This window comes from Pseudoalteromonas distincta, from assembly GCF_000814675.1.
Classification (GTDB): domain Bacteria; phylum Pseudomonadota; class Gammaproteobacteria; order Enterobacterales; family Alteromonadaceae; genus Pseudoalteromonas; species Pseudoalteromonas distincta.
In genome coordinates, this window is record NZ_JWIG01000001.1 from 256142 (window position 1) to 313812 (window position 57671).

At 41.1% G+C, this 57671-nt stretch carries 33 protein-coding genes and 1 tRNA gene (2 of these 34 running past the window's edge); 9 read left to right on the top strand and 25 right to left on the bottom strand.

The annotated features are described in order from the left end of the window. Nucleotides 1-17831: the 5' portion of an Ig-like domain-containing protein gene (locus QT16_RS01165; protein WP_039484693.1), read on the bottom strand. The gene continues 7396 nt to the left of window position 1, outside the view; only the first 17831 of its 25227 coding nucleotides appear in the window; the start codon lies at nt 17829-17831; its stop codon lies off the left edge, out of view. A 238-nt stretch (nt 17832-18069) separates the two neighbouring features. On the opposite strand from QT16_RS01165, the gene QT16_RS01170 reads away from it, so the two are divergent. The 4 genes from QT16_RS01170 (at nt 18070) to QT16_RS01185 (ending at nt 24320) form a co-directional block, all read left to right on the top strand. Beyond that, on the top strand, nt 18070-20046 hold the full coding sequence (locus QT16_RS01170; protein WP_039484695.1) for a TolC family outer membrane protein: 1977 nt from the start codon (nt 18070-18072) through the stop codon (nt 20044-20046). A gap of 107 nt (nt 20047-20153) precedes the next feature. Next, entirely contained in the window at nt 20154-22292 is a 2139-nt protein-coding gene (locus tag QT16_RS01175) for a type I secretion system permease/ATPase (RefSeq protein WP_052201185.1), read from the top strand. After that, complete coding sequence (locus QT16_RS01180) at nt 22289-23710, top strand: HlyD family type I secretion periplasmic adaptor subunit (protein ID WP_039484698.1); 1422 nt, start codon at nt 22289-22291, stop codon at nt 23708-23710. The genes QT16_RS01175 and QT16_RS01180 overlap by 4 nt, the downstream gene beginning before the upstream one ends. A gap of 22 nt (nt 23711-23732) precedes the next feature. After that, nucleotides 23733-24320 (top strand): response regulator transcription factor, encoded by a 588-nt coding sequence (locus QT16_RS01185; protein WP_039484701.1) that lies wholly within the window; start codon nt 23733-23735, stop codon nt 24318-24320. A 22-nt stretch (nt 24321-24342) separates the two neighbouring features. On the opposite strand, the gene QT16_RS01190 is transcribed toward QT16_RS01185, so the two are convergent. The 3 genes from QT16_RS01190 to QT16_RS01200 form a co-directional block, all read right to left on the bottom strand. Further along, nucleotides 24343-26298: a bifunctional diguanylate cyclase/phosphodiesterase gene (locus tag QT16_RS01190; protein WP_039484703.1), complete on the bottom strand. Its 1956-nt coding sequence runs from the start codon at nt 26296-26298 to the stop codon at nt 24343-24345. Beyond that, nucleotides 26298-27005, bottom strand: a complete 708-nt coding sequence (locus QT16_RS01195; protein ID WP_007583156.1) for a transglutaminase-like cysteine peptidase — start codon at nt 27003-27005, stop codon at nt 26298-26300. The genes QT16_RS01190 and QT16_RS01195 overlap by 1 nt, the downstream gene beginning before the upstream one ends. Before the next feature lie 147 nt (nt 27006-27152). Next, nucleotides 27153-27611 carry an LPP20 family lipoprotein gene (locus QT16_RS01200; protein ID WP_008168853.1) on the bottom strand — a complete coding sequence of 153 codons (459 nt, stop codon included), beginning with the start codon at nt 27609-27611 and terminating at the stop codon, nt 27153-27155. A 140-nt stretch (nt 27612-27751) separates the two neighbouring features. Between QT16_RS01200 and QT16_RS01205 the strand changes: the two genes are divergently transcribed. After that, nucleotides 27752-28945 carry a flagellar assembly protein FlgT gene (locus QT16_RS01205; protein ID WP_039484705.1) on the top strand — a complete coding sequence of 398 codons (1194 nt, stop codon included), beginning with the start codon at nt 27752-27754 and terminating at the stop codon, nt 28943-28945. On the opposite strand, the gene QT16_RS01210 is transcribed toward QT16_RS01205, so the two are convergent. Further along, nucleotides 28942-29841, bottom strand: a complete 900-nt coding sequence (locus QT16_RS01210; protein WP_010553232.1) for a LysR substrate-binding domain-containing protein — start codon at nt 29839-29841, stop codon at nt 28942-28944. The genes QT16_RS01205 and QT16_RS01210 overlap by 4 nt on opposite strands. A 112-nt stretch (nt 29842-29953) precedes the next feature. Here QT16_RS01210 and QT16_RS01215 point away from each other — a divergent pair, with 112 nt between their 5' ends. The 4 genes from QT16_RS01215 (at nt 29954) to QT16_RS01230 (ending at nt 35445) form a co-directional block, all read left to right on the top strand. Next, a complete protein-coding gene (locus QT16_RS01215; RefSeq protein ID WP_010553231.1) occupies nt 29954-30682 on the top strand; it encodes a glutathione peroxidase in 729 nt (242 codons plus the stop codon). An 82-nt stretch (nt 30683-30764) separates the two neighbouring features. Beyond that, nucleotides 30765-32213 (top strand): dihydrolipoyl dehydrogenase, encoded by a 1449-nt coding sequence (locus QT16_RS01220; protein WP_039484710.1) that lies wholly within the window; start codon nt 30765-30767, stop codon nt 32211-32213. Nucleotides 32214-32358: 145 nt separating this feature from the next. After that, nucleotides 32359-33291, top strand: coding sequence for a DHH family phosphoesterase (locus tag QT16_RS01225; protein WP_024593170.1), 933 nt, complete (start codon nt 32359-32361; stop codon nt 33289-33291). A gap of 396 nt (nt 33292-33687) precedes the next feature. Beyond that, the gene (locus QT16_RS01230) at nt 33688-35445 is read left to right on the top strand and encodes a GGDEF domain-containing protein (protein WP_039484716.1); all 1758 of its coding nucleotides are present in this window, start codon (nt 33688-33690) and stop codon (nt 35443-35445) included. Nucleotides 35446-35813: 368 nt separating this feature from the next. Here QT16_RS01230 and QT16_RS01235 read toward each other — a convergent pair whose 3' ends face one another. The 20 genes from QT16_RS01235 to lgt form a co-directional block, all read right to left on the bottom strand. After that, complete coding sequence (locus QT16_RS01235; protein ID WP_039484719.1) at nt 35814-36533, bottom strand: hypothetical protein; 720 nt, start codon at nt 36531-36533, stop codon at nt 35814-35816. Between the two features lie 58 nt (nt 36534-36591). Next, nucleotides 36592-39165, bottom strand: a complete 2574-nt coding sequence (locus QT16_RS01240) for a nuclease domain-containing protein (RefSeq protein WP_039484722.1) — start codon at nt 39163-39165, stop codon at nt 36592-36594. Between the two features lie 2 nt (nt 39166-39167). Then, nucleotides 39168-41423 (bottom strand): McrB family protein, encoded by a 2256-nt coding sequence (locus QT16_RS01245; protein ID WP_052201186.1) that lies wholly within the window; start codon nt 41421-41423, stop codon nt 39168-39170. Nucleotides 41424-41425: 2 nt separating this feature from the next. Next, nucleotides 41426-43228, bottom strand: a complete 1803-nt coding sequence (locus tag QT16_RS01250; RefSeq protein ID WP_039484726.1) for a restriction endonuclease subunit S — start codon at nt 43226-43228, stop codon at nt 41426-41428. Beyond that, nucleotides 43228-44700, bottom strand: coding sequence for an N-6 DNA methylase (locus tag QT16_RS01255; protein ID WP_039484730.1), 1473 nt, complete (start codon nt 44698-44700; stop codon nt 43228-43230). Before QT16_RS01255 ends, QT16_RS01250 begins: the two co-directional genes overlap by 1 nt. A gap of 118 nt (nt 44701-44818) precedes the next feature. Beyond that, nucleotides 44819-47275, bottom strand: a complete 2457-nt coding sequence (gene hsdR, locus QT16_RS01260; protein ID WP_039484733.1) for an EcoAI/FtnUII family type I restriction enzme subunit R — start codon at nt 47273-47275, stop codon at nt 44819-44821. 365 nt (nt 47276-47640) lie between these two features. After that, a complete protein-coding gene (locus QT16_RS01265; protein WP_039484736.1) occupies nt 47641-48525 on the bottom strand; it encodes a hypothetical protein in 885 nt (294 codons plus the stop codon). An 8-nt stretch (nt 48526-48533) separates the two neighbouring features. After that, a complete protein-coding gene (locus QT16_RS20395) occupies nt 48534-48914 on the bottom strand; it encodes a hypothetical protein (protein WP_052201187.1) in 381 nt (126 codons plus the stop codon). Next, complete coding sequence (locus tag QT16_RS01275; RefSeq protein ID WP_039484739.1) at nt 48914-49114, bottom strand: helix-turn-helix transcriptional regulator; 201 nt, start codon at nt 49112-49114, stop codon at nt 48914-48916. Before QT16_RS01275 ends, QT16_RS20395 begins: the two co-directional genes overlap by 1 nt. A 123-nt stretch (nt 49115-49237) precedes the next feature. Next, nucleotides 49238-50038 (bottom strand): DUF6387 family protein, encoded by an 801-nt coding sequence (locus QT16_RS01280; protein ID WP_039484742.1) that lies wholly within the window; start codon nt 50036-50038, stop codon nt 49238-49240. 10 nt (nt 50039-50048) lie between these two features. Further along, complete coding sequence (locus QT16_RS01285) at nt 50049-51287, bottom strand: integrase domain-containing protein (protein WP_039484745.1); 1239 nt, start codon at nt 51285-51287, stop codon at nt 50049-50051. 258 nt (nt 51288-51545) lie between these two features. Then, nucleotides 51546-51620: transfer RNA gene (locus tag QT16_RS01290), tRNA-Arg, on the bottom strand. A gap of 72 nt (nt 51621-51692) precedes the next feature. Continuing rightward, nucleotides 51693-52367 carry a FlgO family outer membrane protein gene (locus QT16_RS01295; RefSeq protein ID WP_039484748.1) on the bottom strand — a complete coding sequence of 225 codons (675 nt, stop codon included), beginning with the start codon at nt 52365-52367 and terminating at the stop codon, nt 51693-51695. 8 nt (nt 52368-52375) lie between these two features. After that, nucleotides 52376-53077, bottom strand: a complete 702-nt coding sequence (locus QT16_RS01300; RefSeq protein ID WP_039484751.1) for a FlgO family outer membrane protein — start codon at nt 53075-53077, stop codon at nt 52376-52378. A gap of 13 nt (nt 53078-53090) precedes the next feature. Further along, nucleotides 53091-53684, bottom strand: a complete 594-nt coding sequence (locus tag QT16_RS01305) for a FlgO family outer membrane protein (RefSeq protein WP_039484754.1) — start codon at nt 53682-53684, stop codon at nt 53091-53093. A 48-nt stretch (nt 53685-53732) separates the two neighbouring features. Further along, a complete protein-coding gene (locus QT16_RS01310) occupies nt 53733-54323 on the bottom strand; it encodes an SPOR domain-containing protein (RefSeq protein ID WP_039484757.1) in 591 nt (196 codons plus the stop codon). A 107-nt stretch (nt 54324-54430) separates the two neighbouring features. Beyond that, the gene (locus tag QT16_RS01315; RefSeq protein WP_039484761.1) at nt 54431-55114 is read right to left on the bottom strand and encodes an SPOR domain-containing protein; all 684 of its coding nucleotides are present in this window, start codon (nt 55112-55114) and stop codon (nt 54431-54433) included. A 700-nt stretch (nt 55115-55814) separates the two neighbouring features. Continuing rightward, nucleotides 55815-56693: a UTP--glucose-1-phosphate uridylyltransferase GalU gene (gene galU, locus QT16_RS01320; RefSeq protein WP_024594910.1), complete on the bottom strand. Its 879-nt coding sequence runs from the start codon at nt 56691-56693 to the stop codon at nt 55815-55817. A 23-nt stretch (nt 56694-56716) separates the two neighbouring features. Further along, entirely contained in the window at nt 56717-57568 is an 852-nt protein-coding gene (locus QT16_RS01325) for a thymidylate synthase (protein WP_002958700.1), read from the bottom strand. Nucleotides 57569-57578: 10 nt separating this feature from the next. Then, on the bottom strand, nt 57579-57671 hold the final stretch of the coding sequence (lgt, locus tag QT16_RS01330) for a prolipoprotein diacylglyceryl transferase (protein WP_039484768.1). The gene runs 711 nt beyond the window's last position; 93 of the gene's 804 nt are visible here — the last part of the coding sequence; its start codon lies beyond the right edge, outside the window — the gene reads right to left on this strand; its stop codon occupies nt 57579-57581.

The following is a 57671-nucleotide window of genomic DNA, read 5'->3' on the forward strand; positions in this document are numbered from 1 at the left end:
CTGTTTGCGGTGCTCTCATTGCCTGCCGCATCAGTAATACTCGCGCTTACAGTAAAGTCACCTTGTGCAAGGGCTGTTGACACTTCAATGTTCCAGTGGCCATCGCTGCCAACTAGGGCCTCAATGTTTTGCACAGCACCTGCGCTGTCGGTGATGGTGAGTGTAACAGTGCCACCAATTTCATTACTGGTGCCCTGCAGCTCGGGTGTTAAGTCGCTAACATCGCCTACGTTTTGAATGGTGAGTATTGGCGCTTGTGTGTCGATGGTACTGGTATCACTCACGGTGGTTTCATTGCCGACACTGTCGCGTACACTCACTTCAATGGTGCTTTGACCTTCACTTAATGGTGTGGTTGGAGTGGCACTCCAATTACCATCCGCATCAACAAGGGCGGTGATGGTTTGTGGGTTGCCGTTGCTGTCGGTAACGACTATCGTCACTTGTGCCCCTTCGCCTGCATCACTTGTACCGCTTATGATTGGCGTGTTGCTGTCGCTTTGTGCTGCAACATCAACCGTGAGTGTTGGCGGTGTATTATCAAAGTCATCTGAGCTAATTGTACGGGTATTACCTGCGGCATCGGTCGCTGTGGCGATCACTGAGCCAACATCAAGTAACGATACATCTAATCCGACTAATGACCAGTTGCCATCCGCATCTGTTGTAGTGGTATATGTTGCACCAATACCACCGCCTACCAGTTGCTCGGTAATAGTAATTTCACTGCCTGCTGGCAAGTCAGACGTACCACTTAAAGTAACCAATAAACCAAGTTCAAACGTTGGCGTAAAGGCAAGGGTTGGCGGAGTTACATCCACTTCGCCGCTGTCAGTGCCGGTGCCTGTGTTGCCTGCGGCATCGGTGATGCTGGCGCTGACATTGTAATTACCTTCGACTAAATCAGTCGTTGGTGTCGCACTCCAGTTACCATTGGCATCGGTTTGTACATCAATGCTTTGAGTAGCATTTGCTGCATCTGTAAACGTCACCGTGATGGTGCTATTAGGTGCATCACTAGTCCCTGTTACTGTGGGCGTGCTGTCGTTGGTGAGTACTGGCGCATCTACACTCACACTTGGTGCTGTGGTATCAATGGTGCCGTTGCCGGTAATATCGGTGCTGTTGCCTGCCGCATCGCTAATACTTGCTTCGATGCTGTATGGTCCATCAGCCAATGCAGTCGGTACTTCCACTGAGAAGTTGCCATCAGCATCAACCGTGGTCGTAAAGGTTTGTGTATTGCCTTGATCGTCCACAACCGCGAAGTTAATAACGGTGCCTTCAACGGCATCACTTGTGCCACTGAGTGTCGGGGTGATGTCATTACTTGAACCTGGATTCGTTAGGATCAATGTCGGTGCGGTGGTGTCTATTTCACCTGCGCCTGTAGCGATGGTGTCGTTGCCTGCCACATCTTCAACACTCGCGCTAATGGTGTATGCACCTTCTGCGAGTGCTATCGGTACAGGGATTGACCACGTGCCATTGGCTAGTACGGTGGCGCTCATTGTTTGCGCTGCGCCGCTGCTGTCGGTGACAACAATGGTTACTTCACTGCCTTGCGGTGCATCGCTGGTACCTGCAATCGTTGGCGTGGTGTCGTTGCCTACACCGTTGTCGGTAATAACAAGGCTCGGACCAGTAAGGTCTATCTGACCTGTCTCGGTGGCGCTGCCGATATTACCTAGGCCATCGTCTACCTGTGCAGTGACAGTATATTCGCCTTCGGCTAAATCAGTTGGTGCATCGACACTCCATACGCCACCCGTTACGGTTGTATCAACAGTCGTAATATTCCCTGCACTGTCTTCAAACGTTAAGCTAATGGTGGTGTTATCTGCCGCATCGCTTGTACCATTAATGGTTGGGGTGGTGTCGTTGGTGTCAACCAGTGCATTAATACTAATGCTTGGGGCCGTGGTGTTGAGTGTTGCGGTTTCACTTAATGTAGTGGTATTACCGGCGTTATCACTAACGCTTGCTTCGATAGTGAGTGGACCATCAGTTAACGCGTTCGGTACATCTGCTGACCAACTGCCATCGGCTTGTACTGTCGCGGTGAACGTTTCTGTATTATCTGCATCCGTGACGTTAATCGTTATAACCGTGCCTGCTGGCGCGTTCGATGTCCCGCTAATTGTTGGGGTGCTGTTATTCGTGGCGCCGACTGTGTCTAACGTCAGTGTCGGCGCTAAGGTATCTAAGTTGCCCGTTTGTGTTGCACCGCCGGTGTTGCCTGCATCATCGGTGATACTGGCTTGCACGGTGTAGCTTCCATCTGGTAATTCAGGGCTGGTTGCTTGCCAATCACCGTTTGCATCCACAGTAGCGGTGATGGGGTGTTCATCACCGTTGCTGTCAGTAATAACAATGTTTACAACAGTGCCTTCAGGCTCTGTTGAGGTACCACTAATAACTGGGGTGCTATCGTTGCCAAGGCCCAGTGTATCAACGGTGACGATTGGCGTAATAGTATCTACATTACCACTGCTGTTTGCTGTGCTCTCGTTGCCTGCCACATCGGTAATACTCGCGCTTACTGTAAAGTCACCTTGCGCAAGCGCACTGGGGATTTCAATATCCCAGTGGCCATCACTTTCAACGGTGGTGGTAATGGTTTGCACGACGCCGTCGCTGTCGGTCACGGTAAGTGTGACTGTGCCACCAACTTCGTTACTGGTGCCTTGTAATGTCGGTGTTAGGTCGTTTACATCGCCTACATTTTGTATCGTAAGTGTTGGCGCTTGCGTGTCGATGGTACTGGTATCACTCACGGTGGTTTCATTGCCGACACTGTCGCGTACACTCACTTCAATGGTGCTTTGACCTTCACTTAATGGTGTGGTTGGAGTGGCACTCCAATTACCATCCGCATCAACAAGGGCGGTGATGGTTTGTGGGTTGCCGTTGCTGTCGGTAACGACTATCGTCACTTGTGCCCCTTCGCCTACATCACTTGTGCCGCTTATGATTGGCGTGTTGCTGTCACTTTGTGCATCCACGTCAACCGTCAGCGTAGGCGGTGTATTATCAAAGTCATCTGAGCTAATTGTACGGGTATTACCTGCGGCATCGGTCGCTGTGGCGATCACTGAGCCTAAGTTCAGTAATGAGATATCAATACCAGTCAGTGACCAGTTACCATTGGCGTCAGTGGTTGTGGTGTAACTTACGCCCACACCGCCGCCAACAAGTTGCTCAGTAATGGTAATTTCACTGCCAGCCGGTAAATCAGAGGTGCCGTTTAATAACACTAATGAACCTAATAAGAAGGTAGGTGTAAACGCTAAATCTGGCGGTGTTATATCTACTTCGCCTGTATCTGTACCTGTACCAGTGTTACCTGCGGCATCGGTGATGCTGGCGCTGACATTGTAATTACCTTCAGCTAATGTGCCTGTTGGTGTCGCACTCCAGTTACCATTAGCATCGGTTTGTACATCAATACTTTGAGTAGCATTTGCTGCATCTGTAAACGTCACCGTGATGGTGCTGTTAGGCGCATCACTGGTGCCTGTCACAGTTGGCGTGCTGTCGTTAGTGAGTGCAGGCGCATCCACGCTCACACTTGGCGCTGTGGTATCGATGTTACCGCTGGCGGTAATATCGTTGCTGTTGCCCGCTGCATCGCTAATACTTGCTTCGATGCTGTATGGCCCTTCAGCCAATGCAGTCGGTACTTCCACTGAGAAGTTGCCATCAGCATCAACCGTGGTGGTGAACGTTTGCTCGGCCCCTAAATCATCCGTTACGGTGAAGCTGATCACTGTGCCCTCAGGGGCATCACTGGTACCGCTTAACGTTGGGGTTACGTCGTTACTTGAACCTGGGCTGGTTAACTCAAGTGTCGGTGCAACAGTATCTACTTCTCCTGCGCCTGTGGCCGTCGCGGCATTACCCGCCGTATCGCTTACGCTTGCAGTTACTGTATAACTGCCTTCAGCAAGTACTTGTGAGGCGGCCACACTCCAGGTGCCATTAACCCCGAGCGTAGTTGTAACCGTATGAGTAACGTTATTGCTGTCGGTGATTTCAACCGTCACGGTACTACCTTGCGGTGCGTTCGCGGTACCAGTGATCGTTGGAGTGGTATCGTTTGTTACGCTCAGTGTATCAACTTCAATCGCTGGCATAGTGGTGTCAATAATACCGGTTTCAGTGGCACTGCCGATATTTCCTAGGCCGTCATCTACCTCGGCGGTGACCGTGTATTCGCCTTCGGCTAAATCAGCTGGGGCATCAACGCTCCATACGCCACCCGTTACGGTCGTATCAACAGTCGTAATATTCCCTGCACTGTCTTCAAACGTTAGGCTGATGGTGGTGTTATCTGCCGCATCGCTTGTACCATTAATGGTTGGGGTGGTGTCGTTCGTGTCAACCAATGCATTAATACTGATACTTGGGGCCGTGGTGTTGAGTGTTGCGGTTTCACTTAACGTGGTGGTGTTGCCTGCACTGTCACTGACGCTTGCTTCGATAGTGAGTGGACCATCAGTTAACGCGTTTGGTACATCTGCTGACCAACTGCCATCGGCTTGTACTGTTGCGGTAAACGTTTCTGTTGTGGTGCCGTCGCTTACACTGATGTTTATCACTGTGCCCACTGGCGCATTGCTGCTTCCGCTGATAGTTGGCGTGCTGTCGTTGGTTGCGCCCACGGTATCCAGTGTCAATGTCGGTGCTAAGGTATCTAGGTTGCCTGTTTGTGTCGCACCGCCGGTGTTGCCTGCATCATCGGTGATACTGGCTTGCACGGTGTAGCTTCCATCTGGTAATTCAGGGGTGGTTGCTTGCCAATCACCGTTTGCATCCACGGTGGCGGTGATGGGGTGTTCATCACCGTTGCTGTCAGTTATAACAATGTTTACAACCGTGCCTTCAGGCTCTGTTGAGGTACCACTGACAACAGGGGTGCTGTCGTTGCCATGGCCCAGTGCATCAACGGTGACGATTGGCGTAATAGTATCCACATTACCACTGCTGTTTGCTGTGCTCTCGTTGCCTGCCGCATCAGTAATACTCGCGCTTACAGTAAAGTCACCTTGTGCAAGGGCTGTTGACACTTCAATGTTCCAGTGGCCATCGCTGCCAACTAGGGCCTCAATGTTTTGCACAGCACCTGCGCTGTCGGTGATGGTGAGTGTAACAGTGCCACCAATTTCATTACTGGTGCCCTGCAGCTCAGGTGTTAAGTCGCTAACATCGCCTACGTTTTGAATGGTGAGCGTTGGCGCTTGCGTGTCGATGGTACTGGTATCACTCACTGTAGTTTCGTTGCCGACACTGTCGCGTACACTCACTTCAATGGTGCTTTGACCTTCACTTAATGGTGTGGTTGGAGTGGCGCTCCAATTACCATCCGCATCAACAAGGGCGGTGATGGTTTGTGGGTTGCCATCGCTGTCAGTCACCACAATAGTGACTTGCGCGCCTTCGCCCGCATCGCTCGTGCCGCTTATGATTGGCGTGTTGCTATTACTTTGTGCTGCAACATCAACAGTGAGTGTTGGTGGCGTATTATCAAAGTCATCTGAGCTAATTGTCCGTGTATTACCTGCGGCATCGGTTGCTGTGGCGATCACTGAGCCAACATCAAGTAACGATACATCTAATCCGACTAATGACCAGTTGCCATCCGCATCTGTTGTAGTGGTATATGTTGCACCAATACCACCGCCTACCAGTTGCTCGGTAATGGTAATTTCACTGCCTGCTGGCAAGTCAGACGTCCCACTTAGGGTAACCAATAAACCAAGCTCAAAGGTCGGCGTAAAGGCAAGTGCCGGTGGAGTAATATCCACTTCACCACTGTCTGTGCCGGTACCTGTGTTGCCTGCGGCATCAGTGATGCTGGCGCTGACGCTATAATTCCCTTCGGCTAAATCAGTCGCTGGGGTCGCGTTCCAGTTACCGTTTATATCCGTTTGTACATCAATGCTTTGAGTGGCATTTGCTGCATCTGTAAACGTCACCGTGATGGTGCTGTTAGGCGCATCACTGGTGCCTGTCACTGTGGGCGTGCTGTCGTTTGTTAATACTGGCGCATCTACACTCACACTTGGTGCTGTGGTATCAATGGTGCCGTTGCCGGTAATATCGGTGCTGTTTCCTGCCACATCGCTGATGTTGGCGGTGATCGTGTACGGCCCTTCTGCCAAGGCCGTCGGTACTTCTATAGAGAAGTTGCCATCGGCATCCACCGTGGTGGTGAACGTTTGTGTATTGCCTTGATCGTCCACTACCGTGAAGTTAATAACGGTACCTTCAACGGCATCACTTGTGCCACTGAGTGTCGGGGTGATGTCATTACTTGAACCAGGATTCGTTAGGAGCAGTGTCGGTGCAGTCGTGTCTACTTCACCAGTGCCTGTGGCAGTGGCTTCGTTGCCTGCGGCATCGCTCACACTGGCGATCACTGTAAAGGTGCCTTCAGCCAGCACTTGCGTGGCAGCTACGCTCCATGTGCCATTAACCCCTAATGTGGTCGTTACGGTATGAGTAATATTATTACTGTCGGTGATTTCAACGCTCACGGTGCTGCCTTGTGGCGCATTCGCTGTGCCGGTGATCGTAGGTGTTGTGTCATCAGTCACTGTTACATCATTTACGGCAATATTAGGAATGGTCGTATCCACTACACCATTTTCTGTTGCTATACTTGTATTGCCGCTTCCATCTGTAACACTCGCTTCAACTTCATAACTGCCTTCAGCCAAGTCAACAGGAGCTTCAACACTCCAGATACCGTCTGTAACAGTTGTTTGTACCGTGTTTGTTATGTCATTACTGTCCGTGAAACTGACGGTGATAATAGTGCCATTTGCTGCACTGCTGGTACCGCTCACATTCGGCGTTGTATCATTTGTATCCATTAATGCATCAATATTAATACTCGGTGCATTGGTATCCAATGTTGCGCCTTCACTTAACGTAGTGGTGTTGCCTGCACTGTCACTAACGCTTGCTTCAATAGTGAGTGGACCATCAGTTAACGCGTTCGGTACATCTGCTGACCAACTGCCATCGGCTTGTACTGTTGCAGTAAACGTTTCTGTATTATCTGCATCCGTGACGTTAATCGTTATAACCGTGCCTGCTGGCGCGTTCGATGTCCCGCTAATTGTTGGCGTGCTGTTATTCGTGGCACCGACTGTGTCTAACGTCAACGTTGGCGCTAAGGTATCTAGGTTGCCCGTTTGTGTCGCACCGCCGGTGTTACCTGCATCATCGGTGATACTGGCTTGCACGGTGTAGCTTCCATCCGGTAATTCAGGACTGGTTGCTTGCCAATCACCGTTTGCATCCACGGTGGCGGTGATGGGGTGTGCATCACCGTTGCTGTCGGTAATAACAATGTTTACAACCGTGCCTTCAGGCTCTGTTGAAGTACCACTAATCACTGGGGTGCTGTCGTTACCCAAGCCCAGTGCATCAACGGTGACAACTGGCGTAATAGTATCCACATTACCACTGCTGTTTGCTGTGCTCTCGTTGCCTGCCGCATCGGTAATACTCGCGCTTACAGTAAAGTCACCTTGTGCAAGCGCACTGGGGATTTCAATATCCCAGTGGCCATCACTTTCAACGGTGGTGGTAATGGTTTGCACGACGCCGTCGCTGTCGGTCACGGTAAGTGTGACTGTGCCACCAACTTCGGTACTGGTGCCTTGTAATGTCGGTGTTAGGTCGTTTACATCGCCTACATTTTGTATCGTAAGTGTTGGCGCTTGCGTGTCGATAGTGGTGGTTTCACTCACGGTGGTTTCGTTGCCGACACTGTCGCGTACGCTCACTTCAATCGTGCTTTCGCCTTCGCTTAGCGGTGTACTTGGTGTAGCACTCCAATCGCCATTTGCATCCACAAGCGCTGTGATGGTTTGTGGGTTGCCTGCGCTATCAGTAACCACTATGGTCACTTGCGCCCCTTCGCCTGCATCACTTGTGCCGCTTATGATTGGCGTGTTGCTGTCGCTTTGTGCTGCAACATCAACCGTGAGTGTTGGCGGTGTGTTATCAAAGTCATCTGAGCTAATTGTCCGTGTATTACCTGCGGCATCGGTGGCTGTTGCGATCACTGAGCCAACATCAAGTAACGATACATCTAATCCGACTAATGACCAGTTGCCATCTGCATCTGTTGTGGTGGTGTATGTTGCACCAATACCACCGCCTACCAGTTGCTCGGTAATGGTAATTTCACTGCCTGCTGGCAAGTCAGACGTACCACTTAAAGTAACCAATAAACCAAGTTCAAACGTTGGTGTAAAGGCAAGCGCCGGTGGAGTAATATCCACTTCGCCACTGTCTGTGCCTATGCCTGTGTTACCTGCCGCATCGGTGATGCTGGCGCTGACGCTATAATTACCTTCGACTAAATCAGTCGTTGGTGCCGCACTCCAGTTACCATTGGCATCGGTTTGTACATCAATGCTTTGAGTAGCATTTGCTGCATCTGTAAACGTCACCGTGATGGTGCTGTTAGGTGCATCACTGGTGCCTGTCACAGTTGGCGTGCTGTCGTTAGTGAGTACTGGCGCATCCACGCTCACACTTGGCGCTGTGGTATCGATGTTACCGCTGGCGGTAATATCGTTGCTGTTGCCCGCTGCATCGCTAATACTTGCTTCGATGCTGTATGGCCCTTCAGCCAATGCAGTCGGTACTTCCACTGAGAAGTTGCCATCAGCATCAACCGTGGTGGTGAACGTTTGCTCGGCCCCTAAATCATCCGTTACGGTGAAGCTGATCACTGTGCCCTCAGGGGCATCACTGGTACCGCTTAACGTTGGGGTTACGTCGTTACTTGAACCTGGGCTGGTTAACTCAAGTGTCGGTGCAACAGTATCTATTTCTCCTGCGCCTGTGGCCGTCGCGGCATTACCCGCCGTATCGCTTACGCTTGCAGTTACTGTATAACTGCCTTCAGCAAGTACTTGTGAGGCGGCCACACTCCAGATGCCATTAACCCCGAGCGTAGTTGTAACCGTATGAGTAACGTTATTGCTGTCGGTGATTTCAACCGTCACGGTACTACCTTGCGGTGCGTTCGCGGTACCAGTGATCGTTGGAGTGGTATCGTTTGTTACGCTCAGTGTATCAACTTCAATCGCTGGCATAGTGGTGTCAATAATACCGGTTTCAGTGGCACTGCCTATATTTCCTAGGCCGTCATCTACCTCGGCGGTTACCGTGTATTCACCTTCAGCTAAATCAGTTGGTGCATCAACGCTCCATACGCCACCCGTTACGGTCGTATCAACAGTCGTAATATTCCCTGCACTGTCTTCAAACGTTAAGCTGATGATAGTGCCATCTGCTGCATCGCTTGTACCATTAATGGTTGGCGTGGTGTCGTTGGTATCAACCAAGGCATTAATGCTAATACTTGGTGCGGTGGTGTTCAGTGTCGCGGTTTCACTTAATGTGGTGGTGTTACCGGCGCTATCGCTCACGCTGGCTTCAATAGTAAGCTCTCCATCAGCTAATGCTGTCGGTACATCTGCTGACCAACTGCCGTCGGCTTGTACTGTCGCGGTGAGCGTTTCGGTTGTGGTGCCATCGCTCACACTGATATTTATCACTGTGCCCACTGGCGCATTGCTGCTTCCGCTGATAGTTGGGGTGCTGTCGTTGGTCGCGCCCACGGTATCCAGTGCCAATGTCGGTGCTAAGGTATCAAGAGTGCCTGATTGAACGGCGCCGCCGGTGTTTCCTGCCGCATCGGTAATGCTGGCTTGTACGCTGTAGCTTCCATCTGGTAATTCAGGGCTGGTTGCTTGCCAATCACCGTTTGCATCCACGGTGGCAGTAATTGGATACTCATCACCATTACTGTCGGTAATAACAATGTTTACAACCGTGCCTTCAGGCTCTGTTGAAGTGCCACTAATCACTGGGGTGCTGTCGTTACCCAAGCCCAGTGCATCAACGGTGACGATTGGCGTAATAGTATCCACATTACCACTGCTGTTTGCTGTGCTCTCGTTGCCTGCCGCATCGGTAATACTAGCGCTTACAGTAAAGTCACCTTGTGCAAGGGCTGTTGACACTTCAATAGCCCAGTGACCATCGCTGCCAACTAGGGTCTCAATGGTTTGCACAGCACCTGCGCTGTCGGTGATGGTGAGTGTAACAGTGCCACCAATTTCATTACTGGTGCCCTGAAGCTCAGGTGTTAAATCGCTAACATCGCCTACGGTTTGAATGGTTAATGTGGGTGCTTGCGTGTCTAACGTAATTGTATCTGTAACTGTTGTTGTATTACCGGCTTCATCAGACACACTTACTTCTATGGTGTTATCACCTTCATTTAAATCTGTTTGCGGCGTTACTTCCCAATTACCATTTGCATCTACTGTGGTGGTAAGTGTTTGTTCAACTCCATTTTCATCTGTAATAACCACCGTGATACTAGTACCAACTTCTGCATCACTAGTACCTGAAATGGTAGGCGTTGAGTCGTTGGTTACAGTATCAAAGTCAACGGTTAAGCTAGGCCCTGATGTATCTATGTTGCCTGTAGCCGTATCTGAAGCACTATTTCCTGCTGCATCAGATACTTCAGCTTCTACAGAATAATCGCCCGAGGCCAACTCTTGAGAAAGTTCAACACTCCAATTACCATCGGCATCTGTTGTTGTGCTAAATGTGCGAACAACCCCTTGAGAATCAGTAACCGTTAAATTTATAACTGTGCCTGCAACTACGTCAGTTGTGTTACCAGAAATAACCGGTGTTGTATCATTACTTGTTTCTAGTTCATTTACTTGTATGGTTGGAGGCGTAATATCAATTACAGCATCAAGCTCTGCATTTGCGCTTCCACCACCTATGTCTGTTACTGTCGCACTAATTAAAATGGTGCCTTCAGCCAAATCGGCTGGCGGAGTAACACTCCATAGCCCGTTTTCATCAACAGTTGTAGTTAAAGTAATTACTGCACCCGCAGAGTCAGTGATCTGAACTTCAACCGGCGAGCCAACTTGTGCATTAAAAGTATCACCATTTATTTGAGGGGTTTGATCGTTAGTTTCGCCGATAACATCAATGGTAATAGTCAATGCGCTTGTATCAATTGTGCCTGAAGCACTTGCTGTGCCTTCATTACCAGCGCTATCACTAATACTTGCATCTACAGAGTAGGTCCCTTCAGCTAAAGCCGCAGGTACTTCTACTGTCCAACTTCCGTCTGCAATTACTTGTGCTGAAATTGTTTGTACTGCACCATTAGCATCGGTCACTGTTAAAGTTATGGTTGAACCAGCAGGCTCCCCGCTAACCGTGCCTGAAATGGTCGGTGTTGTATCACTCGTATCGCCTAGTGCATTAATAGTAACTATTGGCGCTGTGGTATCAACCTCTCCCGTTGTTGTGGCTGTGGTTTCATTACCTGCGTTATCGGTAACCGATACTTCAACAGTAAATTCACCCTCACTTAATTCGTTCGGTACATCAACACTAAAGGTGCCATCGGCTTGTACTTCTGTGGTAATAGTTTGTGGATTACCTGCTTCATCAGTTACGGTAATAGTAACAACCGTGCCCTCTGGCTCACCCGTTGCGGTGCCTGAAATAGTTGGGGTGGTGTTGTTAGTATCACCTACAGGGTCAATAATAACTGTTGGCGCGGCAGTATCGACTTCGCCTGTTGTTGTTGCGGTAGTTTCATTACCTGCAGTATCGGTAACCGATACTTCAACCGTAAACTCACCTTCACTTAATTCATTTGGTACATCAACACTAAATGTGCCATCGGCTTGCACTTCAGTGGTAATGATTTGTGGGTTACCTGCTTCATCAGTAACTGTAATAGTAACAACCGTGCCCTCTGGCTCCCCCGTTGCGGTGCCTGAAATAGTTGGGGTGGTGTCGTTACTATCAGCCAGTGCATCTATCGTGATCACCGGTGCTAAAGTATCAACCTCACCAGTCGTAGTTGCTGTGGTTTCATTGCCCGCAGTATCGGTAACCGATACTTCAACGGTAAATTCACCTTCACTTAATTCGTTTGGTACATCCACACTAAAGCTGCCATCGGCTTGTACTTCTGTGGTAATAGTTTGTGGATTACCTGCTTCATCAGTTACGGTAATAGTAACAACTGTGCCCTCTGGCTCACCCGTTGCGGTGCCTGAAATAGTTGGGGTGGTATTGTTAGTATCACCTACGGGGTCAATAATAACTGTTGGCGCGGCAGTATCGACTTCTCCCGTTGTTGTTGCGGTAGTTTCATTACCTGCAGTATCGGTAACCGATACTTCAACAGTAAATTCACCCTCACTTAATTCGTTCGGTACATCAACACTAAAGGTGCCATCGGCTTGTACTTCTGTGGTAATAGTTTGTGGATTACCTGCTTCATCAGTTACGGTAATAGTAACAACTGTGCCCTCTGGCTCACCCGTTGCGGTGCCTGAAATAGTTGGGGTGGTATTGTTAGTATCACCTACGGGGTCAATAATAACTGTTGGCGCGGCAGTATCGACTTCTCCCGTTGTTGTTGCGGTAGTTTCATTACCTGCAGTATCGGTAACCGATACTTCAACAGTAAATTCACCCTCACTTAATTCGTTCGGTACATCAACACTAAAGGTGCCATCGGCTTGTACTTCTGTGGTAATAGTTTGTGGATTACCTGCTTCATCAGTTACGGTAATAGTAACAACCGTGCCCTCTGGCTCCCCCGTTGCGGTGCCTGAAATAGTTGGGGTGGTATTGTTAGTATCACCTACGGGGTCAATAATAACTGTTGGCGCGGCAGTATCGACTTCTCCCGTTGTTGTTGCGGTAGTTTCATTACCTGCTGTATCGGTAACCGATACTTCAACCGTAAATTCACCCTCACTTAATTCGTTCGGTACATCCACACTAAAGCTGCCATCGGCTTGTACTTCTGTGGTAATAGTTTGTGGATTACCTGCTTCATCAGTTACGGTAATAGTAACAACCGTGCCTTCTGGCTCACCCGTTGCGGTGCCTGAAATAGTTGGGGTGGTGTCGTTAGTATCACCTACTGGGTCAATAATAACTGTTGGCGCGGCAGTATCGACTTCGCCTGTTGTTGTTGCGGTAGTTTCATTACCTGCAGTATCGGTAACCGATACTTCAACAGTAAACTCACCTTCACTTAATTCATTTGGTACATCAACACTAAAGGTGCCATCGGCTTGTACTTCTGTGGTAATAGTTTGTGGATTACCAGCTTCATCAGTAACTGTAATAGTAACAACCGTGCCCTCTGGCTCCTCCGTTGCGGTGCCTGAAATAGTTGGGGTGGTGTCGTTACTATCAGCCAGTGCATCTATCGTGATCACCGGTGCTAAAGTATCAACCTCGCCAGTCGTAGTTGCTGTGGTTTCATTGCCCGCAGTATCAGTAACCGATACTTCAACCGTAAACTCACCTTCACTTAATTCGTTCGGCACATCAACACTAAAGGTGCCATCGGCTTGTACTTCAGTGGTGATTATTTGTGGATTACCTGCTTCATCAGTTACCGTAATTGTAACTAATGTGCCTTCTGGCTCACCCGTTGCGGTGCCTGAAATTGTTGGTGTGGTATCGTTAGTATCACCTATGGGGTCAATAGTAACTGTTGGCGCGGCAGTATCAACTTCGCCCGTCGTTGTTGCTGTGGTTTCATTACCTGAGGTATCGGTAACCGATACCTCAACAATAAATTCACCTTCACTTAATTCGTTCGGTACATCAACAGTGAAAGTGCCATTAGCGAGCACTTCTGTAGTGATAACTTGTTCGTTACCAGCGTCATCAGTCACGGTAATAGTAACAACCGTGCCTTCTGGCTCACCCGTCGCAGTCCCTGAAATAGTTGGAGTGGTGTCGTTACTATCAGCCAGTGCATCTATCGCGATCACCGGTGCTGAAGTATCAATTTCTCCAGTCGTAGTTGCTGTGGTTTCATTACCTGAAGTGTCAGTAACGGATACCTCAACAGTAAATTCGCCTTCACTTAATTCATTTGGTACATCCACACTAAAGGTGCCATCGGCGAGTACTTCTGTAGTGATGGTTTGTGGGTTACCTGCTTCATCAGTCACGGTAATAGTAACAACGGTGCCCTCTGGCTCGCCCGTTGCTGTGCCAGAAATTGTCGGTGTTGTATCATTGCTATCAGCCAGTGCATCAATCGTAATAGTTGGTGCGGTATTATCGATAGTTCCCTGTGCTAAAGTTTCACTTTGGTTACCTGCTTCATCGCTAACGATGGCATTAACGCTAAAGTCACCTTCAACTAACTCATTAATAGCATCAGCTGTCCAAGTACCATCAGCTAGCGTTTGTGTTGTAATTGTTTGTGTATTACCAGCAGCGTCCGTCAATGTTAACGTAACCGTTGTTCCAGCTGGCACATTTTGTACGGAACCTGAAATTGTTGGAGTAGTATCGGCGCTATCTGGGATTGCATTAATTGCTATAATTGGAGCTGATAAATCAATTATTCCAGTACCGGTATCGCTTGCTTCATTACCTGCAGCGTCTGTTACTGTTGCCGTAATTGTAAAGTCGCCTTCAGCAACAGCTTGAGTTGCACCTACTTGCCAAGTTCCATCTTCTGACACAACCGCCGTCAATGTTTGAGACTCACCATTTGCATCAGTAACTAAAACACTAACAAGGCTACCCGGAGCTGCATCACTCGTTGTTCCGCTAAATGTAGGTGTTGTATCGTTTGAATCAGCAAAGTCATTTATTGCAACTAAAGGAGGGGTGGTATCAACTGTGCCTAATTGTGAATCTTGAGCTGCGTTACCTGCATTATCAGATACATTAGCAGTTACGGTAAAATCCCCCTCACTTAAAGCAGTTGGAATCTCAATACTCCAAGTACCATCAGCACTTATAGTAGTCACTAACTGTTGCTCTGCTCCTAGACTATCGGTAACAATTAAAGTTACTTCACTGCCCGATGCTAATCCTTGGGTAGAGCCTGTAAGAGTAGGTGTTGTATCGTTTGTATCTGCAATATTGTTAATAGTCACACTTGGTGCAGTTAAATCAACCGTACCTGTAACAGTTGCAGTACTGCTATTACCAGCAGTATCACTAACACTCGCTGTTACTGTGAAATCTCCTTCACTGAGATCTGCAATAATATCCGCTGTATATGTACCATCTGTATTTGTAATTGTTGTAAGTGTTTGTTCATTACCTTCACTGTCAGTTATTACTAAGGTAACTTCTGTTCCTGCTGGTACATCAATTACGTTACCACTTACTGATGGAGTTACATCATTCGTATCCTCAATAGGATTAATCGTGATTGCAGGATCTGTTAAATCAATTTCTCCAGTTTCGCTTGCAGAAGCTGTATTACCCGCAGCATCAGTTACAGTTGCAATAACACTAAACTGGCCTTCAACTAATTCATTACTTGCCTCAATTGACCAGCTTCCGTCAGAACCAGTAACTACTTGCACGGTTTCTGCTACGCCATCGCTTCCTGTAAATGTAACGGTTACTACCGCACCAGGCTCTACGTCTTGGGTAGAGCCGCTAATTGTTGGTGTTGTATCGTTAGTATCAATAATAAAATTAATGCTTACAGTTAAATCAACATTACCTACTGCACTTGCTTGCGCCTCATTGCCCGAGTCATCTATAACCGCTGCAACTACAGTAAAGTCGCCCTCAGGCAGAGGGGTTGTTACTTGTGCAGTCCACGAACCATCTGCTTGCGTCACTGCTAGTAATGTAAATGTGCTGCCATCGCTTGCAGTAATAGTTAAAGTGATGGTTGTACCTGCAGGCACATTACCGGTGTTACCACTTAAAAATGGAGTGGTATCGTTAGTATTAGCAATTGCATCGATTTGAATTGAGATAGGAGCAAACGTTATTTCGCCGTTTGTTTGAGCAGTAGCCTCATTCCCTGCTGCATCGGTTACTGACGCAGTTGCTGTAAACTCACCACCTGGCAAGATTTCATTAGCATCAACACTCCATGTACCATCTTCATTTAATAAAGTAGTTAAAGTTTGTACGCTACCGTTTATATCGGTTACTAATACTGTAATTACAGAGCCCGCTGGGGCGTCTTCTACCCTACCTACAAATGTTGGTGTAGTATCGTTAGTATCAGCAATTGCAGTAACGGTAATATCTGGATTTGTTAAATCAACAACACCTTGGTTATTTGCTTGGGCTTGATTACCTGCAGCATCGCTTACACTTGCATCAACCTCAAACTGCCCTTCAGCCAATGGCGTAGTTACGTCAACAGACCAATCACCATCAGCGTTAGTTTGGGTTAATAATGTTTGAGTTTGACCGTTAAAATCGGTAATAACCACACTAATAATAGAGCCAGCAGGTACATCTTGCGCGTTACCTGTAATAGTTGGCGTGGTGTCTTGAGTGTCGTTAATATTATTAATTTGTACCGTAGGCGCCGTTAAATCAACTACTCCTGAATCACTTGCTAATGCTAAGTTTCCTACACTGTCGCTTACTTGTGCATCAACAGTAAAATCACCTTCGGGTAAAGGAGTCCCAACTTCTACACTCCAGCTTCCATCGGCTTGGGTAACTGCAGTTAATGTTTGTATTTGTCCTGCACTATCTGTAACAGTAATTGTTACTTGCGTGCCTTCAGGAACACCATTTGTTGTTCCAACAAGTGGTGGTGTTGAGTTATTTGTTTCATCAGTTACATTTACGGTGATTACCGGAGCAGTTAAATCTACATTCGCTAAAGCTTGATCTACAGCTTGATTTCCAGCGGCATCAATCACCACTGCGCTTACGTTAAACTCTCCTTCAGATAAAGGTGAGGTAGTAGTAACAACCCAATTTCCTAGCGCATCAACTTGAGTAACAATTGTTTGTACCGTACCTGCACTATCCGTTAACGTGACTGACACATTATCCCCAGTGTTCAACCCAGATACAGTCCCTGTTACTGTCACTGTTTGAGAAGCAGAATCGGCAACAGGATCAATAGCAATAAGCGGAGGTGTTGTATCAATTTCTATAGAAATAGTGTCGTTTATAGGGTTGCCAACAGGATCTGTCGCTTCAACAACAACGGTCACAGGGCCATCAGCAACCGGAGTTGGTAGAGTTATTTCAAAGGTACCATCAGGGCCAATCACAACACTAACTACTTGAGAATTTCCATCAACATCAGTTACCGTCACATTAACCGTTTCGCCAATTAAGTTTTCACTCGTACCGGTAATTGTTGGTTGTGATGAATTAGTAACGCCCAGCTCATTAAGTGAAATAGAAGCCGAAGTTGCGTCAGGCACAATACCATCAGAGGTATCTCTTAAATTAAAAGCTTCAGTAGCGCTTTGATCAAAAGAAGAATCAAAAGTAACACTACTAGGATCAACACTTTCAGAAATTCGGGTTAACTGTACAAACGAACTACCTCCATCTGCACCAGCTGCATTACCGCCACCAGCGGCTGTTGCCTCTAAATTATCTAAAATGTCCCCATCACCCTCTAATGCATCTAAAAAATCTGTTACATCAGAATTAGCCGCTGTTGATGGGTCTTGCTCTGCCCCTAAATCTAAGCTTGCAATTGCTTCATCTAAACTTTCATCAAAAACAGTTGTTTCGCTAGAATCTCTGGCTTCTTTAGTTAATAAGTCTGGTGTTATTTTTACCTTTTGATTTGCGGGTATAGATAAGGTTTCACCTTGCACATCAATTTGTAAAGACGATTTAATAGCAGTAACAACTAAATCCCCCACGGTGATAGTGTCACCAACATTTAATGCTCTTATTGACCCATCATCCAGCACAACACCTGCCGAGCCTTGAATATCAATAATTACCAGTTGATTTGCTTCCATTTTGGTACCCTCAAACTTTTTAAAATAACAATCTAATAAGTTAAAGGTAGGACAAAAAAGCCACATAGATACTGTACTCAAGTACAGGTTTAGAAGAAAAATTCAAAAATAAAAATCAACAAGAAAGTGGTAGAAATTTTTTTTTATGCTAACCAAAACGATTACTTGCAAAAATAGTATTCCTTTACTAAATACTTAAGGGAGTATTTTCGGTCTTAACAGGATCTAAGAGGAAGAAATGATTACAAAAAACACTTTTAAGAAACATCAAGGGACTATGTTAATCGGACTAACGATTACAGCCGCAACTCTACTAAACTATGTGCATGCGAATGAACAATCAGCAATGCCACTTACCTATGTCTCAAGTAAGGCAATTGAAAACAATCCTGAAGTACAAGAAGCATGGCATGCTTTTAAATCTTCGATTTATGGGGTCGATGCTGCCCGCTCTGGTTATTTACCAAGTGTTGATGTATCGGCAAGCGCGGGGTATGAAAGAAGAAATTACGGTGTTGAAGAAGAATATAACCGTAATACAGCCGAGTTAAGTGTTACTCAAATGCTTTACGACGGTTTTAGGACCTCTAATACTGTTGATCGCTTTAAACGCATTCAACTCATTAGGTACTTTGAGCTTATTTCTCAAACAGAACAAACAGCACTTGAAGCCTCAATAGCCTTGCTTGACGTACAAAAATTCAAAGAGTTAGTACAACTTGCAGAAGCAAATTTACAAGAGCACGAGTCTGTATACCAACAAATAGAACAAAGTGTAGGAGCTGGTGTAGCGCGCGCTGCCGATCTAGAACAAATTAGTGGGCGCTTATCTTTAGCACAATCTAACGTATTAACGGAGTACTCAAATTTACATGATGTAAGCGCTCGCTACTTAAGGGTTGTAGGAGAGCTTCCTATGAACGACATAAAGCAAGCTGACCTTGATGAAAAAAATATACCAATTTCAGTTAATCAAGCGCTAGACGTCGCTTACAAAAATAGCCCTTCGTTTTACGCCTCTTTGTATAATATTGAAGCACAAAAAGCGAACGCAAAAGCACAAAAAGCAGCGTTTCATCCTAACGTAGATTTATCTGCCCGCTACGGTAGCCAAGATAGAGATGAACTTGGTCAAAATGAAACCAGAACAGAAGCGCGAGTCGGCATCGATATTAGCTATAATTTATATAATGGTGGTCTTGATAATGCCAATTTAGAACAAGCCTATCAGGATATAAACATTGCAAAATATCAACGCGATCAGTCTTGTATTGATATTCGCCAGAGCCTGCAAATTGCTTATTACAACGTTACTATATTAGAGCAAAAGTTACCGGCGCTTGATCAACACCGCGAATCATCAACTAAAGTTAAAATTGCATATAAGGATCAATTCGATATAGGCCAACGAACTCTACTAGACGTACTTGATGCCGAAAACGAATCATTTCAATCAACACGTTCATACATAGTGGCGCTTTATGACCGTCAATCAGCTATTTTAACTATGCTAAAAGAAATGGGGAAATTACTGCCAGCACTTAACGTGATGTCAGATAAATACCCTACATTAAAAGAGCTAACTGACGACCCTATTGTTCATAACGCACAAAATATCTGTCCGAGTTACGATGTAGCAACCACCTTTAGCCGCAAGGCATTTCTTCAAAAAAAAGCTAAGCAAGATAATGCATACATGAGTGTAACGGCTATGCCAAGGTACTTAGATATACCACTGGAAACCGACACGACAGCAAGCAGCTTTACCGATGATGATGGTGACGGTGTACCAAATGAGCAAGACACTTGCCCAAGCACACCTTTGAGTACAAATGTAGATTTATCTGGTTGCACAATTTATAGCGCATCAACCTCAAATATAGAAATTGGTATTCCTTTTTCTGCTGATTCAAGCGATGTAAGGTCTCAATATATTCAAGAAATTAGTCGGCTTGCAGATTTTTTAAAAGAGAACCCAACTAAACAGGTTGAAATACAAGGTCATGCCTCTTTAGATGGAGACCGTATATACAACCGTAAACTATCAGAAAAACGTGCGTTTGCCGTAGCTGAAATTCTGATTAAGCAATTCGATGTAGAACCTAAACGTGTTAAATCGTTTGGGTATGGCATCGATCAACCACGTGTAAACGAAATATCAGTAAGAGCAAATGCTGCGAATCGACGTATCGAAGCTGTAATTACTGATATCTAAGTCAATTAACGTTATGTAAATAACCTAGACTCGACTTGAAATATTTAAGTCGAGTTTAGGTTTACTAGTAACAATCGTATGCAGTTCTACATAACATTGGATGGTGTATGGAATTAAACGATGTACTTGATCATGGTGGCATCCTCGTTGACTGCCTAGCAGTTTTATGTCGTCATCATGGTAAAGAGTTTTCAAGAGAAGCACTATTAAATGGACTTCCTCTAACTGATGGAAATCTTACTCCATCAGGTTTTTCGCGCGCAGCAAAGCGCATTGGCTTTAAATCAAAAGTAGTTAATAAGCCACTACAAAAAATTAATACAGCACTGCTACCTGCCATCTTAATTTTAAAAGATAACCAAGCCTGTGTTATTAATTCTATTGATTACGATAAACAGTTGGTGAGTGTAATTTACCCAGAACTTACAGAATCAGTTATCGAACAAAGCATTGATGAGTTAGCTGCTAACAGTGTAGGTTTAGTTATTTATGCTCAACCAGAGTTTGCATTTGATGAGCGAACACCTGTACTTGAAAAACTATCGAAAGACGGATGGTTTTGGGGAGTAATTAAAGAATGCCGCTCACTTTATAAAGACGTAATTATTTCGGCTGTTGCTTTGGGCTTTTTGTCGGTTGCTATGCCTTTATTTGTAATGAACGTATATGACCGCGTAGTGCCCAACCACGCAACAGAAACCTTATGGGTACTTGCCATTGGCATTTTAATAGCACTCACTGCTGACTTTGTTTTGCGCTTAGTAAGAGGCTACTTTGTAGAGCTTGCTGCCAGTAGGATAGATGTCAAAGTATCGGCTGTAATAATGGAGCGGGTATTAGGTATGAAACTAAAAAACCGCCCATCATCCGCAGGCTCCTTTGCTAGCAACATTCAATCATTTGAAGCTGTACGTAACTTTTTTAGCTCCATAACACTTGTCGCATTAGTCGACTTACCATTCGTAGTTTTGTATTTAATTGTTATTGCCATTATTGGCGTACCTCTAAGTTTACCTATTATCGCGGGCGCACTTATATTATTAGCTTACGCTATAGCCGCACACCGCAAACTTGAGGCTCTTTCAGAACAAACAATGAAAGCAAGCTCAATGCGAAATGCAGTATTAGTCGAAAGCTTAACCAATATTGAAGATGTAAAGAGCTTTCACTCAGAGTGTAAAACACAGTCTATATGGGAAAAGTCGACCATTTACATTGCACAAGTAAACGCACATAGTCGACTCGTTTCTAGCTCTATATCAAATACAGCATCATGGATACAGCAATGCGTAGGCGTAATAATAATGATAATAGGCGTGCACCTCGTTATTGAAGGTGAGCTAACTCAAGGCGGGTTAATTGCAGCCTACCTATTATCGTCTCGTGCTATGGGCCCAATCGGGCAGTCGGCCGCTGTTTTAGCACAATATCATCATGCCGCAATAGCAATGCAATCACTGAACGAGATTATGGAAAAAGAGGTCGAGCGTCCATCTGGTAAGCATTGGTTAAGCCACCCTATTTTGAAAGGTGATATAGAATTTAAAGATGTATGTTTTAAATACTCTGACGAATCTCATAATGCGCTCAACGGCGTTAGTTTTAAAATTAAAGCCGGTGAAAAAGTCGCCATTTTAGGACGTAATGGCTCAGGTAAAAGTACATTAGAAAAGCTTATTTTAGGACTATACGCCCCCTGTTCAGGATCAATTTTGATGGACAATAATGATATACATCAAATTGACCCAGCTGAGCTTCGTCATAATATTGGCTACCTACCACAAACCGTTGCTCTGTTTTATGGAACCTTGAAAGACAACCTCACCATGAGTGCTTGGCATGCCAAAGACGAGCAAATTATTGAAGCCTGTGAGCGAAGCCAATTATTTGATTTAATTAATTCGCACCCAGACGGATTTGATTTACAAGTAGGCGAGCAAGGTCGTCAATTATCAGGTGGCCAGCGCCAAGCTGTAGGTATGGCAAGAGCCATAATTAACGACCCTCCAATATTATTACTAGATGAGCCAACCTCATCGCTAGATCATAATAGTGAAAGTAAACTTATTAACAATTTAAAGGGTTATTCTAAAGATAAAACCTTAATCGTGGTGACTCACCGCTCATCATTACTTGAGCTTGTTGACCGAATTATAGTTTTAGATAACGGAAAAGTAGTTGCTGATGGACCAAAACAAAAAGTAATTGCAGCGTTAAATAATAAGACAGTGGAGCAAGCCTCATGAGTGACAATAAAAAACCACTTGAACAGCGCTCCTTTGAATCTGTTAGCAGAGCAATAGAAGCAAGAAAACAAGGCAAGCCATCAGTATTTAATAAACTATTTAAAGGATGGATTTCTCCGCCTAACAGCCAAGACTGGGTAGTCGATGCGCAGTGGGAAAAAATGCAACAGGAGCCAGCAAGCGCTAGGTTATTGCTCTATTTAATTTGTTTAACGTTTATATGCCTTATTGTGTGGTCTGGTTTTGCTAATTTAGATGAAGTTGCCCGTGGTGAGGGGCGAGTTATTCCCTCCAATAAATTACAACTTATTCAATCTTATGATGGTGGTATGGTCGAAAAAATAAATGTAAAAGAGGGGCAAATAGTAAATGAGGGGGATGTACTCATTAAAATAGACCCTACCCGCTTTATTTCTAGCTTTAGAGAAAACCAATCCAAAGTTGAGTCGTTAAGCGCAAAAGTAGCGAGACTCAGAGCACTCACTCAAAAAAAGGAGCTCGTATTTAGCGAGTCTGTTATTAAAAATGCACCTAGAGTTGTGCAACATGAGCGCTCTCTTTATTTGAGCAACAGCCAAGAATTAGAGCAACAAGTAAGTATTCACAAACGCCAATTAGAGCAGCGACACCAGGATTACATTGAAGCCAAAGCGGCACTTCAGCAGCATACGAGCGCGCTGCGCTTAACAAACAGAGAGCTCTCTGTTACTCGCCCACTGTTACGCACGGGTGCTATTTCAGATATAGATATTATTCGTTTAGAGCGCCAAATAGTTGATCTAAACGGCGAGATAAACAGAACCAAGGCAGTTATAAATAGGAGCCTTTCGGCCATTAACGAAGCTAAAAATAAAGTAACCGAAGTTGAACTCGTTATGATTAACCGTTGGAACAATGAACTATCCGAAGCGCTACTTAGACTAGATTCAATTAAAGAAACTGAATCTGGCTTGGCCGATAAAGTAACTCAAACTGAAATACGTTCTCCTGTTAAAGGCACTGTACAGCGATTATTAGTTAATACTGTTGGCGGTATTTTACAGCCCGGTAGTGATGTTATGGAAATTGTCCCGCTTGACGATCAACTTGTAGTAGAGGCAAAAATTCCGCCTAAAGACATTGCATTTTTACGCCCTGGGCAATCTGCGATGATAAAATTTAGTGCCTACGACTTTGCCGTATATGGAGGCCTTGAAGCAGAGGTTTTACATATTAGCGCCGATACCATTACAGATGACCGTGAGAATACCTTTTATTTGGTGCAACTAAAAACCACCAAAAATAACTTTTCAAAAGAGCTGACTATTATTCCAGGAATGACCACTCAAGTGGATATTATTACCGGTAAAAAAACCGTACTTGAGTATCTTTTAAAACCAGTTCTTAGAGCTACATCGCAAGCAATGACAGAGCGTTAAGCATTTAATAAATGGAGAAATAATGCGCCAAAGTATTTTTATTACACAGCCTGAATTTGAATCGAAGCACTGGCGTGCAGCGTTTCCTGGTTGTTTAATATGCACAAAAGAACCAAACAGAGTAACGGCATCAAGTATTATTTGGGTTTTAGCCGGTACACCGAACTGGCTTGAGCTCGTTAAAAAGTATTCGCAACAACGTTTACTCGTTATTGTTATGACCAACGAACTAGAAATAAATCAACTTAGGAGTGCGCTTGAAGCAGGAGCTAGAGGATACGTAGAAGCACTCGCCACTAAAGTAATTATTGAACAAGTACTTGAGACAATTTGTTCTGGCGGAATATGGTTACCAGGACAATTACTATCTAATTTAGTGGGAGCTTTATCAAATACACCGTTTAAATATGCGAGTACATGCGAGCTTGAGTTACTCACAAAACGAGAACGCCAAGTAGTTGATATTGTTGTAACTGGCGCTACTAATAAACAGGCTGCAGAATCTTTAAATATTACAGAGCGTACGATTAAAGAGCATATGGGTTCTATATTTAATAAGCTAAAAGTACGCGACCGCATCCAATTAATGTTAGTTGTAAAAGGGCATTAACCGCACGGTTAATGCCTACTACTTACTCTTTAATAACCCCATCAAAGCCTAAGTTAATAAGTGTATCGAGGTCATCTTGACTGGTAACACCTTGTGCGACCACTTTAATGCCAATAGAATGCGCTAACGTACATACTCCTCGCAGGAATGTTTGGTTATCTTGGCTGTAACTAATATTGTGTCCGTAAACGCTATCAACCTTAATCATTTCAAGACCAAATTCCTGAATTTTATTAATTTTAGTAAATTCAGGGCCCACACGTTTTAATGCTACCTTAGCGCCCATACATCGAGCCTGCTCACAAAAATCTTTAAATATCTCAATTTCGCTAACGGCAATACTTTCACGAATATCAAAACAAATTTTAGAGGCTAAATCAGGAAACGCCGAAAGGTACGTAAGAATCGAAGCAAGTGCAGCATCATCAAGTAACGTTTGAGCAGATAATTCAACCGAAATCAGTTCACTTGGTGGCTCAATACTATAATGAGCCACCAACGCCTTAATTAAACCCCAATCTAAACGCGCTAATAACTTTAATCGGTTAGCCCACTGGTAGTAGTAACTAGCACGGTATACTTGCCCACCAAGCTTTAGGCTCAACCCTAATTGATTTTGCATTACCTGCCCCGTAAAGCTCGTTACTGGGTAAGTATTTATTTCTAAATTATTATTGTTGAGTGCCTCTTCTATGGCATTTTGCCAACTAGTTGCATTATCAAACAGCTCACTTTCTTGCTTGATTTGAGCTACTTTTGCTTGTACATCAGATCGTTTACCCGATGATTTTAAAAGTTCATCCGCACGCTTTAATACATCAAATCGCGTATCGTCTTTTTGAATATAAGTACAGCTGTGAGGTATCGCTAGCTTAACGTTTTTATACTCTTCAACAAACGATTGATGCATCAATAAAATACGTTCACTGATTGCTTGAATATCATCAATATCACTAAATAAAACGGTAAAATCGCTGTGAGAAATACGTGCAATGTAATTTTCAGAAAAGTGTTCTTGGTTGCTCTCTAAGAAGCTAACCAACATCTGTGAAAATCGACGTAGAAAGTTAACCATTTCTACTCGTCCCACTTCCTCACTTACGCGATCGAGGTTAACAACTCTAAATAAAAATAAGGCACCATGGGCATGATCTTTCGATTTTTGTAAGTGAGCCTCAAGCGTTGCACCAAAGTATTCTCTATTTGCTAAACCAGTTAGCTCATCGTGTTGCGATTTAAATCTAAGCTCTTCTAAACGTTTATTATCTTCTTTAATAATACGGCTAAAACGGGTAGATAATTGGTTCATAGACTGCACTAAACGTGCAAACTCAAATGTGCGCGGAACGCTCGATTTAATAAAACGTTTTTCACCAAATGCATTAGCCTGATACACAACATCATCTAGTGGTTTTAATATCCTACTTAAAAAGTAAGCACTAACTATACAAGCAAAAAAAGCGACAATTAAAAAACTAAAAAATAGTTTAAGCGCACTTTCCCATAAGGCTTGCTCAGCATATTGACTATGGCTTTCTATAAACAAAGTACCAAACTGCTGCCAACCATTATTTACTTGCCCAACCCCTGGCTGTACATTTAATCCATACATTGCTCTAAACCACTGCGGAGCCGTCGCTTTAAGTTCATCGGTAAACGTGCGTTTAACAATCACCTCACCATTAGGGTTTTGTAGTTCTATTCGCTTATAGTGACCGGTATCAAATGTGGCCGATACTAATAACTCAAGCTCAACGGGGTCTTTGTCTAATTGGCTGATCATTAACGCGAGTGAACTGGCGTTATCTACATTTTTTAAGTACAGCTGGGTCGAAAAATAACTTTTAGCCGAATTAGTGCTAATTAAAACACTACTTATAAAGCCTACAAAAATAACAATTAATAATGCAATCCACAGCTCTTGCCTGAGTGTTATTTTTCGTTTTTTAAGATACTTAGATAAGGAAAATGATGCCATTACCACATAACTCCTTCTTTGGTTGTCTGCTCCAAAATTTTACGCCAGCGTGAAAGTCTTGCTGTTGGGCTGGCTACACTTTTGGTTGAATTATTAGCCCATAAACCTTGGCTGTTAAAGCTAAAAACAGGGCTTAAATCTACACGTTTTGCAGCAGGTAAAACCTTTGTTATTAAACTGTCTAAAATAAGTGGCTGAGCGTTTGGTGTAGCAAAATAACCTAACACCATATGTGCTTGCGTTTTGTTAGTGCCCGCAATTTTTGCTTTTACATAAATAAGGCGTAACTTGTCGTCACTCACCCCTAGGGCTCTCAAGCTTATATACTTTGCTATTGCGTAATCTTCACAATCACCTAGGCCTCTGCCTAACGTTTCTAAAGGGGTTGCCCAATAATCATTTTGTTTCCAAAGCAAAATATCAGTTTGATAGCGTAAATTACGCGCAAAAAAATCATTAACAATAAGAATTTGTTGTTGCTCTGGTTTGTTTTGAGTTTGTACCAACATACTTTGCCAGTTACGTGCAACAGCCGCTCGCGCAGGTCCATATTTTTGACCCATCAGCTCAATAAAGGTATTAAATTGAATAGTTAGTCGGCTTGCAAGCACACCACTAGAGAGTACAAAAAACAGTAATAGGTAGCGCAAATTGGCTTTGCACCATATAAATAATTTAGGATTTAAATAAGTTGGCTTAAACGCCATTTACAGAGCCACTGTTAATATAAGTGGCAATAAAATACATCTGTTGAGCACTACGCAATCTGCTTAAAAATTAATCCTAACAACAGCATAGCACTCAATATAAGAGGATGAGATATTTTGAATAACTTTTTTAATTAACTGGGCTATTTAGTAATAAGTTACTTTTTTAACTTCGCGTGGTTTTACTTCACCTATGTATAAATCGTGCACACGCTTCATATTAAGCTCAAGCTCGGTCACGTAAGTGTCATCTACTGCGTAAGTTTTAATTATTTGTGCACCTTTAATAAGCCCCTGCACTTTACTTTCTAGGTAATCGTCTTGAGCAATTGAACCTTCTACCGTTGTTCCTGCGGTAATTTTTTGCCCATATACTTGCTCAGTAAGCTCGCGGTAAGCCTCAAGCTTAGAAGCCTTAATTGCCATAAGTTGCTTTTGCGACGCGTTAGCGCCTTTTTGCAAGCTAATAGGTGCATACCCTATCGCTTTTAAAACGGGGTAATTATTTGGCTCTACATATTTATATTCAACATGCTTATCAAAAACGCTGCTACAACCACCTAAGGTTAAACACCCAAGTGTAATAAGTAATGAAATTGCTCGCATAGCATTTAGCCCTTGTATAGTAATTAGCAGTACATATGCACGTTTAATGCCATTTATAGCATTACTAATAATTACCAAATAACATTGGTACAGTCCTTGCTCTACCTAGTTAATAGCTAACGTTTAATTGGAGTAAAAGTATGAAGTCGTTTTTATCATTGGCATTTGCAGGATTAAGTGTAACGGCATTATTAACTTTCTCCCCTTTTACTAAAGCGCAGTGGTATGAATCAACAGGCCATGCGAACGTTCAAAATGGTGATACGAGCGCAGCTAAATCTGCCGCTATAAAAGATGCGATTGCACAAGCGTTAGTGTTCTCTGGCGCACGGGTTAGCTCGGTGCAAACCTTGGTAGATGGCGTGTTAATGCAAGATCAGCTAAAAATTAGCAGCCACGGCGAAATTCAAAAAATTGAACTGATCAGCGAAAATAAATACGACAATAAATTTGCCGTTACATTACGACTCGATATTTTTTCTCAAACAGAGCAATGTCCACAAAATAGTTTTAATAAGTTTGTGGCCGTTACACAAAGCCAACTTGTTCATCGTGAACACGCCAAAATGGGTCAAATATTTGACGTAAGCAAAGCGATTAGCAAAAATATTTTTACCTCTCTACAAAAATCAAAAATGAGCGCAGTGCCTGTTGCTTACTATAATAATGCAATAAGCGTTGATAAATACTTTTCGCAGCAGCACGACTATTCAAACGCTCAATTAGAAGAAATATCTTCGCGCAGTAACGCTCAATATGTTCTGCTTAGCCAAATAACCAGCCTTTCAACGAGCGACAAACTCAATAACGATTATGCATTTTGGCAAGACGAGGCGTATGAGCGCAGTTACAACATTGAGTTTGCACTGTTTGATGGCACTACCTATGAGCAACTTTGGCAAAATAGTTACCATACTCAAGCAATTTGGCCATTTGAAAAAACAACCATAGTTGATGTTAATAGTGATAGGTTTTGGCAATCACCTTATGGGCAAAGCATAACCGATATCAACCAAGCAGTAAGTTATGACATTCAAGCAGCCATGGCGTGTTTACCTACTCAAGGTAAAATAATGCATATGGAAAATAGCAAAATCGTTATTAACTTGGGTAAAGCTCATGGGTTAAAAAAAGGCCAAATGCTAAGCATTGCGCACCATAACTATTTAACCGACGCGGCAGGTAATGTTATGCCGCACACCATCACCACGCTTAATAAAATTCGCGTAGAGCAGCTTTATCAGCAAACCGCAGTAGCAGTCAGTATTGATGACAAGCCACTACCTGGCGTGCAAATTAACGATGTTGTAGAAATAATCAGCCAAGATCTTTAGAGTTTTTTACTCAATTTAGCTTTTAAATTAGGGTGAGCCGATAACCACTCGCCCAATTGTTCTACACCAGATAAATGCGGATAATGCTTTCTGCATGCAAACACCACATTACGCTGCTGATTAGGGAATATAGGCAAGTAATCAATCCCTACACGGTCGGTACATGCCAACTTTGGTACAAATGTAATACCGTCATCCATAGCCACTAACGCTAATAATGTTTCTAAACTATTACCTTTATACTGGTTAGATACATCGACCCCCGCAGAAAAACAAAACTTTTGGGCTTGATCTTTAAAGCAATGACCATCACTTAACATTAATAGGCTGCATCCTTGAAGATCGCTCAGCGCTACTTTTTTATGCTTAGACAGCGCGTTATCGTGTGATACCGCCACTAAAAAATCTTCTTTGTATAAAGCAACCGTATGGTAATTAATAAGCTCTGGCACATCGGCTAAAATAGCAAAGTCGAGTTCACCCTTGTTTAAAGCTTCTAAAATTGTTGCTGTTTGCATCTCAATAAACGAAAACTGGCTATCAATAAATGCCGCTTTCATCGATGTTAGTAACGCAGGCAACAAGTAAGGGGCAATGGTAGGAATAATACCAATAGTTAATTTACCTTGTAGAGGCTCGTTAGAAGTAGCAGCAAGTTCTTTGAGTATTTGCGTTTGCTCTAAAATAATCTCTATTTGCGTCAACAAACGTTCACCTTTTGCTGTTAAGGTAACTTGCTTGGTTGAGCGATCAAACAAAGTAACGCCAAGCTCATTTTCGAGTTTTTTTACTTGACCACTTAATGTAGGCTGGCTTACAAAACATGCATCGGCAGCTTTGCGAAAATGTTTATATTGCGCTATTGCTTTTACATATTCAAAATCTTTTAAGTTCATATTCAGCTCTACGTGATAGTTTATAACTATCAGTTTAATACAAACAAACGATTGGAACTATATTTAATTATTCACCATAATGGCTATCAACAAATCAAGAGGAACAAAAATTATGTTAAACAATATCGAAGGTCAAACAATCCCAAGTGTTACATTTGCAACTCGTCAAAATAACGATTGGAAATCAGTAACAACAGATGACATTTTTAAAGGTAAAACTGTTGTAGTGTTTTCACTACCAGGTGCATTCACACCAACATGTTCATCAACTCACTTACCACGTTACAACGAATTAGCAGGCGTACTTAAGCAAAACGGCGTTGACGAAATTGTATGTTTATCAGTAAACGATACCTTTGTGATGAACGCATGGGCTGAGCATCAAGAAGCGCAAAACATTACTTTATTACCAGACGGCAACGGCGAATTTACTGACGGCATGGGCATGTTAGTAGACAAGAACGACCTAGGCTTTGGTAAGCGCAGCTGGAGATACTCTATGCTTGTTAAAGATGGCGTGATTGACAAAATGTTCATCGAACCAGATTTACCAGGTGACCCGTTTGAAGTATCAGACGCAGACACAATGCTTGATTACATCAACCCTAAGCAAGCTAAACCAGAACCAGTAAGCATCTTTACTAAACCTGGCTGTCCTTTCTGTAAAAAAGCAAAAGAGCTTCTTGCAGAAAAAGGCTTCGCATATGAAGAGATTGTTATGGGTGCAGGCGCATCACTAACAAGCCTAAAAGCTGTATCTGGTCGTGACACTGTTCCACAAATATTCATTGGTGGTAAACACATCGGTGGTTCAGACGACTTAGAAAAATACTTTGCTTAATTAATAAGTAAATTAAATACCTAACGTTAGTAGGTAAAAAATAGGGGCTTTTATGCCCCTATTTATTAGAGGAAAAAATACTATGAAAGAATTGCAAACCGATGTTGTTGTTATAGGCGCAGGCACTGCTGGTTTAAGTGCTTACCGTAATGCTAAACAGTTCACACAAAATGTATTAATGATCGAATCAGGCCCATACGGCACCACATGTGCACGTGTTGGTTGTATGCCAAGTAAGTTATTGATTGCAGCCGCTGAAGCTGCACACGCAATTGAAATGGCACCTGCATTTGGTGTTCATAGCTCAAAGCCTATCATTGATGGCAAAGCAGTTATGGCACGCGTTAAAAGTGAACGAGATCGTTTTGCAGGATTCGTAGTAGAAGCCGTAGATGAATTACCAGATGGTGATAAAATTCGTGGTTACGCTAAATTTTTAGACACAAACCGCATACAAATAGACGACCACACAATTATTACAGCAAAACGCTTTGTAATTGCCACCGGTTCACGCCCTTCGTACCCTGGCGTATTTAATAACTTTGGCGACAAACTTATTATAAACGACGACGTATTTGATTGGGATGACCTACCAGAATCAGTCGCTGTATTTGGCCCTGGTGTAATAGGTCTTGAAATTGGCCAAGCACTTAGCCGACTAGGCGTAAATGTAAAACTATTTGGTGTAGGCGGCGCAATTGGCCCACTTACAGACCCAGTAGTAAAAGACTATGCAAATACTGTTTTTGCTGAAGAATTTTTTGTAGATACCGACTCAAACGTATCTGACATGATGCAAGTTGGCGACAAAGCACAGCTAACTTACACCGACAAACAAGGTGAAAAACACACCGAACAGTTTGACTACGTACTTGCAGCCACAGGCCGAGTACCTAACGTAGATAAACTAGGCCTTGAAAACACCGGCATTGAACTTGATGAACGCGGCGTACCGCACGCAGACACGCACACAATGCAGTGTGGTGAATCGAACATATTTATAGCAGGCGATGCAAGTAACATGCTCCCACTGCTACACGAAGCATCAGACCAAGGTGCTATTGCAGGTCAAAATGCAGGGCGCTTCCCAGATGTACGTATAGGTCTGCGCAGAGCTAAAATTGCAGCTGTATTTAGCGACCCACAAATAGCAATGGTAGGCGAAAGCTACAAGCAAATTACCGACCGTTTAGGCCCATGTGGTTGTTTTGAAGTCGGCGAAGTCAGCTTTGAAAACCAAGGTCGTAGCCGAGTAATGCTTAAAAACAAAGGTCATATGCGTGTATATGCGGAGCAAGGCACAGGCTTATTTTTAGGTGCAGAATTTATTGGCCCACAAGCCGAACACATCGCTCACTTACTAGCATGGGCTGTACAAAACAAAATGACCGTACCAGAAATGCTTGATATGCCATTTTACCACCCAGTAATTGAAGAAGGGTTACGTACCGCCCTTCGCGACTTAAATGCCAAACTTAAATTTGGCCCAGACATTGTAAATTCATGTATGGAATGTGGTCCAGGCGCATAACCTATTTACTACACATACAAACTTGCTAAGTAAAAGCCAAAGCCAACGTTTTGGCTTTTTTTTATAATTTTTTTAAGCTGACCTCTCAAAAAAAAATTTAGCTGTTACACTTAATTGATAATTCAATTAAAAAGATGGAATAGCTATGCCCAATAATAAATTTAGACTAGTCACTCGCAGCGATTTTGATGGCTTAGTTTGTGCCGTATTGCTTAAAGACTTAGACCTAATTGACGATATTTTATTTGTTCATCCAAAAGACATGCAAGATGGCAAAATAGACATTACCGAAAACGACATCACGACCAATCTCCCCTACGTTGCAGGTTGTCACATCGCATTCGATCATCACCTTAGCGAAACCGTTCGTAACTCAAGCGACATAAAAAATCATATTATTGATCCAGAAGCCCCATCAGCAGCTCGCGTAGTTTATGACTATTATGGCGGCGCTGAAAAACTTCCAAATATTTCTGTTGAAATGATGGACGCGGTAGATAAAGGCGATGCTGCTCAGTTTTCAAAAGACGAAATATTAAACCCAACCGATTGGGTCTTAATGAACTTTATTATGGATGCGCGAACTGGCCTTGGTCGTTTTCGCGAGTTTAAAATTTCAAATTACCAATTAATGATGAAACTGATTGATGCGTGTAAAGATCAGAGCATCGAAGAAATCCTACAAATGGAAGACGTAGCCGAGCGTGTTGCTTTATATAACGAGCATAACGAAAAAGCTAAAGAGCAAATTTCTCAATGCGCTACCGTCCATAAAAACTTAGTGGTCCTTGATTTAACTCAAGAAGAAACAATTTACGCCACAAACCGATTTGTTATTTATGCAATGTACCCCGACTGCAATATTTCGATTCATAAAATGTGGGGCCTTAAAAAACAAAACGTAGTGTATGCCGTTGGCAAATCAATCACTAACCGCAGCTCAAACACGAATGTTGGCGAACTGTGCCTTAAATACGGCGGTGGTGGTCATTTAAATGCAGGTACTTGCCAAGTAGAAACAAGTAAATCTGAAGCCGTACTTAGTGAATTAATCGATAAAATTACTAGTGATGGTTAAGACCTAGCTAACAAAATTATAAAGTGAGTGGATTTATATTTACTCGCTTTTTTATTTATAAGAACTTAACCAGAAAGTTGATTCTTTGCTAACGCCTCAACTGATTAGTTATTAACGCCTTAAGTTTCCAAGAACAGCATTGAACGTTCAGGAAAGATTATGATCATTTTGTATTTTTCACTTAACTTTACAAAGTAGACCTTCCCTAAGCACTCTCCTTCCCAATACTCGCTTATAAACAACATCGGATATAACTTACAACTCCTAGCCATAATGTCTCGAAGTTTATTTATATGCATAGCAGCATATAAATTTTAGCGTATGTGTAGTAACTTTTATTCTTTCTGATAACCTAAACGGAAATTGGTTTACCACTATAATTTGCAGTAAATAACAATGAAGTTAAAACCTTTAATTCTCACCGCTCTTTTAGTAATGACTCTCATTACATTTCATAGCAATGCGCAAGAGAGTCGTTGTACAAATTATGGCTCTGTTATTTCAAGTCTTTATAATTCGATAGAGACTCTAAACGTCAAAAAATTAAAGGCAATAAACAAATATTTAAAAAATCATTGTGTTCATAACAATATTGAAACTCACCTGTTATTCAGTGAGTTAACAATTGCTGATGCTGAAAAAGATAGAAATAATATAGAGCTTATTAGAAACAAGATTATAGCCTTAAATATTTTAGATAAAAGTAATCCTCGCTTTGCATGGCATCTATACGTAATGGCTCAAAGTTGGTTTTGGGATTCAAAGACTGAAAAAGCAATTGCATTACTTAGTGAATACAAATCCTATTTTATAGGTGAGCCAAAAAACTCTATTGAAGTTAGAGCTTTATCTTTAATAGGCGGCTATTTTGATAATGCCGAATCGAGCATAGAAAAAGAAAAAAATACCTATTTTGATAAAGCTGAGATTAAAGCAAATGAAATTGGTGATCCTGAATTAATATTATACGTTAACTTTAGAAAAGGCAGCGAAGCCTATCCCGATATAAATACTGATAGTGCTGTTGAATATAAAAAGAAAAAAGATAAATGGGTTAGCATACTAGATTCAGTGAATTCTTGTGTAACCAAAGCTGAAGTATTACTTTATTGGGGGTACTTGGAGATTGAAGACAAGAACAAAAGCTTATCAACATTAAAAGAGGCTATCCAGATATTATCTGACTTTGGCGTCACTAGAACGGCATTAGACGGCTCCATATTATATATTCAATTATTACAAAATTATGGTGAAGTGTCAGAAGCTGAGTTCATGATTAATAAATTAATTGAAGACCACTATAGCTTAATGGACGACTACCAGATAAAAAAGTTATATGAATGGCTTTTTGAATTGAGTAAGTCACAAAAACGATTCGAAGATGCTATGAAATATAAAGATAACTATTACGAAAACTTACTTAGTGAAGACGATAAGAGCCAAAAAGAATTAGATGAATTACTCGCTGAATATAAAGTTGAAGAGCAAAAAAGTGCAAACAGAATTTTAGAACAGTCGCTTGAAGTAACTAAATTAGAAAAAGAAAATGAAAAGCAAAAAAATTATATTTTAGTTATGTTTATTATCACGTTGTCGATAACTGTACTTTTGCTTTCACTCATTGTTTACCGGAGTCAAAAATCTAAAAATGAACTGAGTAAATTAGCAATGATTGACGTGCTAACTGGTGCGCCAAATAGACGAGCAATTACCCTTCAAGCAACCAAAGAATTAGCAATTGCTCAACGCAAATGTCAAAATTTAACAATACTATTGGCTGACTTAGATAACTTTAAATCTATAAATGATATTTATGGGCATGATATGGGGGATTTTGTGCTAAAGAAATTTGCAGATATTGCTTCAGAAAATATTAGAGCAATGGATAAATTTGGTCGCTGGGGAGGTGAAGAGTGGTTATTTATCCTACCAGCTACTTCGATTGAAGAAGCAAAAAATTTATTTGAGCGTCTTTCAAGTAAATTATCCAAGGTTGAAGTCGATGGTCTTTCAAATATAACATTCTCAATGGGAGCAGTTGAACTTTATAGCAATTCTGATTCAGATTTAAATTCATTAATAAGGAAAGCCGATGATAAGTTATATATAGCTAAAAAATCTGGTAAAAACAGAGTTTGCTTTGCCCCAAAATAGCTAATTAAGAACTTTACCTTATGCGCGGTAAGAAAATATATATCGATGACAAACTGACTTTCAGCTTGGATACACAATTATCCAAAAAGTAGTAATTTGAACGGCAGCTTTTTACTTTTGAGCGAAAGTTTCAAAGATTACTAAAGAACTAAAGTTGGCCAAACTAGTAGCTAGTATCGCTTAGTTTTGGATAAAGATTAAGTCTTTGATTTAATTGGTAGCCCCTGCAACCACCACATTTAAAATTTAAGCGATTGATTTAATACAACTATCGATCGCAATAAAGTGCGCGGTGTAACATACGGTGTAACAAAAAATCATTGTCAGCCTATTTTGCTCTTTTCACAAGTTTAAGTAACCTAGGCTGTTTATTTCCTCTTAGAGATAGCAAAACCAAAGATTAGTAATGTAATTATAGTTATGAAAAGACCAGTAGCCTTAATCGCATAATTATTATCAATTTGGTTATCTCTTAAACTTACCTTAGGCAGCTCCTTATCACTTATTAAATCAATAGTACCTTCAGTCTCATTATATTCTGATTGATAGTAAGGGTTCTCAGTATGGTTATACTCATCCAAATCGTAAGTGCCATCATATACATCGCCCATATACTGGTCGCTTTCATCATTCTGCTTAGTAGATGTATTAGAACTATTCTTAGCAGGCTTACTATTCAAGGCACCTTCCGCCAGTGCCTCATCACCTATTGAATTAACAACACTTTCAACTTCATTATACTCAGATTGGTAGTAAGGATGATCCATATGGTTATTCATGCCTGAATAATGGGTATCATCGTATACATCGCTATTATAGCTATTACTCTCATCTGAATAGGATGTACTTCCTGAATCCCATTCATATTGCCTAGCTCTTGTACCATCAGCACCTGTATGTGGGTTTACATTCCCTCTAGTTGTCCAATTATTGTTAATTGAACTATCTGGTGCTGATCTGTAATGAGGTTTTACATATGTCCCATTTTTTTTATAGTAACCTTTAACTTTTACATCTTTTGCTATAGCAACAAAAGAAAAGGCCAACGAGAAAACTACTAACAACTTAAATAATAATTTTATATTCAACTACATTCTCAGCTTATTTAAATAGTGCTCAGATAAAATCTAATATCTCGCAATCTAACTACAACAAACTCTCACATGATGGACATTTTATATTTAGCGGCTCCATTGGCATTTGTGAATGGTAGGTCCAATAGTCCCCATTTTTAATTAATCTAGTATCGCAGCTATTACAGTGGTTATATGTTGTAAAGTGCTTACATTGGTTACATTCATACCACGCTGATTTTGCTCTGTTATTTATTTTTAGCGTTAGATCGTGTGAGCCACATGCTACACAAAAGTTTAGTGACTCGACATCATCAACCTTGCCATTTAGTGTATTATTCTCAATACCGTACTGTAGGAACATCCCTATCATACGCTGAAATTCATCTAAGTAATTCAGCCTTTCAATAGGGTTAGCACAAATAGCACCGTATTGATGAAAATACTCCTTTCTGTTTTTATCCCAATCAAACAAAGCTAACTCGCCGTAATAACTATTATTCCCCCATGACTGCGGAGATACTTTTTCAGTAATTGCTGATTTAACAGGATGAATAATAAAAACAGTATTTCTGCCTTCTTCACTATAATCTTTATCTTTATATAGCTGCTTTACAACCCCAGAAACCCCTCCTGCTTTTTGAAGCACAGAGTTTGAGTAAAATTTTGCATCCATTACAAAACGCTTTTTATAATCCTCACCATTTTTTTTAATAAAAAATACATCCATCACAAAGTCTGGCGTTTTACCATTTTCTAACATTGGTTCGTAACTAAGTTTAACTGTTCTTTTTAAGTTATCGTTTTTAAATACCAAACTTTGATAATTTTGCTTAGTTTCAATAATATTTATAAGCTCTTTTTTCCAGTCATCCGTTGGTGTATAACCATAGTTTTGAACTAACACTTTTATCAATTGAAGTAAGCACCAACGTTCATAAAGAAGAGGCATATTAATCAAACCTACCTCTTCAATCCTCTCGAGAGACAGTAATAAATCATCATCAGTTAAACTAGTTAACTCGCGTATTTTTTTATAACCAGAATGAATAAATTGATAATCAGGGTTTTGTACGAACGTCATTGAGTTAGGGAAAACGGAGGATGCTTTAACTCCCATACTCTTTAGCTTTTTAATTGCCGCTTTAAACTTGCGTAATTTAGGTTCTAGGCTATTGAATACAATGCCTACATGCTTTTCTTGGATGGCGTAAAAATCTAATCGTTTTTGAATTGATCGCTTTTCACGCTCTTGCTCGGCTCGCTCATTCTTAGTAAGTTTTTTTACCCAGTTATTATGATTAAAATGGACAGCTTTACTTCTTTCAGCCTTAAAACTTTCATGTCTTTGCGTTAACTTATCACCACCCACTATTTTTATTTTACGCATACTTATTAACTCATAAGTATGCCACTGCTTACCATTTGAAAAACCACTTTTATATTTCAGGTTTCCCATAATTTTGTATTCAAAGCCCTGCTCTAGCAGATTTAAAAAAAGTGGTTCACCTTGCTTTAAAAACACATTTTGAGTTGCAACTTCCGTCTCAAACCAATTATCGCTATATTCTTTTTTAATCGCTAAAAAACGAGAATCACCGCCCTTTGTCTTTGAGCCAATTTTTAAAAAACATATAGAAGTATTTTGTTCTCCTAAACCACGTTGATTAAACAATTCGAGCTTCTCTTGTAAATTAGCCGATAAAAACTTTGTATTAAAAGAATCTCTTAACTTTTCTAAGTCTTTTTTTACTAAATCTTTATCTATCAGTTTATCTTCAACAAATGCTTCTAAACGTGATCCTAGTTTTACTATATTTGATTCATAGCGCTTCGTTTTATTTTGAGAAATTGCCACTAATTGCTTTATAATTTTATATAGTCGCTCAAGTACATAAAGAATATAGCGGTTTTCAGGAACATTATAACTTGGCTCTGTGCTCCGGCTTGTAAGAAGCTTGCTACCACCTTTTGTAGCTAGTTCCATAAAAGTACGATTAACTGGTTTTACAGCCTTTCTTGGCTTTAACGTTTGAACTTCTCTTAGCTCAGCCTTGGGGTTTTTTAAAATATTTTGACTATGGGAAAGTAAGTTATTAACCAGTGTAATTGTATCTTGTGTAACGACGCCATCATTAACTGTTTTCCCCTTACCCTTTACATAACTTTGCTCGTCTAAAATCAACTCCCATAAGTCACTTTTAAAGTCAGCCAAGTAAGTATCTAGCTGCTCTAAAGTAAAATCATATGATCCAATATTTACTTGGCAAACTTCATGGGCTAAATAAACTTTTATGCTCCCAGCGGTTCTATGTGCCTTCCCTTGCCAGCGCTTGCTTTTACTAGACCAGCTATCAGCTTCTATCCACCATTCTTTGAGGGTTTCTGTATCAAGTACGCATTTAAGGACGATTTTCTCGCCAGCTCCATTTACAAAATAAGGCTTTATTGTACTCTTTTTTAGAAATCTAAACGCAAGCTGCCCGCATTCGATACCCTCAGTTTTTGGATATATAACCGTGCTACAAATGTACTTATCTACTTCATACTCACAATCTAAAGGCAACAGCGATTCAGTAATACTTAATACTGTGTTCTTGTCATACCAGGTAATATCAATATATTTAGCTTCAAATTCAGCTTTCATTTTTATGCCCAGTAATTCACAACACCGTCATTATCTTTAGCGTTATTAATAATTGATTGTAACGCCACAATACTCGAAAACTCTTCATCCATATTTTCATGGCTTTCTAATATTTCTTCTAACAGCGGTTTTAAAACCTTATCAAGTAAATCTAACTTATCAGATTGTCCCGACTTTTTATTACCATCGAAAGTAAATTTGGGCAGCACTTTATGAATAATAAAATTATTAATAGCCTGCTCTTTATCTTCATTTACATCTTTAAAAAGCGCCAAGTAATTAAGCCCCTGCCTAATCGTTCGCATACCAAATTCAACACCTAAAGGATGAAAAAAACGGCTATTTAGTTCTTTAAACTGTATACAAAAATCGTCATTAATAGAGTAATTAGGATATGGCGTCCTTACACCTAGATCATCTATTTCAAATACCACGGGCAGCGCCACATCTTCAAAGCCATACGCGTCAATTTCACTAATAATCTTATCCCAATCACTCAGTAGCGGGCTTCTAAACTTCATTATGTGAGCGCGATCTAAAATTTTAGGAGATAAATAATGCGTAGTTTCATCAATATTAATTGCACCAATAATGCGAACGTTTGGAGAAATCGTTATAGATGAAGGTGTACTAATTACACCTGCAAGCATACGCCTAATGTCACCGTGGTATTTTATAAGAGAATTTTTATCACTAAAGCCGAATGCGCGTTTCATTTCATTGTTAACATCTTCATCTTGCATAAGCGCTATAAAATCGGTAATACCATTTTTATTATATTTTTCTTTAGCCCCAGTAATAATAGATACAACGCCTTTAAGTTCTGCTAATACATGCGATGCTTCATCATCTGAATAAAGTTGAATCTCTGGCTTTTTATTTCTTTCTTCAAGTTTTGATAAAAAATCAGCAAAATAGTATTCAACCCTCGCCAAGTTCATTTCATCCAAACAAATAAAATAAGGAACTTCTGGGTTTTGCTGTGCCTCAATTAATGCTTCAAGAAACGGAGTTGCTAAATACTTTTTTTCTAAAGGATTGTAATAACCTAACAAATCCTCAGAGCTAGTCCAATTCGGCTTTACCGGAATAATAATAGATTTACCGCCAACAGCATCAGCAAACGAATTAACCAAATTAGTTTTCCCTGAGCCAGAATCCCCCGCTAAAATAATTAAATCGTTACTTCTAATAAGGGTAAGGTAATTTTCAATAATATGACGGGGGTAAAGTATATCGCGCTCTTTGAGATAAGCTTGAATATAAGATACCGCTTGCTTGTAATCACCGTTTAAGTGATCACTAAACTCAATATGCTCAGGTCGCTCACTTACTTTAGTAATATTAGAAACGAAACTATTAAATTCATCATCATCAATAAACTCAAAACTCTTTAAAAAAACAGCCTTTTCTTCTATAAATGCTTTTAGCTTTTCTATTTTTTTAGCCATTACTTCCTCAAGTCCTTTGTATTTATCATCAAGTATTGCTAGCTCATGCTCTTTTTTTTCAATACTTTGCCGAAGTAATTTACTTTCTGAGCCTAATTGTTGGTTTTCTTTTTTACTGCTCTCAACAGAATCCTTTATGGCGTGTAGCTCAACTTTCTCTATCGAAACGGCTCTTGTCATTGAGTTAAGTCGAGACAGGTGCGTTTCTATTTCCGACTTCTGAGTTTCTTCAAACTCTGTTTTAAGTTTACTGAGTTGCTGTTCATAAATAACTTTATCAATAAAACGTTCTGTGCCCTCACCTAGCACTATTGATTTATCTATATCGCTCAGCCTATCTATCTCATTTATAGCAATAGGCAATTGCTCTAGGGGTTCTATATCATCTGAGGAAAGGTTTAATTCAAATGGGTTGCCATGCTTAATTCGCTCACTTAATTTAGTAAGAATTAGCTTCCCACGAACAAACGTCCTTTGGTCTGTTATATAGTATTTATTACCTATAGAAGGATAAACAAAAATGCCACTTTGTAGTCCGTAGCTAACATCTATTGGGTACTCTATTAATTTATTATCAATAACGTTGCGCACATGTTTTAATCGATAAGGAACCGCACCATCTTGTTTGGTTAGCTCGCCCCATACTTCAATTTTTTTATTTTTAATTCCCCAACATTTAAATAACCGCTGGTAAAGCTCTTCATCAGATAAATCTTTTACAACATCTAGAGAGTATTTAACGGGCTCGCCTAGCAAGCTTTCATTACTTAGTACATCGTTATCAGCTTCATATGTCTCATCTGCCATATCTACAACGCCTGTTCGACTATGGCGTCTGTGAGGTGAAGTTTAGTGGTTTGTGCGTCTGTTAAACGGGCTTTGAGTTGGTCGCAGAGCGCCATTAGTTCATCTACTTTAGCGACAATACGATGCTGTTCTTTGAATGGTGGTAGAGGTATTATAATAGAGCTCACCTGCCCTTGATTTATTGACGCTTGCCCAACTGCTTCTTTAGCAAACGATGAGATAAAATTTTGAGCAACCTTCGTCATCATAAATAAGTTTAAGTATTGTGCTGACAAATGCTCGATAAAAGGTTTTGCTCGCATGTTCATACTTTCATAAACTAAAGGCTCTTCTGACTCAGGTATTATTGCCGTTTTACCAACAAGTTCTTTACTATTGACTCTGTTAATCAAAAGGTCATTTGGTTCGAGTATAAACTGCGCTAATTCAGTAGGCTCAACTTCAACTCTTTTAGCGCCAGCAAAATCAATATACCCATTTTGGATGTTATACATTCTCAAAGATATTACCCCTTCATCTGTATAAAACTTTGAAGGTTTATATAACCCATTAGAAAATGATTTAAACAAATCACCAAATCGACTCCAAACCCAGCCACTAGGTAACTCATATAATTTTTCTTCGTCGGTAATTTCTGGCAGTGGTTTTTGCTTTTTGATTTTTTTGTCTTTAATCAGTTGGGCTTTTTCTGCTGCTATGCGCTCTAGGAGTTTGGCGGCGGGTTCGTCATTTGGGTTTTGTGGGACGAGTTTGCCCATTACTGCGAGTTGTAAAATGGTTTGTTTTAGCGTGTCGATGCTGGCGGTGGTGGTGAATAGCGTGTCGAAGTGCTCGCTTAAGCGTTGCCAGTTTTGTTGGAACTGTTGAGCAGTTTGTTCCGGTGTAGCCCCTTGCTCTGGTGCTTTTAGCAAAGCCTCTAACAGCACTTCAACTAATGTTTGATGTGCGGTAATACTATTTTCAGTTTGCACCTCAAGCGCATCACACAAGCTCATTAACTCATCGACTTTAGCGACAATACGTTGTTGCTCTGAAGTTGGTGGTAAAGCAATAACCGTGTTTATTATCTTTTCTCTTGATATATTTGGTTGAGCACCACCTGCCCCCATTCCAATTAAACGAGATTTAGACGCTTTCAATAACATTAATAAAAAAGTATTTTTAAAGCCATTAAATGGAGTACAAGCACAGACTGCTTGGTTAGTTGTAGCTCTAACCGTAAGAATTGAGGTTTTCCCAATAGTAGCTCCATACATTGCTACAAGTACATCACCGATATTATTGTACCGAACAGAGGTTTCTTTTAGAGCAAGCTCAGATATATGTTCCTCTGATTCACTTATATAATCGGAATTCAATTCTCCAGACTTAAACCAGGGTATACTTCCATCATAATATTCAATGTTTCCCCGCCTTGGTGTTGAACCCGCCCCCCACTCACCTAAATCATTGAAACGAACTAACTCCCAGCCTTTCGGCAATTCAAACGGTTCTTCTTCTTCACTAATTTCTGGTAGTGCTTTAGGCTTTTTGATTTTCTTATCTTTAACTAACTGTGCCTTTTCAGCGGCTATACGCTCTAGCAATACTGAAGCGGGTTCGTCGTTTGGATCTTGTGGCACTAATTTGCCACGTACGGCGAGCTCTAAAATAAGTTCGCGGAGTTTTTTAATACCGTGAAGTGAAAACTTTTTAGATGAACCGCGCCCTGCTGACGATTTTTGCTCGATGGCTGTGGTCCAAATATCTAGGTGGTCGGTTATGAGCTGCTCTTCGCTTGTGTTTGGTGCTTTAGTCTCAGCCATTACTTGCCCTCAGCATCTTTAGACAGTGCTGCTGACAATATACCTTTAAGCTGGTCACGCAGTGCTTGTATATCGGCTTGCTGCTTCGAATAATCTGCTAATAACTCTTCTGGGTTATGGCTGATTACCTCGCCTACATGCGGGTTTTTAATGTCTAGGTTGTAGTTACGGGCAATAATATCGTCGATTGATACTTTCCATGCTTGTTCGGTTTCAGTTCGGCTTGCAAAGCCGTCTGCTTCGTTGCCCCACCATTCGAGCTCCGTTTTAAACTCTTCAAACTTCATTGGTTTGGTTTTGTTATAATTTTTAACCCCTGCTGGGTATGGGTGCTCGTAAAACCACACGTCTTTGGTTGGCGTGCCTTTAGTAAAAAACAATATGTTAGTTTTAATACTTGTGTACGGGGCAAATACGCCATTAGGTAAGCGTACTATGGTGTGTAAGTTACACTCTTCTACCAACAGCTTTTTAATTTTGGTTTTAACGCCTTCACCAAATAGGGTGCCATCTGGCAATACAACAGCCGCGCGCCCTTTCGTGTTGAGCACTTCTATAATGAGCTGTAAGAACAAGTCGGCTGTTTCGCGAGTTTGCATGTCGCTTGGGAAGTTTTTTTCTATACCGTCTTCTTCAGTACCGCCAAATGGTGGGTTGGTGATGATTACATCTACTTGATCATCCCAGCTTGAAAGCGGTTTATTTAGGGTATTGCCGTGTTTAACTTGTACCGGTACTTCAATGCCGTGAAGCATCATATTGGTAGTACACAGTAAGTGCGGGAGTTGTTTTTTTTCTACACCGTGTATTTGCTTTTGAAGTATTTGGTGGTCGTCGCCCGATTTAACATAGTTTGCTTTTACATGGTCGAACGCGCATGTTAAAAAGCCACCAGTACCACAAGCAGGGTCCATGATTGACTCGCCTAGTTTTGGGTCGGTTACTGCTACTATAAATTTAGTGATGGCGCGCGGGGTATAAAATTCGCCTGCGTTACCTGCGCTTTGTAAATCTTTTAGTATTTGCTCGTACAGGTCGCCAAATAAGTGACGCTCTTTTGAGTCGGTAAAGTCTATTTCGTTTAGCTTATTAATCACCTGGCGCAGTAGTGTGCCGTTTTTCATGTAGTTAAAGGCATCGCTAAAGGCCTGGGTTACTACATAGCCGCGTGGGTTTTTATCTATAGGTGCGATTAGGTTTTTAAGCTCAGGGAATAGCTTGTCGTTTACAAACTCTAACAGCTCATCGCCCGTTATGCCTTCGTTATCGGCTGCCCAATTGCGCCATAAAAATTGCTCAGGGATTGGCTCGCGGTAGTCGTCTAATTCAAGCTCTAGTTCTTCTTCTTGCGCGTCGAATACTTTTAAAAATAGTAACCACGACATTTGACCAAGGCGTTGCGCGTCGCCATCGACACCGGCGTCTTTACGCATAATATCTTGAATGGATTTAATAGCTGAACTGATAGACATAGTATTCTCTTGTTTGATTGTTTTTATAAACTGCGGCTAAAGGCAAATATGAAAGCTGTTTAATTTAAATGGTTTAATGCTTTGCTGTGGCTAATACATAGCGACAGCAAACATAAATTTAGGCTGTTTTAGGCGCTGGCATTTGGTAAATTTCGGCTTCGAGCTCTTTGAGTGCTTGCTCGTATTGTGGTTTGCCGCCAAAGCCTTTTTTTACTATTTCACTTAGGCTGCCTATTTCGTTAAACGGCGCTACTTTAAGCGCTTGCATAGATTCGATTTCTTGCACGCCTACATCTGCGTATTTTAACAGAAGGTTCTCGAGTACGGTGTGTGCGGTACCCGAATATTTAGTGAAATAGTTACGCTTTTGTACGTTATCTGCGCGCTCTTTACGGGTAAGGGGTGGTTGGTCGTAAACTACATGGCAGATCATATCAAAGGGGTCCATGTCTTTGCCTACTTCTTCCTCGAGCGCTGACCAAATAATCCCTTCTTCGGAAAGCTCGTCGATGATTGCTTGTTTGCGATCTGACTCGTTCCAACGCTTTACAAAGTCATCCAATGAACTGAACTGCTTGCTCATGGTTTTACGGGTGTAATCTATAAATGACTCGGTAACAAGTTTACCGTCGGTATCGTAATACTGGACTCGCTCTGCCACTTTATTAACGGTAACACCCGATACGCGGTACTTAACCATTTTGTTAGTTTCGTCGTCCCATTCGCCATCAAGCGTGCCATCGCCTTTGGGGTCGTTAATGGTGTCGTTGTTGGCATCGGTTGTATCGTCAGTGGTTTGGTCGCCAAATACGTTGTCTGGTGTTTCTGCGCTGGTTGTATCATCTTGTGATTCAAGATCAACGTCTTCGTCTTCAATATCAGTGGGCGTTACTTTTATTATTTTTTCTGGTGTGCCATCAAAGCGTTCATCGGCAAATAACTCGGTGGCTTTTTTAAAGTCGAGTATGGTAAACCAAAGCTTGCCGTAGCGATCGTCAATACGGGTACCACGCCCAATGATTTGTTTAAACTTGGTCATTGATTGGATGTTTTGGTCGAGCACTACTAATTTACAGGTTTTAGCGTCTACCCCTGTGGTCATAAGCTCTGAGGTGGTAGCAATAACTGGGTATGGCCGTTTAGGGTTTATAAAGTTGTCGAGCTGACCTTTGCCTAGTTCGTCATCGCCGGTGATCTTCATTACGTATTTATCGTTTTTTGCCATTTGCTCTGGGTTTAAGTTGGCAATGGCACGTCGCATACGCTCAGCGTGGTCTATGTCGTTACAAAACACGATGGTTTTAGCCATAGGGTCTGTACGTTTTAAATAGTTGGTAATGGTTTCAGCCACCAGCTGTGTTCGCTCGTCAATTACCATTGTGCGGTCAAAGTCTTTTTGGTTGTATATTCGGTCTTGTATTACTTCACCGTTGTTATCAACCTGCCCTTTTGTTGGTCGCCAGCCTTGTAGGTCAACATCAAGATCGACACGTACCACTTTGTATGGCGCTAAAAAGCCATCTTCAATACCTTCTTTTAGGGAATAGGTATAAGCAGGGTCGCCAAAATAGTCTGAGTTTGATACTTCATCGGTTTCTTTTGGTGTTGCGGTTAAGCCAACTTGAGCAGCACCTTTAAAGTAAGTGAGTATTTCACGCCAAGCGCTATCTTCACTTGCGCTACCACGGTGGCACTCGTCAATAATAATCAGGTCAAAAAAGTCTGGGTCTACTTGCTTAAAGGCTTTTTGGGATTCTTCTGGTCCTGTTAGTGCTTGGTAAAGTGCTAGGTGTATTTCGTAAGCTGGGTCGATTGTTCTGCCGGTAATTTTGGTCATTGAAGTACCAAACGGCTGAAAGTCATTTATACGAGTTTGATCTACCAATATGTTGCGGTCGGCTAAAAATAATATGCGTTTTTTAGCGCGTGACTTCCATAAGCGCCAAATAATTTGAAACGCGGTATAAGTTTTACCGGTTCCTGTTGCCATAACAAGGAGTACGCGGTCTTTACCTGACGATATAGCCTCTACTGTTTTATTAATCGCTTGAAGCTGATAGTAACGTGGGTGTTTGCCACTACCATCATCGTAATAGGCTTGGTTGATTATAGGGAGTTGCGATTCTGTATAGCCCTTGTAGGCACAATATTTAGCCCAAAGCTCTTGTGGTGATGGGAAGTCTTCTAAGCGTATTTCGGTTTCGAGGTTATGCGCATCAGGCGTGCCGAGCTTAGTCTTATCGTGAAATATAAAGCCATCGCCATTAGAGGCGAATATAAACGGCACATCGAGCAGCCTGGCGTAATCTAAGCCTTGTTGAAGGCCTTTGCCTACTTCATGCTTATTCGCTTTAGCTTCAATGACAGCAAGCGGCATACTGGGTTTATGGTAAAGCACTATATCAGCCGATTTAACCGTTTTACGAACACCAAGTTGCCCACGGACGATTACTTTACCGTCACGTAGTTTAACCTCTTGGCGTATTTGAGTTATGTCATCCCACCCTGCGGTTTTAACTGCGGGTAGAATAAACTTACTGATTATATCGGTTTCGCTGAGCTTTCTTTTATCCATAACTTAAACCATCCCTAAATACTACGCTATGAGCCAACAAGGTTTTGCGTACAACTCGTTGATTCAACGTGTTTCATGCTGTTTAGTGATGCTATATAAAATACGGTTAATAAGCAAAAATAAAAGGTAAACTAAATTATGAGATATTAAAAAATAAAATTGTAACTTCTATACAAAATAGAAAAGAGGACAAATCGTTTATTTACCGCTTTTTATGTTCCGATAAAATAAAAAATTATTATTCTATCATGTACTTATAAATATAATTGTTCCGCTATTTGTTCTGCGTTGTTCCGTTTATAAAAAGCGTTTTTAGCACAGGTAAACAAGTGATATTTTTGCAATATTAAAGTTTACAACAACTGCTAAGCATTATCGTAATCATCTAGCCACTCGGCTACAGTTTGCTCTTGTGGTTTTCGTTTTAAATATATTCCCTCTTGTTGCTCTATATAAGGGGGTATAGCTTTACCTTTTACCGTACTACCTTGTTTACTTATACCGTGGCTATGAAACTCCGTATTATTTAATGTCCGTGATTCACAATATACGTAGTTACTCATACTCGTAGTCTCACCATTTTCTGTGCCTTGATATATATGGCTATTAGCATTTTCGCTGCCACTGTTCAATGCCCCATAAACATGCCCCGCTATATTGCCACGGCTAAGTGCCGCAAGAGTGCCACCGTTTTGCCCTTCGCCTGTCGCTAAAACGCCACGATTAACCGCTTCTATAATTTGCTGATATGTTATGTTTGCTAAGCAAAGTGTTTTAGAGTCGAGTTTATTCCCTTTCCTTATCTCTGCTTGCCAAAGGTAGTTTTTCATAATATTTATTTTTTTATAAAGTTCACTTGGCCTTCTTGGTTTTGGTAAGTTTGAGCAACTCCAGAATTTGAGTAACGCTCCTTGTGCTGGTGGATTAAAAAGTTTTCCATTTAAGCGCCCTGACTTTTTTTTACGATCCAATGATACGTTAAAAATTGTGTAGTAATCTTCGTGGAAACTCAAATCAGTAAAGCTCATTGTTAGGCCATCGTATTTACTCAAATATCGTCCAACTTTAAACTGTCTAAACTGGTATATAGGCTGTGCGATCACACAGCTTAACTGGCTTAGTAAAGTGTTTTGATAGATGTGGAGCCAGTTACTAGGAACCGGCTTTCCACTTTTTGGAGTAATATTTAATTGACCGTTAGTAATACTAATTACATCACCACGCTTAATTAAGTCAATAAGCTTAACCATATAACCTCCTAGCTTCCCAGGAGGTGCTTTATTGGCTTTAAAAGTTCAGTTGTTTGCTCTGGTGTGAACTCAGCTAATTTGCGTTTAATACGGCTTTTATTTATGGCTTTTATGATAGTTTCAGCAATATCTAATGAGCTAAAACTATATTTTAAATGACCACCGATACCATCTGAGTTTGGTATTTTTTCGCGTATAAATTTGAATCCGAACTCGCGCTCAAGATCTGTAAAGTAGTTTCTTCCACTTGATAAACCAGCATTACGTAAAATATCTAATTCAGTCGCACCCTCAGGATGAACAAGAATATATAGGTTAGCTCGCTCTGTTTTGGACTGCGGCTTTTTAGGAGCAGGGCTTGCGGCGTTACTACCGCTTACAGCACACATTATGCTGCCCCTTTGTAGATATTGCTACATGGTAGTTTCTCGACCCAGCGTTGAATATCACTTTCAAGCCAGCCAACTGAGTTTAAACCTAGCTGTTTTCTTTTTGGAAATACACCTAATCGCTCTTTGCGCCAAATAGTAGAACGACTCAAACCGGTGAGTTCTGTTACTTCTTGGAAACGTAATATTTTGTTGTTCATGGAGATTCGCCTTGTTTCGTTTTAGTTCAAGGCGAATGTTAGAGATTCAGAAAAAATGAACGAGAGTGAAATAAAAATATTTTTTTTAACTAAAAAATGGAATTATTAAAATACCTTATAAAATTAATAATCAAAATTTCTTGTAGATTTTTGCACTGAGAAGTCTTCACTCAAAATTATATCTAAGAGGTTATTAACCTTGCCATTTCTGTTTGCTAAGTCTACTTCACCAATCTCACCATCAGGAAAAACACAAGTGGCCATAACACTCTTTGAGATAGTAACATCCATATCCCTCTCCCAAATCATCAGATCTAAAAATGGTATTATTCTGTAATCTCTTATTTTTTCAATTTCAGCAGGCTTAATAAAGCGTTTCTTAGGTTCTGAAATATTCAAATCTTTCCTCCACAAAGGCAGGTGGTGTTTGAGCGCCATTAATATTTCATCATCGGTATAATTATCTAAACCAATATTACAAATAATAGAAGAGTCACCCATAAAATCTGAATAACTAAATTTAATTATTTCTTGCTCATTATCCTTAGCTGATAACTTTTGCTGATTTTCTTTTTCTTTAAGTCTTGAGTGGTAGTGATCCAACATAGCACAAGGAACAGGGTTAACAGCTTCATTTGAGCTAAGTACTTTCAGTTGTTGCTGTTTTAACTCTGAGCGCTGAGATATTTTGGGATCAAAAGGTTCGTTGTTAAATGACTGCTCAGTATCTGGTTGGCCATTCAATATCTCACTCCATATAAATGAATTACCAGATTTATCGATTCGCCCTTCACCCGCATGTTCGTATATGCAAGTTCGCATAATTACTTCTTCTAATAGAGCAATATCATCTATATTTCTAATGTAATCATAATTGTTGATATCGAACCAAGGTATATCTTTCCTTGACTTTATTCGTTTCAAAACCATCTCCTTAAATTACTTTTAAATGCTGATTACCAGTAACAGAATAATTTCCCCTGCTCGCTTCTTCAATATGTTCAGACCACCAGCACATCATTTTTCGCCTGCGTTCTAGGTAGTCGGTTCGGTTATAAGCAGCTCGTACTTTGTTTTTATCTACATGGGCCAGTGCCGCTTCAATTACATCTGCGTCAAAGCCAAGTTCATTTAATGTTGTACTTGCTAATGCTCTTAAACCGTGAGCTGTTTGTTTGCCCTTTAAACCCATACGCCTTAGAGCCGCGCCTAGTGTTTCTCGGCTAAGGTGCTTTCGAGGGTCTTTATCTGCTGGAAAAACAAATTCTCGATGGCCACTTATTGGTTTTAAATATTCAAGTAAAACTATAGCCTGGGGTGTTAGTGGCACTGAATGAGCTTTGCGTTTTTTCATACGCTTAGCAGGTATATTCCACTGTTTATTTTCAAAGTCTATTTCATGCCACGCAGTACCGACAGCTTCACCAGGACGAACCATTGTATGTAGCTGCCACTCAAATAAACATCGGGTCATTAACTTGATACTGGCATTATTTACAATACTAATGAGCTTTGGCAGTTCCTCTGGTTTAACACATGCCATACTTTTATGAGTAGCTGTACCAAACGCTTTACTAATACCGCTTAGGTTATTAGATTGCACTCGGCCAGTGTTGATAGCAAACTCCATGACCTCATTAATCCGACGACATATGCGGCCTAGAATATCTAACTTGTTAGCAGCAGCTAATGGCTTTAGGGTTTCAATAGTAAGCTGTGCCGATAACTTGCTTACTGGTACCTTACCTAAATACGGGAAAAGATGAAGCTCAAAGCCGCGACGCAAATTAAAAGCATATCGCGCGCTTACTTTTGGCTCTTTTAAGGCTATCCACTCTCTAACAACTGCTTCAAATGTATTTTTAGCTTCAGCAGCTTTATCGTTAGCAAATGCCTCTTTATGCTCTTTGGGATCAATGTCCTTTGCTAATAAAGCTCTGCCCTCAGCTCTGCTTGTGCGAGCATCAGATAAGGTCACATCTGGGTACATGCCAAAACTAATTTGAGCTCTTTTTTTAGTGTAGGGTTTAGAGTAAGTGAATAACCACATTTTTGATCCATTGGGCTTAACTCGAAGAGCAAGACCTTTGCCATCTGCTAAGAGATATTCCTTTTCTTTTGGCTTCGCTTTTTTGATTTGCGTGTCATTTAATGGGGTAACTAATTTAGGCATTTAACGCTCCACTGTCGAACGGGCAACCAGCGCTTAGAAAGTAAGAAAAACCTAAAAATTTTTTCTTTCTTTAAATTTCATCTGGTTACATATTTATGTTACACCAACAAGTCATCATTGGTTCGGTGTAACATCCAGTGTAACTAAAAAAATGAGTTATAGCGATACCTCTTGAAACAAGATGAAAGCCTAGAAGCCTTTAAAAATGGCACTTGATAGTTTTTTTGAATTGCGATGAATTACAATGAAACGAGTAATTGGTAGCCCCTGCAGGAATCGAACCTGCAACTGCCCCTTAGGAGGGGGCCGTTATATCCATTTAACTAAGAGGCCACAAATAAGCTGTGTGCTTAGAGGTGTGAATTATAACGGCATCTGGTTTTTTATATCAAGCGACAACTGAACTTAATTACTTGATAAGTATATATCTTCTTTATTTAGTACATAAATTGGGATTAGTTTTCGACTACTCGCGACGATTTTTTTTGTATGCGCATTAATTACACGTGTATTTACAACAACAGCATCATGTCGATAAATTAATGTACCCGCTAATACATGGCTCGCCATTTGCTCTTCGCTAAGCTTTTCAATATCACGCGAAAATGCAAAATCACCACGGCTATTTACATCTATTGTTTGGGTTGTTTTAAAATCAACCACGCCATAACCAAACTTTTGTAACTGATGAATTAACGTTTCAGAAATTTGATTACCCAATTGGTTGCTTTTAGTAAGCGATGAATCAAGATCTACTAAGGTAGTAACGGCAATATTAATATTGGTGTCGGTATCACTTTCATACTCAAGCGTATCAACCAGATCAAGTGCCATTTGCTCTACATAGTTAGCAAGTGTTTTATGGTGCTTAAGTGGTGTGAACTGCTGAGATGGATCGTATTCAACTTGCGATTGTATCGCTTGATTATTATAAGCAATATTAAGCTGATCATTACCACCGTTTACTGTGTAATCTGTTCGTGTTGTGCTTTCGTTATGCTCATTATTATGCGTCATTGAGCAGCCTGTTAACCCAATTAAAGTAGTAAATCCAACGATAGTAATTAGTATATACGACATAGTTAGCCTCACTTGCTTGCTTGCTTAAGCATTATGCCATCAGTGCGGTAGTTACTATTAAGTGCATCAACAACTGACTGCGGAATAAAACCTTGCGCAGTGCCTACTACGGCTTTGCTTTGCAGCCCAATAATACGTGCATTTACAAGGACTCCTCCTTGACTACTCACTAATGTTCCAGCGAGTACGTATTTAAAGTTTTGATCTTGGTTAAGCTCTAAATAATCTCGACTAAATACAAAGTCTCCTTCAGGTGTAACACGCATGTAGTCGGTTGTTTTAAAGTCAATAACGGGTATACCAAAATTATGTAGCTCGTGCATAAAACTTTCTGATATTTGATTACCCAGTAAACTACTGTCATTAAAATCATCATCTAAAAATACAAAACTTGAAACAGCTAATGGTGTTTTTCCATTAACATATTGCAGATTTTCAACCATGTCTTGCATTATTCCGCGTACATAATGATTTATGTTCTTTCGCATTGGCGGAGTCGGCTTAGTATGACTATTTTTTTGAGCAAAGTCCGATTGAAATAAACGGTCATTGGATACTGGATCTGCAACATCACGCTGATTATTAACGAGTTGCATTGTTTGGTTATTATTTTGAACCTGGGCCTCGTCTGTACCTGTATTCATACCATTTAGTATATGCGAACAGCCAAAGCCCAAAGGTAAACAGAGGGTAATTAATAGGTTTCTCATTTTGTGCTCCTGATTAGTATTCGCTGCGGTATAAGTAGCCATCGCGTTGCTGTATTTTTTCATTGCCCCACATTACATTAATTGGGATCTCGGTACTTCCCGCAGAGAGCACTTGTTTATTTTCAATATTCACAAGCCGTGCATTAACTATGTATGCATGCTGCTGACGAGTCACTGTTCCTGTGATAACTAAGTCAATATTTTGGCGGTTTCGTAATTTACTTAAATCGCGACTTAAAATACTGTCTGAGTTTTCTGATAAAGAGAGGTTATTCCCAAGTCTGTACTCAACGGTGTGATAACCCAGTTGAGTAAATTGTGTAAGCAGACTTTCTTGGATCTGCTGACTTAAGCCTGAGGCCTGCCCTGTCACTAATTTTGTATCTAGTGCATCTGCATAAAAGAAGCTACTAACGCCAACACGTGCATTAGCATTTAACGCTCCATTTAGGTGGTTAAGTTGCGACGTTAAATTAACTACATAATCATTAACCGTAAAAGGAGCCATGGCCGCTTTAGATGCATTTGTAGGCACACTTGGTTCTGGTGGTGGCACCAAGTTACAAGCAGCTAAATTTAAAAATAATAAAGGCAGTAAAAGGCGCATAATTGCCATCCTCTTCAAAACATACTGAGGATGAAGCAATTTGTATGCCTATATCGTACTTCTGTAAGGTTGTTGAACATAATAGCTAACAAAACATGTTACTTGTTGCTTTATAAGGGCTAAACAATCACTTTTTGCGTCCGCTGAATTACTATAAGCACCTAACTTCAATCGATAAAAAGTTGTGTTATTAACACTTACAGTTTCTACATTTATCTCAGTGGGTGAGATAATATTTTGTGGTATTTTTTCTTGGAATTCGCTGAGCTTCTTTTGCAATGCATTTTTATTTTTAAAAGCGGCAATTTGTAAAGCAAACAATGCCGTGTGGGTTTTTAATATACTTTCGTTATTAACTTCATCATTTACACGAGTATTTAGAGCATCAGAATCATTTAGTTGTTTTAGATTAGTAGCAAGCTGCGTTAATTTATTTTCTAACTTGAGTAGCTCCTCTACTTTTGGTTGAGAGCTTTCCCATTGTGCAGCAGAGATTTTGAGCTGCTCTAAATCAGACTTTTGAATAAGAATCGGTTGCGGGGTTGCTTGAGTCACTTTAACTTGTTGAGATGAGTTACATGCAGATAAAACAAGTACACCCATTAGCATCATGCATTCTAAACTCCATTTTAATAACATTTAACTTCCCTAAAATGACGTTGTTTAGGGGGTTGTTTATCCCCTAAACGTATTTAATTATGAAGGGTGTATTTTATGGATAAACAATTTTTAAGCAAGTTTCTTAACTACAGCCTTACTGGCTTATCGGTGTAGTTACTTACTATGCAATCGAGTTTATACAGCTTGAATACGTCACAATCTGCTTTTGCATTTTTAAAGTTTTGGTAAGAGCCAAGTTTTAGTCTGTAAAACATTTTGTCGTTTATCTTGGCGGTTTCTACGTTAGTCAATATTTTGTCTCTAAACAACGGTGCTGCTTTAGTATTTAGCTCTTGCCATGCTTTAGCCACACCTTGCTCTGAGTCAACCGAAGCTACCTGCAAAGCAAATACATGTTTTGGTTTATTTAATTTTACAGCTTGTTTTTTATTGCTGTAGTTTTGTTTAACTTGTTGGCGTGATTTAGCATTACGTGTGTTTCGAGGTGAGCGTACAGACTTGCTGCTATACCCTTGATTAGACTGCGCAATAGCTTTGCTGTTTATAATATCAATATGATTTACGAGGTAAGTTATTTCTTTTTCTAATCTTAAAATTCGCTCTATACCTTCGCGTGCTTGTTGCCACTGCATTGCAGCATCTTTTAGTTGAGCAAGCTCCAAGGCTGTAATTGACACGTAGTCTGGCGAGTTACTTTGAGGTTGTTCGTCAATGGTTTTTATTTCAGGCGTAACGCTGCATGCTGTGCCAAATAAAAGCATTAGCAAGCTAAGTAAAAGCCCAATGTTATTTTTTTTATATATAAACATGTATTTGCTGTCCTGAAAGCAGTGTTTTCACTACATTTCAGTTAAACATTCTCACAAGAAAGCGTTTAACTTTATTTAAGCTGTGAGCTATAAAACTTAGCTCTTCGCATGCTTGTCAGTGTTTTGTAAAACACAACGTTGCATACTCCCACCCTTCCTTGAGAGCATTATTTAATACAAATTCAATGCCAGTTAACACAAACTTTACAACATAAATAACAATATGTCTGTAATGACTTAAAAACTTTTATTTTAGAGCTATTCCTTTCCTTATTTTATTCTAGGGCCTGTTGACCTTTCAGGATTAAAATTTGTTCAATCTAGGGGCCATTTAATCGCGGCGCGAGGTTTGTAACCTAGTGGGCTCGATAACTGCTCCTGCGTTATTCTACTGACTTACATCCCTGTAAGAATAAGTAAAAACCGAGTAAAGCTTCCGCGTCCTGCTCACGCCCCTTACCTACATCCATGTAGGCAACAAAGAGTAAATTGCCCCGGGGCAGAACCCTTCGGGCAGCGCATGTTTGGCATCTATGCTACGTTATCGCCTATTTATGGGGAATAACCACATTACATAGGCTCTGCCTTGCCTAAATACCAAACAGCCTGTTGCAAATTTAACCTCGAAAGATAAACAGGCCCTGATAAAACTCATAAAAAAGGCGCCGATACAGGCGCCTTTCATGATTTACATTAACTGTTAAATCAGTTTTTTAATAAATGACTTTAATTCATCAGCAAATTCATCGCGACGAAGTGCAAATTCAATAGTCGCTTTTAAATAACCAATTTTACTTCCACAATCGTGGCTACGGCCTTTTATAGCGTATGCATCTACTTTTTCGTGTTCCATTAACATCGCAATTGCGTCAGTTAATTGAATTTCATTGCCTGCTCCTTGCGGAGTTTTTGCAAGTAACGGCCATATGTTTTCGCTTAATACGTATCGACCCACTACAGCTAAGTTAGATGGTGCTTCGTCTACTGGCGGTTTTTCTACCATATTAAAGATTGCTGAGCTTTCACCTTGCTTTAGGTCAACATCGCCTAAATCAACCACACCAAACTTATCTACTTCATCCATTGGTACTGGCTCAACCATTATTTGGCTATGCTTGTTTTGCTCAAAATTAGCGATCATTTCTGCTAAGTTATCTTTTTTAAGATCGCTCTCTACATCGTCAATAATTACATCCGGTAGAATAACTACAAACGGTTCGTTACCAATAATAGGCGCAGCACAACTAATAGCATGGCCTAAGCCTTTTGCTTCACCTTGGCGTACGTGAATAATGGTTACGTCTTTAGGGCAGATTGCTTGCACTTCGGCAAGTAGTTGCCGCTTTACACGCTTTTCTAAAGTAGCTTCTAGTTCAAAGCTCGTATCGAAATGATTTTCGATTGAATTTTTACTTGAGTGAGTTACTAACACTATTTCTTTAATGCCTGCAGCAACGGCTTCGTTTACTACATATTGAATTAAAGGACGGTCTACCACTGGCAGCATTTCTTTAGGAATTGCTTTAGTGGCTGGTAACATACGAGTACCAAGGCCTGCTACTGGGATCACTGCTTTCATTTTATGTTTTCCTTAATCTTTTATTATACTGAAAATGGATATTGAATCGCTTCGTGGCATTGATAGCCTGTTACTTCAAAGTCGTCTCGTGTTACCCACGTTTCTATGTCTTCTAATGATTTAATTTCTGGATTAATTTTTAACTGAGGTGATGCAAATGGCTCACGCGTTAACTGCACATCACGCATCAGCTCAAGTTGGTTTTCGTAAATATGTGCATTAGCAATTTTATGATACGCCTTACCCGCTTTGTGGCCGGTAATTTGAGCCACTAGCGCAAGCAACACAAAACACTGAATTTGATTAAAATTAAGGCCAAGTGGCACATCACAGCTTCGCTGGTATGACGTTAAATATAGCGTATCGCCAAGTAACGAAAAAGTGTGTGTATGCATACACGGGCGCAGGCAACCAAGCTCAAACTCACCTGGATTATAAAACGTGATTATTTCACCACGGTCATCAATGCCATTTTTTAAGTTATTAATAACTTTTGAAAGCTGATCAAGCGTTGAGCCATCTGGTCGTTGCCAACCACGGCCTTGTACGCCATAAACACGCCCCATGTCATCCTCACCTTTACGGTTAGGGTTATTAAGCCATGCATTGTTATCGTTTGCGTTAGCATCCCATGTTTTACAGCCAATTTCACGAAATTGCGCAGCGCTGTCGTACCCGCGTAAATATCCTAGCAATTCAGCAATCGCTGCTTTGTAGTAACTTTTGCGTGTAGTGATCATCGGAAACTGATTATTAGCCACATCGTATTCTAAATCAGCATTGATAACGGTTAAACAACGCGTACCTGTACGTTTATTTTCGACCCACTGCCCTTCGTCAACAATACGCTGACATAATTCTAAATATTGTTTCATGCTTTTCTTATTATGCCTTAGCTGGTGTAACGTGTTGTGGTTTCTTATATGCCCAAATTAACAAGCCTAAACCACCCACTATCATAGGTAACGAAAGTATTTG

Coding starts and splice junctions, on each gene's coding strand:
- QT16_RS01170 (WP_039484695.1), top strand. CDS start 18,070: ATGATTACAAAAAACACTTTTAAGAAACATCAAGGGACTATGTTAATC.
- QT16_RS01175 (WP_052201185.1), top strand. CDS start 20,154: ATGGAATTAAACGATGTACTTGATCATGGTGGCATCCTCGTTGACTGC.
- QT16_RS01180 (WP_039484698.1), top strand. CDS start 22,289: ATGAGTGACAATAAAAAACCACTTGAACAGCGCTCCTTTGAATCTGTT.
- QT16_RS01185 (WP_039484701.1), top strand. CDS start 23,733: ATGCGCCAAAGTATTTTTATTACACAGCCTGAATTTGAATCGAAGCAC.
- QT16_RS01190 (WP_039484703.1), bottom strand. CDS start 26,298: ATGGCATCATTTTCCTTATCTAAGTATCTTAAAAAACGAAAAATAACA.
- QT16_RS01195 (WP_007583156.1), bottom strand. CDS start 27,005: ATGGCGTTTAAGCCAACTTATTTAAATCCTAAATTATTTATATGGTGC.
- QT16_RS01200 (WP_008168853.1), bottom strand. CDS start 27,611: ATGCGAGCAATTTCATTACTTATTACACTTGGGTGTTTAACCTTAGGT.
- QT16_RS01205 (WP_039484705.1), top strand. CDS start 27,752: ATGAAGTCGTTTTTATCATTGGCATTTGCAGGATTAAGTGTAACGGCA.
- QT16_RS01210 (WP_010553232.1), bottom strand. CDS start 29,841: ATGAACTTAAAAGATTTTGAATATGTAAAAGCAATAGCGCAATATAAA.
- QT16_RS01215 (WP_010553231.1), top strand. CDS start 29,954: ATGTTAAACAATATCGAAGGTCAAACAATCCCAAGTGTTACATTTGCA.
- QT16_RS01220 (WP_039484710.1), top strand. CDS start 30,765: ATGAAAGAATTGCAAACCGATGTTGTTGTTATAGGCGCAGGCACTGCT.
- QT16_RS01225 (WP_024593170.1), top strand. CDS start 32,359: ATGCCCAATAATAAATTTAGACTAGTCACTCGCAGCGATTTTGATGGC.
- QT16_RS01230 (WP_039484716.1), top strand. CDS start 33,688: ATGAAGTTAAAACCTTTAATTCTCACCGCTCTTTTAGTAATGACTCTC.
- QT16_RS01240 (WP_039484722.1), bottom strand. CDS start 39,165: ATGAAAGCTGAATTTGAAGCTAAATATATTGATATTACCTGGTATGAC.
- QT16_RS01245 (WP_052201186.1), bottom strand. CDS start 41,423: ATGGCAGATGAGACATATGAAGCTGATAACGATGTACTAAGTAATGAA.
- QT16_RS01250 (WP_039484726.1), bottom strand. CDS start 43,228: ATGGCTGAGACTAAAGCACCAAACACAAGCGAAGAGCAGCTCATAACC.
- QT16_RS01255 (WP_039484730.1), bottom strand. CDS start 44,700: ATGTCTATCAGTTCAGCTATTAAATCCATTCAAGATATTATGCGTAAA.
- hsdR (WP_039484733.1), bottom strand. CDS start 47,275: ATGGATAAAAGAAAGCTCAGCGAAACCGATATAATCAGTAAGTTTATT.
- QT16_RS01265 (WP_039484736.1), bottom strand. CDS start 48,525: ATGGTTAAGCTTATTGACTTAATTAAGCGTGGTGATGTAATTAGTATT.
- QT16_RS20395 (WP_052201187.1), bottom strand. CDS start 48,914: ATGTGTGCTGTAAGCGGTAGTAACGCCGCAAGCCCTGCTCCTAAAAAG.
- QT16_RS01275 (WP_039484739.1), bottom strand. CDS start 49,114: ATGAACAACAAAATATTACGTTTCCAAGAAGTAACAGAACTCACCGGT.
- QT16_RS01285 (WP_039484745.1), bottom strand. CDS start 51,287: ATGCCTAAATTAGTTACCCCATTAAATGACACGCAAATCAAAAAAGCG.
- QT16_RS01295 (WP_039484748.1), bottom strand. CDS start 52,367: ATGTCGTATATACTAATTACTATCGTTGGATTTACTACTTTAATTGGG.
- QT16_RS01300 (WP_039484751.1), bottom strand. CDS start 53,077: ATGAGAAACCTATTAATTACCCTCTGTTTACCTTTGGGCTTTGGCTGT.
- QT16_RS01305 (WP_039484754.1), bottom strand. CDS start 53,684: ATGCGCCTTTTACTGCCTTTATTATTTTTAAATTTAGCTGCTTGTAAC.
- QT16_RS01310 (WP_039484757.1), bottom strand. CDS start 54,323: ATGTTATTAAAATGGAGTTTAGAATGCATGATGCTAATGGGTGTACTT.
- QT16_RS01315 (WP_039484761.1), bottom strand. CDS start 55,114: ATGTTTATATATAAAAAAAATAACATTGGGCTTTTACTTAGCTTGCTA.
- galU (WP_024594910.1), bottom strand. CDS start 56,693: ATGAAAGCAGTGATCCCAGTAGCAGGCCTTGGTACTCGTATGTTACCA.
- QT16_RS01325 (WP_002958700.1), bottom strand. CDS start 57,568: ATGAAACAATATTTAGAATTATGTCAGCGTATTGTTGACGAAGGGCAG.